General features: G+C 58.6%; 54 protein-coding genes. 18 read left to right on the plus strand and 36 right to left on the minus strand.

What is annotated here, in order from left to right; translation table 11 throughout:
- Positions 1–130: 130 nt before the first annotated feature.
- The 8 genes from J4E42_RS25095 to J4E42_RS25130 all read right to left on the minus strand — a co-directional run bounded on the left by J4E42_RS25095 (position 131) and on the right by J4E42_RS25130 (position 9941).
- Positions 131–1132, minus strand: a complete 1002-nt coding sequence (locus tag J4E42_RS25095; protein WP_207286426.1) for a PleD family two-component system response regulator — start codon at positions 1130–1132, stop codon at positions 131–133.
- 48 nt (positions 1133–1180) lie between these two features.
- Positions 1181–2191, minus strand: coding sequence for a chemotaxis response regulator protein-glutamate methylesterase (locus tag J4E42_RS25100; RefSeq protein WP_207286427.1), 1011 nt, complete (start codon positions 2189–2191; stop codon positions 1181–1183).
- Positions 2188–4476: a hybrid sensor histidine kinase/response regulator gene (locus J4E42_RS25105; RefSeq protein WP_207286428.1), complete on the minus strand. Its 2289-nt coding sequence runs from the start codon at positions 4474–4476 to the stop codon at positions 2188–2190. The genes J4E42_RS25100 and J4E42_RS25105 overlap by 4 nt, the downstream gene beginning before the upstream one ends.
- The gene (locus tag J4E42_RS25110) at positions 4473–5156 is read right to left on the minus strand and encodes a chemotaxis protein CheW (RefSeq protein ID WP_207286429.1); all 684 of its coding nucleotides are present in this window, start codon (positions 5154–5156) and stop codon (positions 4473–4475) included. Before J4E42_RS25110 ends, J4E42_RS25105 begins: the two co-directional genes overlap by 4 nt.
- Positions 5153–6421 carry a protein-glutamate O-methyltransferase CheR gene (locus tag J4E42_RS25115; protein ID WP_207286430.1) on the minus strand — a complete coding sequence of 423 codons (1269 nt, stop codon included), beginning with the start codon at positions 6419–6421 and terminating at the stop codon, positions 5153–5155. Before J4E42_RS25115 ends, J4E42_RS25110 begins: the two co-directional genes overlap by 4 nt.
- Positions 6418–6954 carry a chemotaxis protein CheW gene (locus tag J4E42_RS25120; RefSeq protein ID WP_008029747.1) on the minus strand — a complete coding sequence of 179 codons (537 nt, stop codon included), beginning with the start codon at positions 6952–6954 and terminating at the stop codon, positions 6418–6420. The genes J4E42_RS25115 and J4E42_RS25120 overlap by 4 nt, the downstream gene beginning before the upstream one ends.
- Entirely contained in the window at positions 6954–8516 is a 1563-nt protein-coding gene (locus J4E42_RS25125) for a methyl-accepting chemotaxis protein (protein ID WP_404943262.1), read from the minus strand. The genes J4E42_RS25120 and J4E42_RS25125 overlap by 1 nt, the downstream gene beginning before the upstream one ends.
- 702 nt (positions 8517–9218) lie before the next feature.
- Positions 9219–9941, minus strand: coding sequence for a tellurite resistance TerB family protein (locus J4E42_RS25130; RefSeq protein WP_207286431.1), 723 nt, complete (start codon positions 9939–9941; stop codon positions 9219–9221).
- Between the two features lie 187 nt (positions 9942–10128).
- On the opposite strand from J4E42_RS25130, the gene J4E42_RS25135 reads away from it, so the two are divergent.
- The 8 genes from J4E42_RS25135 (at position 10129) to J4E42_RS25170 (ending at position 20226) form a co-directional block, all read left to right on the plus strand.
- A complete protein-coding gene (locus tag J4E42_RS25135; RefSeq protein WP_008029741.1) occupies positions 10129–11043 on the plus strand; it encodes a LysR family transcriptional regulator in 915 nt (304 codons plus the stop codon).
- Between the two features lie 100 nt (positions 11044–11143).
- A complete protein-coding gene (locus J4E42_RS25140; protein ID WP_207286432.1) occupies positions 11144–12631 on the plus strand; it encodes a gamma-aminobutyraldehyde dehydrogenase in 1488 nt (495 codons plus the stop codon).
- A 222-nt stretch (positions 12632–12853) separates the two neighbouring features.
- Entirely contained in the window at positions 12854–14005 is a 1152-nt protein-coding gene (ydcS, locus tag J4E42_RS25145; RefSeq protein WP_008029736.1) for a putative ABC transporter substrate-binding protein YdcS, read from the plus strand.
- Between the two features lie 122 nt (positions 14006–14127).
- Positions 14128–15165 (plus strand): ABC transporter ATP-binding protein, encoded by a 1038-nt coding sequence (locus J4E42_RS25150; protein WP_008029734.1) that lies wholly within the window; start codon positions 14128–14130, stop codon positions 15163–15165.
- Position 15166: 1 nt separating this feature from the next.
- Positions 15167–16114, plus strand: coding sequence for an ABC transporter permease (locus J4E42_RS25155; protein ID WP_192417881.1), 948 nt, complete (start codon positions 15167–15169; stop codon positions 16112–16114).
- Complete coding sequence (locus tag J4E42_RS25160; RefSeq protein ID WP_008029730.1) at positions 16104–16913, plus strand: ABC transporter permease; 810 nt, start codon at positions 16104–16106, stop codon at positions 16911–16913. The genes J4E42_RS25155 and J4E42_RS25160 overlap by 11 nt, the downstream gene beginning before the upstream one ends.
- A 160-nt stretch (positions 16914–17073) precedes the next feature.
- Complete coding sequence (locus J4E42_RS25165) at positions 17074–18498, plus strand: gamma-aminobutyraldehyde dehydrogenase (RefSeq protein WP_008029727.1); 1425 nt, start codon at positions 17074–17076, stop codon at positions 18496–18498.
- Positions 18499–18741: 243 nt separating this feature from the next.
- Complete coding sequence (locus J4E42_RS25170) at positions 18742–20226, plus strand: APC family permease (protein ID WP_207286433.1); 1485 nt, start codon at positions 18742–18744, stop codon at positions 20224–20226.
- Between the two features lie 148 nt (positions 20227–20374).
- On the opposite strand, the gene J4E42_RS25175 is transcribed toward J4E42_RS25170, so the two are convergent.
- Positions 20375–20932, minus strand: a complete 558-nt coding sequence (locus J4E42_RS25175; RefSeq protein ID WP_008042345.1) for a hypothetical protein — start codon at positions 20930–20932, stop codon at positions 20375–20377.
- Positions 20933–21574: 642 nt separating this feature from the next.
- Here J4E42_RS25175 and J4E42_RS25180 point away from each other — a divergent pair.
- From J4E42_RS25180 to J4E42_RS25195, 4 genes are all read left to right on the plus strand, one after another.
- Complete coding sequence (locus J4E42_RS25180; RefSeq protein ID WP_008042346.1) at positions 21575–22081, plus strand: Bro-N domain-containing protein; 507 nt, start codon at positions 21575–21577, stop codon at positions 22079–22081.
- A gap of 605 nt (positions 22082–22686) precedes the next feature.
- Positions 22687–23910 carry a type II and III secretion system protein family protein gene (locus J4E42_RS25185; RefSeq protein ID WP_008042348.1) on the plus strand — a complete coding sequence of 408 codons (1224 nt, stop codon included), beginning with the start codon at positions 22687–22689 and terminating at the stop codon, positions 23908–23910.
- A gap of 119 nt (positions 23911–24029) precedes the next feature.
- On the plus strand, positions 24030–24743 hold the full coding sequence (locus tag J4E42_RS25190) for a tetratricopeptide repeat protein (protein ID WP_008029716.1): 714 nt from the start codon (positions 24030–24032) through the stop codon (positions 24741–24743).
- A gap of 18 nt (positions 24744–24761) precedes the next feature.
- Positions 24762–25031 carry a DUF3613 domain-containing protein gene (locus tag J4E42_RS25195; RefSeq protein WP_008042349.1) on the plus strand — a complete coding sequence of 90 codons (270 nt, stop codon included), beginning with the start codon at positions 24762–24764 and terminating at the stop codon, positions 25029–25031.
- Positions 25032–25245: 214 nt separating this feature from the next.
- On the opposite strand, the gene J4E42_RS25200 is transcribed toward J4E42_RS25195, so the two are convergent.
- From J4E42_RS25200 to J4E42_RS25260, 13 genes are all read right to left on the minus strand, one after another.
- Positions 25246–26208 carry a type II secretion system F family protein gene (locus tag J4E42_RS25200; RefSeq protein ID WP_008042350.1) on the minus strand — a complete coding sequence of 321 codons (963 nt, stop codon included), beginning with the start codon at positions 26206–26208 and terminating at the stop codon, positions 25246–25248.
- Between the two features lie 29 nt (positions 26209–26237).
- Positions 26238–27224 (minus strand): type II secretion system F family protein, encoded by a 987-nt coding sequence (locus tag J4E42_RS25205; protein WP_008042351.1) that lies wholly within the window; start codon positions 27222–27224, stop codon positions 26238–26240.
- Complete coding sequence (locus J4E42_RS25210) at positions 27221–28654, minus strand: CpaF family protein (RefSeq protein WP_008029707.1); 1434 nt, start codon at positions 28652–28654, stop codon at positions 27221–27223. Before J4E42_RS25210 ends, J4E42_RS25205 begins: the two co-directional genes overlap by 4 nt.
- A 3-nt stretch (positions 28655–28657) precedes the next feature.
- Entirely contained in the window at positions 28658–29878 is a 1221-nt protein-coding gene (locus J4E42_RS25215) for an AAA family ATPase (RefSeq protein WP_008042352.1), read from the minus strand.
- The gene (locus tag J4E42_RS25220; protein ID WP_008029703.1) at positions 29872–30366 is read right to left on the minus strand and encodes a TadE family protein; all 495 of its coding nucleotides are present in this window, start codon (positions 30364–30366) and stop codon (positions 29872–29874) included. Before J4E42_RS25220 ends, J4E42_RS25215 begins: the two co-directional genes overlap by 7 nt.
- Positions 30366–30845, minus strand: a complete 480-nt coding sequence (locus J4E42_RS25225; RefSeq protein ID WP_008042353.1) for a TadE/TadG family type IV pilus assembly protein — start codon at positions 30843–30845, stop codon at positions 30366–30368. The genes J4E42_RS25220 and J4E42_RS25225 overlap by 1 nt, the downstream gene beginning before the upstream one ends.
- An 8-nt stretch (positions 30846–30853) precedes the next feature.
- On the minus strand, positions 30854–32200 hold the full coding sequence (locus J4E42_RS25230; protein WP_207286434.1) for a TadE/TadG family type IV pilus assembly protein: 1347 nt from the start codon (positions 32198–32200) through the stop codon (positions 30854–30856).
- A 73-nt stretch (positions 32201–32273) separates the two neighbouring features.
- The gene (gene cpaB / locus J4E42_RS25235) at positions 32274–33092 is read right to left on the minus strand and encodes a Flp pilus assembly protein CpaB (RefSeq protein ID WP_008042355.1); all 819 of its coding nucleotides are present in this window, start codon (positions 33090–33092) and stop codon (positions 32274–32276) included.
- A 15-nt stretch (positions 33093–33107) separates the two neighbouring features.
- Positions 33108–34442, minus strand: coding sequence for an AAA family ATPase (locus J4E42_RS25240; RefSeq protein ID WP_207286435.1), 1335 nt, complete (start codon positions 34440–34442; stop codon positions 33108–33110).
- Between the two features lie 2 nt (positions 34443–34444).
- The gene (locus tag J4E42_RS25245; RefSeq protein ID WP_008029694.1) at positions 34445–34975 is read right to left on the minus strand and encodes a prepilin peptidase; all 531 of its coding nucleotides are present in this window, start codon (positions 34973–34975) and stop codon (positions 34445–34447) included.
- Between the two features lie 29 nt (positions 34976–35004).
- A complete protein-coding gene (locus J4E42_RS25250; protein WP_008042356.1) occupies positions 35005–35196 on the minus strand; it encodes a Flp family type IVb pilin in 192 nt (63 codons plus the stop codon).
- 152 nt (positions 35197–35348) lie between these two features.
- Complete coding sequence (locus J4E42_RS25255; protein ID WP_008042357.1) at positions 35349–35540, minus strand: Flp family type IVb pilin; 192 nt, start codon at positions 35538–35540, stop codon at positions 35349–35351.
- 151 nt (positions 35541–35691) lie between these two features.
- Positions 35692–35883: a Flp family type IVb pilin gene (locus tag J4E42_RS25260; protein WP_008042358.1), complete on the minus strand. Its 192-nt coding sequence runs from the start codon at positions 35881–35883 to the stop codon at positions 35692–35694.
- Positions 35884–36290: 407 nt separating this feature from the next.
- Here J4E42_RS25260 and J4E42_RS25265 point away from each other — a divergent pair, with 407 nt between their 5' ends.
- Positions 36291–37160 carry a DNA-binding response regulator gene (locus J4E42_RS25265; protein ID WP_207286436.1) on the plus strand — a complete coding sequence of 290 codons (870 nt, stop codon included), beginning with the start codon at positions 36291–36293 and terminating at the stop codon, positions 37158–37160.
- 80 nt (positions 37161–37240) lie between these two features.
- Here the strand turns inward: J4E42_RS25265 and J4E42_RS25270 are convergent, their stop codons facing one another.
- Positions 37241–37426, minus strand: coding sequence for a hypothetical protein (locus J4E42_RS25270; protein ID WP_008029684.1), 186 nt, complete (start codon positions 37424–37426; stop codon positions 37241–37243).
- 416 nt (positions 37427–37842) lie between these two features.
- Between J4E42_RS25270 and J4E42_RS25275 the strand changes: the two genes are divergently transcribed.
- Positions 37843–39468, plus strand: coding sequence for a glucan biosynthesis protein D (locus J4E42_RS25275; RefSeq protein ID WP_207286437.1), 1626 nt, complete (start codon positions 37843–37845; stop codon positions 39466–39468).
- Positions 39469–39702: 234 nt separating this feature from the next.
- Here J4E42_RS25275 and J4E42_RS25280 read toward each other — a convergent pair whose 3' ends face one another.
- The 3 genes from J4E42_RS25280 to J4E42_RS25290 all read right to left on the minus strand — a co-directional run bounded on the left by J4E42_RS25280 (position 39703) and on the right by J4E42_RS25290 (position 43353).
- Positions 39703–40809, minus strand: coding sequence for an NADH:flavin oxidoreductase/NADH oxidase (locus J4E42_RS25280; protein ID WP_008029680.1), 1107 nt, complete (start codon positions 40807–40809; stop codon positions 39703–39705).
- 233 nt (positions 40810–41042) lie between these two features.
- Positions 41043–42752 (minus strand): single-stranded-DNA-specific exonuclease RecJ, encoded by a 1710-nt coding sequence (gene recJ, locus J4E42_RS25285; RefSeq protein WP_192228461.1) that lies wholly within the window; start codon positions 42750–42752, stop codon positions 41043–41045.
- Between the two features lie 58 nt (positions 42753–42810).
- The gene (locus J4E42_RS25290) at positions 42811–43353 is read right to left on the minus strand and encodes a YaeQ family protein (RefSeq protein WP_007944886.1); all 543 of its coding nucleotides are present in this window, start codon (positions 43351–43353) and stop codon (positions 42811–42813) included.
- A 137-nt stretch (positions 43354–43490) separates the two neighbouring features.
- On the opposite strand from J4E42_RS25290, the gene J4E42_RS25295 reads away from it, so the two are divergent.
- On the plus strand, positions 43491–44690 hold the full coding sequence (locus J4E42_RS25295; protein WP_207286438.1) for a CaiB/BaiF CoA-transferase family protein: 1200 nt from the start codon (positions 43491–43493) through the stop codon (positions 44688–44690).
- A 58-nt stretch (positions 44691–44748) separates the two neighbouring features.
- Positions 44749–45612, plus strand: a complete 864-nt coding sequence (locus J4E42_RS25300; protein ID WP_008042362.1) for a TIGR02285 family protein — start codon at positions 44749–44751, stop codon at positions 45610–45612.
- A gap of 171 nt (positions 45613–45783) precedes the next feature.
- On the opposite strand, the gene J4E42_RS25305 is transcribed toward J4E42_RS25300, so the two are convergent.
- From J4E42_RS25305 to xerD, 5 genes are all read right to left on the minus strand, one after another.
- Positions 45784–46071, minus strand: coding sequence for a DUF3509 domain-containing protein (locus tag J4E42_RS25305; RefSeq protein ID WP_008042363.1), 288 nt, complete (start codon positions 46069–46071; stop codon positions 45784–45786).
- Between the two features lie 1112 nt (positions 46072–47183).
- Entirely contained in the window at positions 47184–48593 is a 1410-nt protein-coding gene (thrC, locus tag J4E42_RS25310; protein ID WP_008025609.1) for a threonine synthase, read from the minus strand.
- A 66-nt stretch (positions 48594–48659) separates the two neighbouring features.
- Positions 48660–49964 (minus strand): homoserine dehydrogenase, encoded by a 1305-nt coding sequence (locus J4E42_RS25315; RefSeq protein WP_032828598.1) that lies wholly within the window; start codon positions 49962–49964, stop codon positions 48660–48662.
- A gap of 134 nt (positions 49965–50098) precedes the next feature.
- Entirely contained in the window at positions 50099–50830 is a 732-nt protein-coding gene (dsbC, locus tag J4E42_RS25320) for a bifunctional protein-disulfide isomerase/oxidoreductase DsbC (RefSeq protein WP_192228458.1), read from the minus strand.
- A gap of 273 nt (positions 50831–51103) precedes the next feature.
- Complete coding sequence (xerD, locus tag J4E42_RS25325) at positions 51104–52000, minus strand: site-specific tyrosine recombinase XerD (protein WP_008025604.1); 897 nt, start codon at positions 51998–52000, stop codon at positions 51104–51106.
- A 372-nt stretch (positions 52001–52372) separates the two neighbouring features.
- On the opposite strand from xerD, the gene J4E42_RS25330 reads away from it, so the two are divergent.
- Positions 52373–53344 carry a hypothetical protein gene (locus J4E42_RS25330; protein WP_207286439.1) on the plus strand — a complete coding sequence of 324 codons (972 nt, stop codon included), beginning with the start codon at positions 52373–52375 and terminating at the stop codon, positions 53342–53344.
- Here the strand turns inward: J4E42_RS25330 and J4E42_RS25335 are convergent.
- Positions 53336–54466, minus strand: a complete 1131-nt coding sequence (locus J4E42_RS25335; protein WP_259331720.1) for a DNA cytosine methyltransferase — start codon at positions 54464–54466, stop codon at positions 53336–53338. The two genes, J4E42_RS25330 and J4E42_RS25335, sit on opposite strands and share 9 nt — an antisense overlap.
- Positions 54467–54556: 90 nt before the next feature.
- Between J4E42_RS25335 and J4E42_RS25340 the strand changes: the two genes are divergently transcribed.
- Positions 54557–54799 carry a helix-turn-helix domain-containing protein gene (locus tag J4E42_RS25340; protein WP_207286441.1) on the plus strand — a complete coding sequence of 81 codons (243 nt, stop codon included), beginning with the start codon at positions 54557–54559 and terminating at the stop codon, positions 54797–54799.
- Positions 54800–55016: 217 nt separating this feature from the next.
- On the opposite strand, the gene rplS is transcribed toward J4E42_RS25340, so the two are convergent.
- Genes rplS through rpsP form a run of 4 tightly spaced genes read right to left on the minus strand, consistent with a single transcriptional unit; the run spans position 55017 to position 56961 of the window.
- Positions 55017–55367: a 50S ribosomal protein L19 gene (gene rplS / locus J4E42_RS25345; protein WP_003175895.1), complete on the minus strand. Its 351-nt coding sequence runs from the start codon at positions 55365–55367 to the stop codon at positions 55017–55019.
- A gap of 45 nt (positions 55368–55412) precedes the next feature.
- Positions 55413–56165 (minus strand): tRNA (guanosine(37)-N1)-methyltransferase TrmD, encoded by a 753-nt coding sequence (gene trmD / locus J4E42_RS25350; RefSeq protein ID WP_007897583.1) that lies wholly within the window; start codon positions 56163–56165, stop codon positions 55413–55415.
- A 2-nt stretch (positions 56166–56167) separates the two neighbouring features.
- On the minus strand, positions 56168–56704 hold the full coding sequence (gene rimM / locus J4E42_RS25355) for a ribosome maturation factor RimM (RefSeq protein WP_008025598.1): 537 nt from the start codon (positions 56702–56704) through the stop codon (positions 56168–56170).
- Positions 56705–56709: 5 nt separating this feature from the next.
- Positions 56710–56961: a 30S ribosomal protein S16 gene (gene rpsP / locus J4E42_RS25360; protein WP_007944872.1), complete on the minus strand. Its 252-nt coding sequence runs from the start codon at positions 56959–56961 to the stop codon at positions 56710–56712.
- Between the last annotated feature and the right edge of the window lie 45 nt (positions 56962–57006).

The raw sequence follows: 57006 nt of genomic DNA on the forward strand, positions 1-57006 counted from the left end.
GGAATCAAAAGCGTACGTGCCCCCTGTAGGAGCCGGCTTGCCGGCGATAGCGGTGTGTCCGGCAACTAAATGTTGAAGATTAAACCGCTTTCGCCGGCAAGCCGGCTCCTACAGGAAATGAGGTCGCCTGTTACTCGATACCCACCTGATTGCGCCCATTGTTCTTCGCCAGATACAGCCCCTTGTCAGCCGCCGAGATCAATTGACGGCAATCGGCGCCCGGTTGCGGGGTCATGGTCGACAGGCCGATGCTGATGGTCAGGCTTGAGCCTTCGCTCGGTGAGATGTGCGGGATTTTCAGTGCCGCCACGGTCTGGCGCAGCTTTTCCGCGACCAGTCGCGCACCGCCCGGTGATGTATTGGGCAGGACCAGCGCGAATTCTTCACCGCCATAACGGGCCGGCAAGTCAGAAGGTCGGGCGCTGGCGTCGCGGATGGCCGTGGCGACTTTGCGCAGGGCTTCGTCGCCTTCGAGGTGGCCAAAGTTGTCGTTGTAGGACTTGAAGTAGTCCACATCGATCATCAGCAACGACAATTGGTTCTGGTCGCGCAAAGAACGTCGCCATTCCAGTTCCAGGTACTCGTCGAAGTGACGACGGTTCGACAGGCCGGTCAGGCCGTCCGAGTTCATCAGGCGTTGCAGCACCAGGTTGGTGTCGAGCAATTGCTGCTGGCTGACCCGCAACGCGCGGTACGCCGCGTCACGCTGCAGCAGGGTCATGTAGGAGCGCGAGTGATAGCGGATGCGCGCCACCAGTTCGATGTTGTCCGGCAGTTTGACCAGGTAATCATTGGCCCCGGCCGCGAATGCCGCGCTTTTGATCAGCGGGTCTTCCTTGGTCGACAGCACAATGATCGGAATGTCCTTGGTGGCCGGGTGATTGCGGTATTCGCGCACCAGGCTCAGGCCGTCGAGACCGGGCATGACCAGGTCCTGGAGGATCACCGTCGGCTTGATCCGGATCGCCTGCGCAATCGCCTGATGCGGGTCGGCGCAGAAGTGGAAGTCGATGTTTTCTTCATTCGACAACCCGCGGCGCACCGCTTCGCCGATCATGGCCTGATCGTCCACCAACAACACCATGGCGGCGTTTTCGTCGGTTTTGAAGCCGTCGAGCTGTAAGTCATTCATGTGCGGTCACCTGAGTACTGCCTGGGCCAGGATTGCTGCTGAGCATAGTCATTTGGCAAAAATCTCCAGCAATCGTGGCGCTATCTTGTCCAGCGGGCGAATTTCTACAGCGGCGTCGATGGCCGCTGCCGCTTTCGGCATGCCATACACCGCGCTGCTTTGTTGGTCCTGAGCGATGGTCAGGTAACCCTGTTGGCGCATGAGTTTAAGCCCCTGCGCGCCATCGCGTCCCATGCCGGTCAATAAAACACCCACGGCATCGCCATTCCAGTAACTGGCCACGCTCTCGAAAAACACATCGATCGAGGGCCGATAGATCTCGTTGACCGGCTCGGCGGTGTACGCCAGCGTGCCGTTTTTCAGCAAGCGGATATGGTGGTTGGTGCCGGCCAGCAGCACGGTGCCCGCCTGCGGTGGCTCGCCTTCCCGGGCCAGGCGCACGTTCAGGCCGCTGGCGCCGCTGAGCCATTCGGCCATACCGGCGGCGAACACCTGGTCCACGTGTTGCACCAGCACAATGGCGGCGGAAAAATTTATCGGCAGCCCCTTAAGCAGTATTTCCAGGGCTGCCGGCCCACCTGCGGAGGAACCGATGGCGATCAGCTTTTGCCGGGAACCTGAGTGGCGCAACGGGCCCGGCGCAGGTCGCACACGATTGCCCTTGTCGCCGATCAGCCAACCGATGTTGAGGATTTTGCGCAGCAGCGGTGCCGCTGCTTCCTGGGCATTGCCGGCACCGATTGCCGGCGTATCGACCACATCCAGAGCGCCGTGGCCCATGGCCTCGAACACCCGGTGCACGTTCTGCTGGCGGTCAACCGTGACGATCACGATGGCACACGGCGTCTCGGCCATGATTCGCCGCGTCGCCTCGACGCCATCCATCACCGGCATGATCAGGTCCATCAGGATCAGGTCCGGGGTGTTTTCCACGCAACGCTGCACGGCCTCGGCGCCGTTGCTGGCGACCCAGACCACCTGATGCTCCGGCTCAAACGCCAAGGCGCGACGCAGGGCCTCCACCGCCATGGGCATGTCGTTGACGATTGCGATTTTCATGCCCGCGCTCCTCCTATGAGCTCAACCACTGCATCAAGCAGGGCGTCGTCGTGAAAACTGGCTTTGGCTAGATAATAGTCGGCCCCGGCGTCCAGTCCACGACGACGGTCTTCTTCGCGATCCTTGTAGGACACCACCATCACCGGCAGCGATTGCAGGCGGTTGTCACGGCGCAACAAAGACACCAGTTCGATACCGTCCATGCGCGGCATATCGATGTCGGTGATCAGCAGATCGAAATCCTCGGAACGCAGGGCATTCCAGCCATCCATACCGTCCACCGCCACTGCCACGTCGTAGCCGCGATTGAGCAACAGTTTGCGTTGCAACTCGCGGACGGTCAGCGAGTCGTCGACCACCAGAACCCGTTTGCGCGCGGCTTCGGCCGCCTGATTGCTGTGGCGGGCAATCCGCTCCAGACGCCCGGTATTGAGCAGTTTGTCCACCGATCGCAACATGTCTTCGACGTCGACGATCAGCACCACCGAACCGTCGTCGAGCAGCGCGCCTGCGGAAATGTCCTGCACTTTGCCCAGACGCTCGTCCAGCGGCAAGACCACCAGCGTGCGCTCGCCGACAAACCGCTCGACCGCCACACCGTAGATCGCATCGCGCTCGCGGATGACCACGACCTTGAGGGTTTGCTGATTGTTGGTGCTCGCCGGACGCTGAAGTAATTGGCTGGCCGCAACCAACCCGACATGCCGGCCTTCGTACCAGAAATGCTGACGGCCTTCGACCTGCACGATGTCCGCCGGCTCCAGGTCGCACATGCGCTCGATGTGGGCCAGCGGAAACGCATACGCCTCTTCGCCGACCTCCACCACCAGGCTGCGCACCACCGACAGGGTCAGCGGCACTTCGAGATGGAAGCGGCTGCCCTCGCCCGCCGTCTGCTCCAGCACCACCGCGCCGCGCAACTGGCGGACCATGTGCTGAACCGCGTCGAGGCCGACGCCACGTCCGGACACTTCAGTGACCGCGTCGCGCAGGCTGAAACCCGGCAGGAACAGGAACGTCAGCAACTCCTCTTCGCTCAACTGCGCGGCGGTGTCGGCCGGGGACAACTGACGTTCGATGATGCTGCGGCGGACCTTTTCCAGGTCGACGCCGTTGCCGTCATCGCTCAGTTCCAGCATCAGCAGACCGGCCTGATGCGAGGCGCGCAGGCGGATCACACCTTCTTCCGGTTTACCGGCCAGTAGCCGTTGCTCCGGGGATTCGATGCCGTGGTCGACGGCGTTGCGCAGCAGGTGCGTCAGCGGCGCTTCGAGTTTTTCCAGGACGTCGCGATCGACCTGGGTTTTCTCGCCCTCGATCTCCAGACGCACCTGTTTACCGAGGCTGCGCCCCAGGTCGCGGACCATGCGTACTTGCCCGCTCAGCACATCGGCAAACGGCCGCATGCGACAGGCCAGCGCGGTGTCGTACAGGACTTGCGCACGTTGACTGGCCTGCCAGGCGAACTCGTCCAGCTCGGCGTTTTTTTCCACCAGCAATTGCTGGGATTCCGCCAGCAACCGACGCGCATCGTCGAGGGCTTCCCGGGCTTCCAGGCTCAAGGTCTGATCCTTGAGATGGACATTGAGGTTTTCCAGCGCCCGCAGGCCGTTGTTCTGCATGCGCTTGAGGCGTTGCATGGTGGCCAGGTGCGGTTTGAGCCGCAGGGTTTCCACCAGGGATTTGCTCGACAGGTCGAGCAGGCTGTTCAAGCGTTCGGCCGTAACGCGCAATACGCGCTCGCCACTTTCGGTGGTGCGTTTGGTCTTGGGCGAGGGCTCGGCGGCAGCTGCCGAAGGGGCTTGCGTGGCGGCCGGCATGGGCGACTCAACCGTGGCCGTCGGCGGCTCCAGCTGCAGTTCTGCCATCGGCGGCGCGATGGGGGCAACCGTCGCCATGTGAACAAGCAGCCGTCCCATCAAGACGACATAAGCTTCGATATCCGCAGGCGCCGGTGCGTTGTTCGGCGTCGCGATGCGCATCAGCAAATCGGTGCCCTGCAGCAAGGCATCAATGTGCTCTGGCCGCAGATACAACCGGCCTTCCTGGGCGCTGACCAGGTAATCTTCCATCACATGGGCAACGCTGACGCCGGCATCGACGCCGACAATTCGCGCCGCGCCTTTGAGCGAGTGAGCCGCGCGCATGCACGATTCAAGGTAATCGGCCTGGGTCGGATCGCGTTCAAGCGCCAGCAGCCCCGTGCTCAACACCAGGGTCTGGGCCTCGGCTTCGAGGCTGAACAGTTCCAGCAAAGAGGCGTCGCGCATTTGCTCGGGGGTCATGTGAGGCTCCGGGTCACGGCGGACAGCAGCTGTTCTTCATCCAGCCAACGCAGGCTGCGACCTTTGAATTGCAATACGCCACGGGTGTATTTGGCGCTGGCCTGCGTACCGGAACGCGATGCGGCCTCAAGGAGGCGCTCGTCGATGGCATGGATCCCGTCGACTTCGTCCACCGGCACCACCACCGGCCCGCCGTGGGCCGCGATGATCAACATGCGCGGCATCACGCGCGCACCAGGCGCCACGCTGCTCACGCCGTCGAGCCCGAGCAGTTCCACCAACGACAGGCACGCCACCAGCGCGCCGCGCACATTCGCCACGCCAAGCAAGGCCCGGGAGCGCTGGTGCGGCAGGGAATGAATCGCTTGCAGCGGCGCCACTTCCACCAGGCTGCGGGTGGCCAGGCCCAACCATTCTTCGCCGAGGCGGAACATCAACAGCGAGCGGGTATTCACCTCGCTTTCGAGCGCGACCGAGACTTGCCCGCGGTCTTCCTGTTGCAACGCATAGCGGTCGAGCAAACGCGTAGCGGCCGCCGAGTACACCGCGCAATTGCGGCAATGAATGTGTTCGATCAGCAGCGGGCAGGACTTGTCGCCGTGGATACCGATACGGTTCCAGCAATCGTCGATGGCCTGGGCATCTTCATGGGTGAGGCTAAAGCTGTCGGCGGCATTCATCGTTTGCGCTCACTGTCTGCGCGCTCGCTGCGGGCGGCGCGGTCCTGCAATCGTTTGGCGCCCGCCGTGTCGCCCTGTGATTGCAGCAAGGCCGCCAGGTGCATCAACGCGTCGGGATGTTGCGGTTCGAGGTACAACGCCTTGCGATAAAAGCCCTGGGCTTCGAGAGCGCTGCCGGCGACATCGCTGAGCAGTCCCAGCCAGTAAAACACCTGGGCTACCGGTTCATGGCTGCGCAAATAACTTTCGCACGCGGCGCGGGCTTCGGCGCTTTTGCCTTCATTGGCCAGTGCGGCGATGTTTGCCAGCAACGTAGCGGCGTCGGGACTGGCGGCTTTTGCCGCCACCGGCAGCGGCGTCACTGTTGCGAAGGGCCGCAGGCGTACCGGTGCCGGCGTGACGCTGCGCACCGGTTGGTGCACTGGCAACGGCGTCGGCACGAAGGCCGCAAAAGGCTCGGGCTCTGGCGCGCTTTGGCGACTGAACGCAAAAGATTGAGGGATACCAATCGAACGCATGCCCAGGCGCCCCAGCAAACTGCCCTCGGCAGGGCCGATAAACAGCACGCCCTCGACATGGGTCAGGCGCTTGAGCACTTCGAACACCTGTTGTTGCGTCGGCTGATCGAAATAGATCAGCAGGTTGCGGCAGAACACGAAGTCATAAGGCGATTCGTTGGCCAGCAACGACGGATCCAGCAGATTGCCGACCTGTAAACGCACCTGTTCCAGCACGCGCTCGCTGAGGCGATAGGACTCGTCCTCGGCAGTGAAATGCCGCTCGCGAAACGCGATGTCCTGGCCGCGAAACGAATTCTTGCCGTACTGCGCGCGCCTGGCTTTCTCCACCGACAGCGGGCTGACGTCCATGCCTTCGACTTTGAATTGATGCGGTTTGAACCCGGCATCGAGCAAGGCCATGGCAATGGAATAGGGTTCTTCACCGGTGGAACACGGCAGGCTGAGGATTCGCAGCGCGCGCATGTTGTTGATATCGGTCAGGCGCTTGGCCGCCAGTTTTGCCAGGGCGGCGAAGGATTCCGGGTAACGGAAAAACCAGGTTTCGGGAACGATCACCGCTTCGATCAGCGCTTGCTGCTCATCCTGCGAGCCCTGCAAGGTGTGCCAATACTCATCGGCCGTCAGCGCGTTGGACGCCGTGCTGCGCTGGCGCACCGCTCGTTCGATGATCGCCGGGCCCACCGAGGTGACGTCGAGGCCGATGCGCTCTTTTAGGAAATCGAAAAACCGCTGATCGCTGCTCATGGCTGCACCTCAAGCTGCGCCAGGTCCAGCGGGGGTGACGGAAACAGCAGCGCCCGAACTTGCTCGTCCAGCAGATCGGCGACGCGCACCCATTGCAGCAAACCTTGCGCGTCTTCACGCACCGGTCCGAGGTACGGCGCCTGGCGATTATCCAGGCCATAGGGTTGAAAGTCCGCCGGGTTGCAGCGCAGCGTGTCAGTGGCCTGCTCCAGGATCAGCCCGAGCAATTGCGCCTCGGCGGTTTCATCCGCACGGTAATTGACCAGCACCAGGCGCGTGCTGGTACGCGCCTGGGCCGGTTCGCCAAAGGTCAGCGCACTGAGGTCGATTACCGGCACTACCGCGCCGCGATAGGCGAACACCCCGGCGACCCAGTCCGGCGCGCGGGGTATCGGCTTCAACGGCAGGCGCGGCAGCACTTCCGCCACTTCGATCGCTTGCAAGGCATAGCGCTCGCTGCCGATGCGAAACACCAGAAACAATGCATGCATCGCCGGCTTCACGGCGGTGCGTTTGGCCGTGAGTTCGCTCATCAGACTTTGAATCGCGAAACGCCGCCGCGCAGCCCGACGGCCACCTGGCTCAGTTCGTCGATGGCAAAACTGGCCTGACGCAAGGACTCGACGGTCTGGCTGCTGGCATCGCCCAACTGCACCAGTGCATGGTTGATCTGCTCGGCGCCGGTGGCCTGGGCCTGCATGCCTTCGTTGACCATCAACACCCGCGGCGCCAGCGCCTGAACCTGATGGATGATCTGCGACAACTGCTCGCCGACCTGCTGCACCTCGGACATGCCGCGACGCACTTCTTCAGAGAACTTGTCCATGCCCATGACCCCGGCCGACACCGCCGACTGGATCTCGCGCACCATCTGTTCGATGTCGTACGTGGCCACGGCGGTCTGGTCCGCCAGGCGCCGCACTTCGGTGGCAACCACAGCAAATCCACGACCGTATTCACCGGCCTTCTCGGCTTCGATGGCAGCGTTCAGCGACAGCAGGTTGGTCTGGTCCGCGACCTTGACGATGGTCACCACCACTTGATTGATGTTGCCGGCCTTCTCGTTGAGGATCGCCAGTTTGGCGTTGACCAGATCCGCGGCGCCCATCACCGAGTGCATGGTCTCTTCCATTCGCGCCAGGCCCTGCTGCCCGGAACCGGCAGCCACCGAGGCCTGATCGGCAGCGGTGGAGACTTCGGTCATGGTCCGCACCAGGTCACGCGAGGTGGCGGCGATTTCACGGGAAGTGGCACCGATTTCGGTGGTGGTGGCGGCGGTTTCAGTAGCAGTGGCTTGCTGCTGTTTGGAGGTGGCGGCGATTTCGGTCACGGACGTGGTGACCTGCACCGACGAGCGCTGCGCCTGAGACACCAACGAAGTGAGCTCGGCCATCATGTCGTTGAAGCCCGTTTCCACGGCGCCGAATTCGTCCTTGCGCTCCAGGTTCAAGCGGCCGCTGAGGTCGCCGGTACGCATGACTTCGAGGATCTGCACGATGCGGTTCATGGGCGCCATGATCGCGCGCATCAGCAGCAGGCCGCAGAGACCGGCGGCCAATACCGCCACCAGCAGGGAAATGCCCATGATGACTTTCGCGGTGAACACCGCATCATCAATGTAGGCCATGTCCTGATCCGCCACGGCTTTGTTTTCGCGCAGGATGTCATTGAGCTTCATGCGCCCCGCCGTCCAGGTCGGGGTCAGTTGTTCATTGAACAACTTGATGGCCTCGGCTTCCTGATTGCGCTTATGCAAGTCGAGCACTGCGGCCAGGATCTTGCCGTAATTCTCATGGAATTTTTCGAAGGCTGCGAATTCGAGCTTGTCTTCATCCGTGGTGACGGTGGCGCGATAGCTATTCATCGCGTCCTGCACGCGTGCTTCAAAATTCTTGAAGTCTGCGGCGTCCTCGGCACTGATGCCCTGCCCTTCCTTCAAGCCCAGCATTTCCTGGGTCTGGAGATAGCTGTCGACCCAGGCACCACGAATCATCGAGCTGTAATACACCCCGGGGAGCGCGTCGTCACGAACGCTGACTTCGCTGGCCTCGATCTTCAACAGCCGGGAATACGAGACGACGACCATCAGCAACATGATGGCGATAATTACCGCAAAGCTCGCCAAAATGCGTTGGCGCAACGTCCAGTTCTTCACAGTCAGTCCTCGGGGCCATTTCAAATGCTGCGCAGTATAGCCGAGGGCGGTGTTTCATTTATAAGACGGATGCGCGGCGGCTCACATCTCGGCGAATGAGGGTTGTGGCGGGGCTGAAAAGGCTATCGCCAGCAAGCCGGCTCCTACAGGTGATCGGTGTCGGGCACGAATGTTGTGCGCACCGATATTCCCTTGTAGGAGCTGGCTTGCCGGCGATGGCGGCCTTGAGGGCGGTGCAGGATTTTAGGGCCTCATCGCCAGCAAGCTGGCTCCTACAGGTGGTCGGCGTCGGGCATGCATGCTGTGCGCACCGCAGTTCCCTTGTAGGAGCTGGCTTGCCGGCGATGGCGGCCTTGAGGGCGGTGCAGGATTTTAGGGCCTCATCGCCGGCAAGCCGGCTCCTACAGGTGGTCGGCGTTGGGCACGAATGTTGTGCGCACCGAAACGCCCTTGTAGGAGCTGGCTTGCCGGCGATGGCGGCCTTGAGGGCGGGGCAGGATTTTAGGGCCTCATCGCCAGCAAGCCGGCTCCTACAGGTGGTCGGTGTCGGGCACGAGTGTTGTGCGCACCGAAGTTCCCTTGTAGGAGCCGGCTTGCCGGCGATGGCGGTCTAGGGAGCGAAACAGGATTTGAAGCCGGTTTCTACATGGAAGCCTGGCGTACCTGTTTTTCCAGCTCGGCCTTCAACGCCGGCTCAAGCTTGAGTTGGCGCGCCAGTTCGTCCAGGTAAGACTTCTCCATGAAGTTCTCCTCGTCCACCAGCATCACGCTCGCGATGTACATCTCGGCCGCCATTTCCGGGGTGCTGGCGGCGCGCGCAACATCGGTTGGATCGAGGGGTTTGTTCAGTTCGGCGTGCAGCCAGTGTTGCAGTTCCTGATCGTTATCGAGCTTGGTGAACTCGCCTTCGATCAACGCACGTTCGCGCTCGTCGACATGACCGTCAGCCTTGGCCGCCGCCACCAGCGCCTTGAGAATCGCCTGGCTGTGTTGCTCGACCTGCGCCGTCGGCACGCGGTCCACGGTTTGCGGTTCTTGCTTCGGTGCAGTGCCCTGCTGGGCCTGCCAGTTGCCGTAAGCCTTGTAGGCAATCACGCCCAATGCCGCGAGGCCGCCGTAGACAGCGACTTTGCCGCCGACTTTGCGAGCCTTCTTGTTACCCATCAACAGGCCCATCGCGCCAGCGGCCAATGCACCGCCACCCGCGCCTGACAACAAACTGCCAAGGCCACCCGAACCACCGCCACCACCGAGCAATCCGCCCAATCCACCGCTGGACGCCTTGTTCTGCGCGCCACCGGTCTTGTTCTGCAACAGGTCCTGGCCGGATTTGAGTAATTGATCGAGCAATCCACGGGTATTCATTCTTGCCGCCTCCACAAAAGGGGTTAACCGGACACATAAGGCCACCAGCCTAGATCGAAAGTGCCCGGCCCTTCCCGGCGAGAGTGCTTCCAGATGTTGCTCACCTTCTGTGACGCTAAAAAGCCCATCGATTAAAAAGATATACACTCAAGCGAATCTATAAAAACCGCCCACCGGGTACTTCTTCATGATGACTTTGCGTCAAATTCGTCATTTCATCGCCGTGGCCGAGACCGGCTCGATCTCTGCCGCCGCGCAAACCGCGTTCATTTCCCAATCGACATTGACCCTGGCCATCCAGCAACTGGAGCAGGAAATCGGCGTCGGGCTGTTCAACCGCCATGCCAAGGGCATGACGCTGACCCACCAGGGCCATCAGTTCCTACGCCAGGCACACCTGATTCTGGCAACGGTGGACAACGCCAAACGCAGCCTGCAACAAAGCACCGATCAGGTCGCCGGGCAGTTGATCGTCGGTGTAACCAGTCTCGTCGCCGGTTATTACCTCGCGGACCTGCTCACCCGCTTTCAACGCGCCTACCCCAACGTCGAGATCCGCGTGATGGAGGACGAACGCCCGTACATCGAGCATTTGCTGGTCAGCGGCGAAATCGATGTCGGTGTGCTGATCCTCTCCAACCTCGAAGACCGCCACGCCCTGCAAACCGAAGTACTCACCCATTCGCCCCACCGTTTATGGCTGCCGGCCCAGCATCCGCTGCTGGAACACGACAGCATCAATCTGGCCGACGTCGCCCGTGAGCCGCTGATTCAACTGAACGTTGATGAAATGGACCGCAACGCCCAGCGCATGTGGTCGGCAGCATCGCTTCAACCGCGCATCACCCTTAAAACCGCCTCCACTGAAGCGGTACGAAGCCTGGTGGCCGCCGGATTGGGCGTGTCTATCCAGCCCGACATGACCTATCGCCCCTGGTCATTGGAGGGCGACATCATCGAAGCGCGGCCGATTGCCGACCTGAGCCAGACCCTCGACGTCGGCCTGGCCTGGCGCCGCGGCACGGCGCGTCCGGCACTGGTCGACCCGTTCCTGACCGTCGCGCGCGAGCAGCCCCACGGCGGGCGCAAGCCATCTATTTAATCGAACGCCACCTTCAGTATTTAGTATTTGTCGACCTCGGATCCGGGCACTAGTCTTGGAACATCTATAAGACGGCCGGGCCCCAGTCACAGGGAGCAGCATGGCCACACAAGAAAAGAGAACCCGAAAAATGGCTGGCGCGCAGACCCCGTTGTTCACCGCGTTGTTGATCGATGGCGAACTGGTCGCGGGTCAGGGTTTTGTCGAACCAATCCTCAACCCGGCCACCGGTGAAGTGCTGACGCACATTGCCGAAGCCAGCACCGAGCAAGTCGAAGCCGCGATCCTCGCCGCGCACCGCGCGTTCGCCAGTTGGTCGCGGACCACGCCGCAGCAGCGCTCGAACCTGCTGCTGGACATCGCCAATGCCATCGAAAAACAAGCCGACCTGCTCGCCCGCCTCGAATCCCTGAACTGCGGCAAACCGTTGCACCTGGCGCGTCAGGACGACTTGAGCGCGACGGTCGACGTGTTCCGCTTTTTCGCCGGCGCGGTGCGCTGCCAGACCGGCCAGCTCAGCGGCGAGTACCTGCCGGGCTACACCAGCATGGTGCGCCGCGATCCGATTGGCGTGGTCGCCTCGATTGCACCGTGGAACTACCCGATCATGATGGCCGCGTGGAAAATCGCCCCGGCCCTCGCTGCCGGTAACACGCTGGTGTTCAAGCCTTCCGAGCACACGCCGCTGTCGATCCTGGCCCTGGCGCCCGCGCTGGCCGAAATCCTCCCACGCGGCGTGATCAACATCATTTGCGGCGGCGGTGAAGGCGTGGGCAGCCACTTGGTCAGCCACCCGAAAATCCGCATGGTGTCGCTGACCGGCGATATCGTCACCGGGCAAAAAATCCTCCAGGCCGCAGCGAAAACCCTGAAGCGCACGCACCTCGAACTCGGCGGCAAGGCCCCGGTGATCGTCTGCAACGATGCCGACATTCAGGCGGTAGTCGAAGGCGTGCGCACGTACGGTTACTACAACGCCGGCCAGGATTGCACCGCCGCTTGCCGCATTTATGCCCAGGCCGGCATTCATGATCGCCTGGTGGCCGAACTCGGCGCGGCGGTCAGCAGCCTGCGCTTCGCTGGTAAACGCGATGCCGACAACGAAATCGGGCCGCTGATCAGCACCCGCCAGCGCGACCGCGTGGCCAGTTTCGTCGAACGCGCCCTGGGTCAACCGCACATCGAGCGCGTGACCGGCGCGGCCGTGCATTCCGGTGCCGGCTTCTATTACCAACCGACGCTGCTGGCCGGCTGCAAGCAGAGCGATGAAATCGTCCAGCGCGAAGTGTTCGGGCCGGTGGTCACCGTGACCCGCTTCGATGGGCTCGAACAAGCCGTGGACTGGGCCAACGATTCGGAATACGGCCTGGCTTCCTCGATCTGGACCCAGAACCTGGACAAGGCGATGCAGGTCGCCGCGCGCTTGCAGTACGGCTGCACCTGGATCAACAGCCATTTCATGCTGGTCAGCGAAATGCCCCATGGCGGCCTGAAACGCTCGGGCTACGGCAAAGACCTGTCCAGCGATTCGCTTCAGGACTACAGCGTGGTGCGGCACATCATGGCGCGCCACGGACAGCATTTATAAAAGCGCACTACGCTAACAATTAGCCGTAAAGGCATTAGCGCAGAAACGCTGGAACACCGCGAATTCCTTGTAGGAGCCGGCTTGCCGGCGAAGGCGTCCGAAAGGACATCGCAAGGCTTAAAGGCCTCTTCGCCAGCAAGCCGGCTCCTACAGGATCGTGTTTACAACGCTGAACCACGTTCAAAACTGCCCCGACCATAATTTAAAGAAGAGGGAATTCCCATGTTCGTGCACAAGACCGCACTGCTCAGTGCAATCACCACAGCGCTGTTGGCCAGCGCCAGTATCCAGGCCGCCGAACCGCTGAAAGCCGTCGGTGCCGGCGAAGGTCAGCTGGATATCGTGGCTTGGCCCGGCTACATCGAACGTGGCGAAAGCGACAAGGCCTACGACTGGGTGACCAGTTTCGAGAAGGAAACCGGCTGCAAGGTCAACGTCAAAACAGCCGCCACTTCCGATGAGATGGTCAGCCTGATGTCCAAGGGCGGTTACGACCTGGTGACCGCATCGGGCGACGCGTCGCTGCGGTTGATCGTTGGCAAACGCGTGCAGCCGATCAACACCGCGTTGATTCCGAACTGGAAGAACATCGACCCGCGCCTGAAGGATGGCCAGTGGTACGTCGTCAACAAACAAACCTACGGCACCCCGTATCAGTGGGGCCCGAACGTGTTGATGTACAACACCAACGTCTTCAAGACCGCCCCGGACAGCTGGGGCGTGGTGTTCGAGGAACAGAACCTGCCGGACGGCAAGTCCAACAAGGGCCGGGTCCAGGCCTACGACGGTCCGATCTACATCGCCGATGCAGCGCTCTATCTCAAGGCGAAACGGCCGGAACTGGGGATCAAGGACCCGTACCAGCTCAACGAAGAACAATACAAGGCCGCGCTGGACCTGCTTCGCAAGCAGCAGCCTCTGATCCACCGCTACTGGCATGACGCGACCGTGCAGATGAGTGACGTCAAGAACGAAGGCGTCGTGGCGTCCAGCACCTGGGGCTACATGGTCAACGGCCTGGTGGCGGACAAGCAGCCAGTGGCCTCGGTCATTCCGAAAGAAGGCGCAACGGGCTGGGCCGACACCACCATGCTGCACGCCGACGCCAAGCACCCGAACTGCGCTTACAAGTGGATGGACCATTCGCTGCAACCGAAAGTCCAGGGTGACCTGGCCGCCTGGTTCGGTTCGTTGCCGTCGGTTCCGGCGGGGTGCAAAGAGAGCGAATTGCTCGGTGCCGAAGGCTGCAAGACCAACGGTTTCGACCAGTTCGACAAGATCGCCTTCTGGAAAACCCCGCAGGCTGAAGGCGGCAAGTTCGTGCCGTACAGCCGCTGGACCCAGGACTACATCGCGATCATGGGCGGTCGCTGACGCCTGAAGGTCCTTCGGACCTTATCGCCGGCCAGCCGGCTCCTACGAAGTACGCGTCCCCCCCTGTAGGAGCTGGCTTGCCAGCGATGCTTTTCAGATTTGATATTTCGGAGCACCGCACCATGACGCTTGCAGTCCAGTTCACCAACGTTTCCCGTCTGTTCGGCGAAGTGAAAGCCGTAGACCGGGTTTCCATCGACATCCAGGACGGCGAGTTCTTCTCCATGCTGGGCCCTTCCGGCTCGGGCAAAACCACGTGTTTGCGCCTGATCGCCGGTTTCGAACAACCGAGCGCAGGCTCGATCCGGATTCACGGCAATGAAGCCGCCGGGCTGCCGCCGTATGAGCGTGACGTCAACACGGTGTTTCAGGATTACGCCCTGTTCCCGCACATGAACGTACTCGACAACGTCGCCTACGGTTTGAAAGTCAAAGGCGTCGGCAAAGCTGAACGCCAGAAACGCGCTGAAGAAGCCCTCGACATGGTCGCCCTCGGCGGCTACGGCGCACGCAAACCGGTGCAACTGTCGGGCGGTCAGCGCCAGCGTGTGGCCCTGGCCCGCGCATTGGTCAATCGCCCTCGGGTGCTGCTGCTCGACGAACCGCTGGGCGCCCTCGACTTGAAGCTTCGCGAGCAAATGCAGAGCGAGCTGAAAAAGCTGCAACGCCAGCTCGGCATCACCTTCATCTTCGTCACCCACGACCAGACCGAAGCGCTGTCGATGTCTGACCGTGTGGCCGTCTTCAACAAGGGTCGCATCGAGCAGGTCGACACGCCGCGCAACCTCTACATGAAACCGGCGACCACCTTTGTCGCGGAATTCGTCGGCACCTCCAACGTGATTCGCGGCGATCTGGCGCAGCAGCTCAGCGGCAATCCGCAGCCGTTTTCGATTCGCCCGGAACACGTGCGTTTCGCCGACGGCCCGTTGGCCAGCCACGAAATCGAAGTCAGTGGTTTGCTCCACGACGTTCAGTACCAGGGCAGCGCCACCCGTTATGAACTGAAGCTGGAAAACGGCCAGACCCTGAACATCAGCCAGGCCAACAATCAATGGCTGGACGTCAGCGCGCAACATCAGACCGGGCAACGCATCAGCGCACGCTGGGCACGGGAAGCGATGATCCCGCTGCACGACACCGTTGCCGGCGGGGTGTGAGATGACCAGCGTGGCTCTCCCTCAATCCCCGGCCAGCGGTTCGCCGCTGCGCAGGTTTTCCAACCTGCTGTATCGCCGGCCGAACTTTTACCTGTCGCTGCTGCTGGTGCCGCCGCTGTTGTGGTTCGGCGCGATCTACCTCGGTTCGCTACTGGTGCTGTTGTGGCAAGGTTTCTACACCTTCGACGACTTCACCATGGCGGTCACGCCCGACCTGACCCTGGCGAACTTCACCGCGCTGTTCCAGCCGTCGAACTTCGACATCATTCTGCGCACCCTGAGCATGGCCGTCGTGGTGTCGATTGCCAGCGCCATTGTCGCGTTCCCGATTGCCTACTACATGGCGCGCTACACCACCGGCAAGACCAAGGCGTTTTTCTACATCGCGGTGATGATGCCGATGTGGGCCAGTTACATCGTCAAGGCGTATGCGTGGACGTTGCTGCTGGCCAAGGGCGGCGTGGCACAGTGGTTCGTTCAACACCTGGGACTGGAGCCTGTCTTGCAGTTTGTGCTGGGCATTCCGGGCGTGGGCGGCAGCACCTTGTCGACCTCGCACCTGGGGCGCTTCATGGTGTTCGTCTACATCTGGCTGCCATTCATGATCCTGCCGATTCAGGCCTCGCTGGAACGTCTGCCGCCGTCGTTGCTGCAAGCCTCCGCCGACCTCGGCGCCAAGCCGCGCCAGACCTTTATGCAAGTGATTCTGCCGTTGTCGATTCCGGGCATCGCCGCCGGGTCGATCTTCACGTTTTCGCTGACCCTGGGCGACTTCATCGTGCCGCAACTGGTGGGCCCGCCGGGGTACTTCGTCGGCAGCATGGTGTACGCCCAACAAGGCGCGATCGGCAACATGCCAATGGCCGCGGCGTTCACGCTGGTGCCGATTGTGTTGATCGCCATTTACCTGACCATCGTCAAACGACTGGGGGCCTTCGATGCACTCTGAGAAAGCATCTTTGGGTCTGCGCATCGCAGCCTGGGGCGGGTTGGTGTTTCTGCACTTCCCGATCCTGATCATCTTCCTCTACGCGTTCAACACCGAAGACGCGGCGTTCAGCTTTCCACCCAAAGGTTTCACTCTGAAGTGGATCGGCGTGGCGTTCGCGCGGCCGGATGTACTGGAAGCGATCAAGCTGTCGCTGCAGATCGCCTCCGTCGCGACGTTGATCGCGTTGGTGCTCGGCACGCTGGCGTCGGCGGCGTTGTACCGGCGAGATTTCTTCGGCAAGCAAGGCATCTCGCTGATGCTGATTTTGCCGATCGCGTTGCCGGGGATCATCACCGGGATCGCGCTGTTGGCGACCTTCAAGACGCTAGGCATCGAGCCGGGGATGTTCACCATCATCGTCGGCCACGCGACCTTCTGTGTGGTGATCGTCTACAACAACGTCATCGCCCGGTTGCGCCGCACTTCACACAGTTTGATCGAAGCCTCGATGGACCTCGGCGCCGATGGCTGGCAGACCTTCCGCTACATCGTCCTGCCGAACCTCGGCTCGGCGTTGCTGGCCGGCGGCATGCTCGCGTTTGCGCTGTCGTTCGACGAAATCATCGTCACCACCTTCACCGCCGGCCATGAACGCACCCTGCCGCTGTGGCTGCTCAACCAGCTCAGCCGCCCACGGGACGTGCCGGTGACCAACGTCGTCGCAATGCTGGTGATGATGGTGACCATGCTGCCGATTCTCGGCGCCTATTACCTGACCCGTGGTGGTGAAAGCGTGGCGGGAAGTGGCGGGAAGTAACGAACAACTCAATATCCACTGTAGAAACCGAATCCTGTGTAGGAGCGAGGCTTGCCCGCGAAGGCGTCCTCGAGAGCGCCAAAAGCTTCGCGGGCAAGCCTCGCTCCTACACAGGATCCGGTTTCGGCAGAAAAATAATAGCTTCAAAGAGGACAACGCCATGCAAACCAAACTCTTGATCAACGGCCAACTGCTCGACGGCGAAGGCCCCGCCCAACCGGTGTTCAACCCGGCCCTCGGTCGTGTGCTGGTGGAAATCAACGAAGCCAGCGAAGCCCAGGTCGACGCTGCCGTACGCGCTGCCGATGCCGCGTTCGAAAGCTGGTCGCACACCCCGCCGAAAGAGCGCTCGCTGTTACTGCTCAAACTCGCCGACGCCATCGAAGCCCATGGCGAAGAGCTGGCCAAACTCGAATCCGACAACTGCGGCAAACCCTACAGCGCTGCGCTGAACGACGAGATCCCGGCGATTGCCGACGTGTTCCGTTTCTTCGCCGGCGCCAGCCGCTGCATGAGCGGTTCGGCAGGCGGTGAATACCTGGCCGGGCACACCTCGATGATCCGCCGCGACCCGGTGGGCGTGATCGCCTCCATCGCGCCGTGGAACTACCCGTTGATGATGGTCGCCTGGAAAATCGCCCCGGCCCTCGCCGCCGGTAATACCGTGGTGCTCAAGCCGTCGGAACAAACCCCGCTGACCGCGCTGCGCCTGGCACAACTGGCGTCGGAAATCTTCCCAGCCGGCGTACTCAACCTGGTATTCGGCCGTGGTCCTACCGTAGGCAGCCCGCTGGTCACCCACCCTAAAGTGCGCATGGTGTCGCTGACCGGCTCCATCGCCACTGGCTCGAACATCATTTCCAGCACCGCCGCCAGCGTCAAACGCATGCACATGGAACTGGGCGGCAAGGCCCCGGTGATCATCTTCGACGACGCCGACATTGATGCCGCCGTGGAAGGCATTCGCACCTTCGGTTTCTACAACGCCGGCCAGGACTGCACCGCCGCGTGCCGCATCTACGCACAGGCCGGCATCTACGAAAAATTCGTCGAGAAGCTCGGCGCGGCAGTCAGCAGCATCAAGTACGGCGTGCAGGATGATCCGTCGACCGAACTTGGCCCGCTGATCACCGCGCAGCATCGCGACCGGGTAGCCGGGTTCGTCGACCGCGCCGTGGCGCAACCGCACATTCGCCTGATCACTGGCGGCAAGGCAGTTGAAGGCAACGGTTTCTTCTTCGAACCAACGGTGCTGGCCGATGCACAGCAGGACGATGAAATCGTCCGCCGCGAGGTATTCGGGCCGGTGGTGTCGGTGACCAAATTCAGCGATGAAGCGCAGGTGCTCGGTTGGGCCAACGATTCGGACTACGGCCTGGCGTCGTCGGTGTGGACCTCGGACGTCGGCCGCGCGCATCGCCTGTCGGCACGCTTGCAGTACGGCTGCACCTGGGTGAACACGCACTTCATGCTGGTCAGCGAAATGCCCCATGGCGGTCAGAAACTGTCCGGGTACGGGAAGGACATGTCGATGTATGGGTTGGAGGATTACACCGTTGTGCGGCATGTGATGTTCAAGCACTAAAAGCATCGCCGGCAAGCCGGCTCCTACAATGTTTTGCGCCGTTCACATCATTGGCGCACGGCACAAAACCTGTAGGAGCCGGCTTGCTGGCGATGGCGTCACCCCGGTTTCAAGGTAGAAACCGGCACCACGCACCACCAGGTTCTACACCAAAACAATAACCACCGATCCGGGCAGCGCCATCACGGCCCTGTCACGGTTTCGGACATCCGAAATCTGCCGATTTTCCGGAGCTAACACACCATGAGTGCACTACCTGAATTCTCCGCAGCCGTTGCCGACAGCGATGCCGAGCAACTCCGAAAGCTGGGTTACACCTCCAACTTCAACCGCAGCATGAGCCTGTGGGAAAACTTCGCCCTGGGCTTCACTTACCTCTCACCGGTCGTAGGGGTCTATACCCTCTTCGGCCTGTGCCTGGCCGCCGGTGGACCACCGATGTTCTGGGCGTATTTGCTGGTCGGTTGCGGCCAATTGCTGGTGTGCCTGATCTTCGGTGAAGTGGTCTCGCAGTTCCCGATTTCCGGAGGTGTTTACCCATGGGCTCGCCGCTTGGTGGGCAAACGCTGGGCGTGGATGGTCGGCTGGATCTACTCCATCGCCCTGTGCGTGACCATCGCCGCCGTTGCGGTTGGTGCCGGGCCTTACCTGGCCGCGATGATGGGCTTCGAACCGAGCAACAACACCAACATCGTCATCGCCCTGGTGCTGACCCTGTTCGCCACGCTGGTCAACCTCAGCGGCACCAAAGTGCTGGCGCGAATCGCCATGTTCGGCTTCCTCTGCGAACTGGTCGGCGCGGTGATCGTCGGCATGTACCTGCTGGTTTTCGAACGTCATCAATCGATCAGCGTGTTGTTCAACACCTTCGACATCAGCGTTGACGGCTCTTACCTGCCGGCCTTCCTCACCGCCTCGCTGGCGGGGATGTTCCTGTACTACGGCTTCGAGGCCTGCGGCGACGTGGCCGAAGAAACCCCGAACCCGAGCAAGAAAATCCCGGTGGCCATGCGCATGACCATCTACATCGGCGGCGTTGCGGCGATGTTTGCTTGCCTGGCGCTGATCCTCGCCGTGCCGGACATGCAAGCGGTGATCAACGGCACCGACAAAGACCCGGTCGGCACCATCCTCAACAACGCCTTCGGCCCGGTCGGTTCGAAAATGGTCATGGGCGTGGTGATGATTTCCTTCATCTCCTGCGTCATCAGCCTGCAAGCGGCGGCGAGTCGTCTGCTGTATTCCTACGCCCGGGATGAAATGGTCATCGGCAGCTCACTGCTGAAAAAGATTTCGCCAACAACCCAGGTTCCGGTTGCTGCGCTGTTCGTCTCCGGCGTCCTGCCGGCGCTGATCATCATTCTGGGCTTCTTCCTGCAAGACGCCGTGGCCACCATCGTCAGCTTCGCAGCAATCGGCATCTACCTCGCGTTCCAGATGATCGTGCTTGCAGCCCTTTATGCCCGCCTGAAAGGCTGGAAACCGAGCGGCAAATTCACCCTCGGCGCCTGGGGCTGGGCGGTGAACATCGGCGCGCTGGTCTACGGCGTCGGCGCCATCATCAACATGGCCTGGCCGCGCACACCGGATGCGGCGTGGTACATCAACTATGCGATGGTGCTGAGCACGGCGATCGTGATTGGCTTGGGGTTGGTTTATATGTGGATTGCCAAGCCGTATGACCATGGTACGGCGCCTGCGGGGGATGCCTGGAAGGTTCGCAGGTAACTGAATTCACCCCGGTGTCGACGGCCCACGAGGTGACTTGCGATGCTTTCAGGTTGCTGGCAACGGGGTCTAGTCAGATAAAAAATTCCCCTTCCTCTATTTTTAGAGGAAGGGGAATCATCAACAGATATTGGTTATGCAAAAAACGCTAAACAATTAATTCTGTTTGATCATGCTTCAACAAAGAGATGCGATCAAAAAGCTTAATTTTTGCGTCGGCTTTTTGTTTATCTTGATCCGACATAACCGCAACCAAGTCCTCAAGCTGGCTCACATCACCAACCACCTTAAAGGCTTTTTCTTTATTCACAAAAACCAGCGACTTCTTCCTTCGAGACAATAATTCAATAACATTACTCAAGGTTCCCGTACTTTTTGCATCCCATATCATCAAGCCGTAATCAGCCGCCTCCGCCATGACAACATCTTTAGCGGTAAAAAAGGCTCTAGACCCCTTGGCATACTTGCTCTCCACCGTCCTTGCCGGCCATTTCCCAAGGTTGTTTCGCGGAGTCGCCCCACTGCAATAAATAGTGGTTTTAGAAAGTGATAAACTCAACAAGTACTCTTGAATAGAAGTGTCGGCGCCACCAGCATCCCCAACAACCACATCGAATTCCGAAGCAACAATATTATCGATACGCTCTTTCACCTTTGGATCAAGGTGCTTGATATTAATAGAGCCCGCAATAAATACAGTTGTCATTTAGCTCACTTCCAAGTTAGTGCTGCCACGTAAATTTTTCCTACTTTTTGATATTGACGCAAGACAGCACAGGCTGCGTCCATCGACGCCCCACTATCAAACAGATCATCGACGACCAAAACATTCCAACAGCCAGCACCCAACCTTGATCCCAAGGACCGTTTAAATGTTTGAGCGTTACTTTCAAGGCGTTCTCCATTTCAAAGCTTGACGTTGAGCACCGAAAATTTCATAGCGCTCAGTGACCATAGGCAATGAAAAGCAGTGACTCGCACCGGACCGCAAAAACAGGAAATTCCTACAGATCGAGCCTTCCTGAAAAGACTCTGATTCCTACGACAAGCGTCGCCAGAGTAGACTTGTCGCCGCGAGCGCCTGACCGATAGGCTTTGTCCCGTCGCTGCCAAATCAGCGGCCCGGGGTCGAAGCCGGTCAATCATCAACATGGCGCATCCGCACCACCATAGGAACTGGGGCACAGTTTTGCCTTTTCGTTTCGCTTTATGGTGGACCGTGTGGCGCGGGCCTCTCGGCTTTTGCCGTGTTGATCGAGAATGTTCCGACTTCGAACGCCACATGGTCCGCCACCCAAATCTGTCGAAGGATTAGTGGCGGCTCCTTTCTCAACATGGAGTCGAAGAAATGCACACGCTAAATCCGTCTGAAATTCATCCTCATTTCATCCCCACTGTTTTCCCCCGCCACAACCGCTTCCTCCACGCCATAATCCAAGCCAACCAAGCCTGGTTCTGCGTCCATGACCTGGGACGTTTGATGGGCCGCCCGCTCGACCAACGACTCACCCATAAACTCGATCCCGATCAACGCCGATATGTCTGGCTGCTGAAGAACGGCAAAACGGTCGAATCGCTCATGGTCAGCGAGTCCGGAATGTACGCATTGCTGGTCCACCATTTCATCCCGGAAAACCGCAACCTGCGCCAATGGCTGAGCAACGAAGTCATACCTGCGCTACGCGAGTCGAACGCGGCATCCGTCGAAAACATTCCGAGCCTGAGTTCATTGCAATGGGGCGGCCTCTCGGTGCCGCTGCTGCACTGGCAAGATTCGGCGTGGATCAAGTGGCGGGATATGCCGGATCTGGTGCAGGCGCAGCGACCGTTTCCGATCATGGGCATTTGCAGTTGAAGGCAGGTTGAGACATGAAAAAGGCCCGTTCAGCCTGACTGATGGGCCTTTTTTTTGCCTTCATTCCCCCCTTGGTATCAGCCAATCGCACTGCGCTACGACCTTGCCTGCACCGCTCACCCACCTGCCTTTCTACAGCTTTTGCACCCATGGTTTTTTTTAAAAATCATGGCACTTTGGTTTGATTGAACTACCGTCAAACAATAAGAAGTCATAACGGCTCCAGTTTCCAAGTTAGCTTCAATGATCAGATTGGCAAAAGGAGTTAGCTCACTATGATCATGGCAGGCGTATTCCGGCTCTGTACCTACATGGCCGTTTACTTTTCGGGGGGGGCAGGTCGGCGGACAGCAGCGTCCGTAACTGCCAGCGTCACTCTGGCGCGCAGTCCAGGTAACCGCCTCACTAAAAACCGTTTTAGCAAAGGTCGCTCGCTGTTCAGCCCGGTCAGCGAACTGCGCCCGCTCGTGTGTTGCACGCAAGGAATAACGCCAAAGCCATCGATAAGTGGTGTGGCGCATTGGGGGGGATAGTCCGATCCCCGTGAAGTGATCAGAGACAACTTTGTCTGCCTATAGATGGCCTATCCAGTGAGGATGCATTAAATGAGCCTTCGTCCCGCGCCCGCTTTCAAGAAAATTATCCATGGCCTGTTCTGGACGGGCCTCAGCGTGAATGCGGCTCAGGCCGCACCTGCCAATTGTTCGCAACTGGACAGTTGGTCGACAACGTTCGAGGTCGGTCAGGGGTTGCAGAATGAACTGCGCAGCCCCGTTCCGGTAACGCAACTGGCGGTGGGTGACCCGAAAATTGCCGACGTGCAACCCAGCGGCAACAACGCGTTCATACTCACGGGCATTGCACCGGGGACCACCAGCCTGATGGTCTGGACTGCCTGTTCGAAAACGCCGCGCCAAAGCATGGTGTTCGTCAAGGGTAAAGCCACATCGGCACTGACCAGCGTGCCGTCGGTGCCCTCCGACGACCCGCTGCTGCCGAGCCAGGTGCAGACCGATATCCGTTTCGTCGAAGTCAGCCGGACCAAGCTCAAGGAAGCCTCCGCTTCGATTTTCGGTATCCGTGGCAACTTCCTGTTCGGCTCGCCGAGAACCTTGCCCACCATCGGCGGCATAGTCACGCCGGTGCTGCCGGTGAACAACAACAACTTCAACCTCTCTTTTGCTACCGGCAGTACCCTGGTGGCGCTCAATGCGCTGGAAGGCAGTGGTTTCGCCTACACCCTGGCGCGGCCAAGCCTGGTAGCGCTCAGCGGGCAGAGTGCGAGCTTCCTGGCCGGCGGTGAAATACCGATTCCGGTGCCCAGTTCAGGCAGCGATAACGTGTCCATCGAGTACAAGGAATTCGGTATCCGCCTGACTCTGACGCCGACCATCGTCGGGAAAAATCGTATCGCGCTGAAGGTGGCGCCGGAAGTCAGTGAACTGGACTTCACCAACGCCGTGAGCATCGCCGGCACGATAGTCCCGGCCCTGACCGTGCGCCGTACCGATACCAGCATCTCCCTGGCCGACGGCGAGAGCTTCGTCATCAGCGGCCTGATCAGCTCCCGCAACAATTCCCAGGTGAACAAGTTTCCGGGGCTGGGCGATATCCCGGTTCTGGGCGCATTTTTCCGCGACAACACCATCAACCGTGAAGAGCGCGAACTGCTGATGATCGTCACCCCCCATCTGGTCCAGCCACTGGCTGCCAATGCAACACTACCGTCATTGCCTGGCGAACAGCTGCGCAATTACGACCCGAACTTCTACCGCATGTTTTTCCTGGAAAATGGCGACTTCGACAGTCTCAGCGGTCTCTCGCAATGATCCGGAGCCTGAACCAGACTCGCCTCGCCCTCACTCGTAACGGTGACGTTGAACGCCTGCCGGGCCAGCTTCATTGCCATTGGCCGGGCGTTCAACATGTTGTAGCCAGAGGACATACGATGAAAGCAGTCATTGCAATAGCGACGACGTTAATGCTCGCAGGTTGCGCCAGTAATGGCCTGACTTCGCGACCGCCCAGCTGTGCCAAGCCCGGTTCGGAGCAGGAACTGGCCCTGAACCTGGCCGACAACATGGCCGACGAAGGCCGTTTGTATGCCAGCCTGGCGAATCTGGAAGGTTTGCCCGATGACCTGGTCCAGGTTCGCCTGCGCAAGGCTCGGGTGTTGCGCATGATGGGGCGTAGCGGCGACGCGCAGCCGTTGTACGAAAGCTTGCTCGGCACCTGCCTGACGGCTGAAGGGGAACATGGCCTGGGCCAGTTGGCCGCCGCCAAAAATGATAACGCCTCCGCTGCCACTCACCTTGAGCGTGCGGTGAAGATGGCCCCCACCGACGACAGGATGCGAAATGACCTGGGGGTCGTCTACCTCAATCAGCGACGGATCCCTGAAGCACGCTTTGAGTTCATGACCGCCATGGAGCTCAAGCAGGCAAACACATTGGCGGCACTCAATATGGTGACGCTGCTGATCTACCAGGATAACTGGAAGTCGGCTGCTGACCTGGTGACCCGCGCCGACTTGAGCCCCAAGCAAGTCGCCGAGGCGCAAACCCGCGCGGAAAAACTCAAGGCCTCCGCCAAAAAAGTGGTGGCTACCGAGGGGAATCGCAAGACGGAAGTAGCCGATGCCTCTTCCAGTGCGAACAAGTAGAACGTACGAGGAATCGAGATGAAGACCAAAAGGCTGTTGATCGTGTGCATGGCTTGCCTGTCCACCACTGCCTGGGCTATTGAGCCGGGCCCCTCTTCGCCGTACCAACAAGGCACCGAACAGTGGTTGCAGTTGCAGATTCGAGGTGTGGTTGCCTCCCCTAATCTGCAAACCGCTTCGGCCGCCGAACGTGAACTGGCCATGCAGCGCTGGCTGAATAGCTTCAACTTCCCGATTCCGATGTTTTTTGAACAGGATGCTGGGGGAGATATGAGTAGCGGCAACTGAGGCATGTCGATGGGTGATCAGCCTCTGGCGTAGTCCAGAGTAGCCTGGCTGCAAAGCCGGGCTTGATGTCGTGTTCAGGAAAGTAGTCTCTACACATTATCCAACCCTGGTTGGATGATCCCGCGGCGGGAAATGTGTGGGTCCATGAAAGGAAAGTGCAGATCAGGCTCGGGGGGCAAGGCCATCGCACTCGATAGCCTCCGCCCGTTTGACCTCACCCGAATACTTTGAGTACACCGATCATGGCCGGGCCGATAGCGACCAGAAAGAAGCTCGGCCACAGGCAGAAAATCAGCGGGAATATCAGCTTGGTACCAATTTTCGCCCCCATCTCTTCGGCGGCCTGCGTACGCCGGTCACGGAATTCATCGGCATAGATGCGCAGCGTATCGGCCACGCTGGTACCAAAGCGAATACTCTGCGCCAACAGGCTGACCAGCCCTTGTACGTCATCCAGACCCGTGCGCACAGCCAGTTGTTTGAGCGCCGCGGTACTGGAAATGCCCGCGCGGATTTGCGCATTGACCAGGGCCAGTTCTTCAGCCAGTTCGACCTGACTGACCGACATCTCCTCAGCCACCCGTTCGATCGTCGTAGGCAAGGCAAGGCCCGACTCCACGCACACGACCATCAGATCCAGCGCATCCGGAAACGCGGCACGCAACCGACCTTGTCGCAACTGCTTGCGCTTGGCGACATACAGCGCTGGCAGCAACCATCCGATACCGGCTGCCAAGACCACCACCAGCAACCCCATGGCCAGGGAAACCCTGGGAATCATCGGCAATAGCAGCAACGTAATACCGACTAATAACAGCGGCGTCATCAAGCGCACAGCCCAGTACATCTGCACCGCTGAAGAGGAACGGTACCCAGCATGCGTCAATAAAGTCTGGGTGACTGAGGTCTGAGCCGATTCGGCCGAGGCAAAGCGCTGGCCGACCCGTTCCAGTAACAGTTGCAGATTACCCGGGGCTTCTTGCCCGGCGGTGTTGCCTAAATGACCACGCTTGATCAGCGCCAGACGACGCTGCACCGGATCCTGAAGCCCCAAAATCAGCAAGCTCACGGCGACAACTGCAAGCACCGTACTCAAACCGATCGCGCCGAGGAACAACAGGCGCGCCACCTCCTCGCTTCCCGTGACCCGACTGAACAACCCGAGCAAAAAGTCCATGACCTGTACCTCCCGGTAGCGAAAACCGCTTAAACCTGAATCCGAATGATTTTGCGTATCCAGAAAATCCCGAGCAGCATGGCGAAAAACGCCCCGATGATCAGTTTGTGGCCTATGGGATCATTGAGCAGCACAGGCATGTAGGTGGGGCTTGTGACAACGATCGCAATCGCCAGCACGAACGGAATCGACACCAGCACCCAGGCTGACATCCGCCCTTCGGCCGACAGGGTCCTGACCTTGCGCTGGAAGCGAAAACGCCCGCGGATCAGGCGACTCAAACGCTCCAGCACCTCGGTCAGATTGCCGCCGGTCTCGCGATGGATGAGGATTGAGGTCACCAGCATCATCACCGTCATGCTCGGCATCCTTTCCAGCAGGCCGAGCATGGCCCGACGTACATCGTTGCCATAGTTGATGTCCGCGAAAGTCAGGCCAAACTCCTGAGCGACCGGCCCCTTATGCTCCTCGCCGACCAGGCGCAGGGTTTCGTTGAACGGGTGCCCGGCGCGCAGGGCACGGCAGATGGCATCCAGTGCATCCGGCAGGCCTTCCTCAAACCCGGCGAAGCGTTTGCCACGGTCACGAGAAATTTTCAGCAGTGGTAGCCAGAACGCTCCGAAGCCCGCCAGCAACGCCATCCACCAGACTGACGAGATCATCCAGATCGAGAAACCTGCACAGGCGCCCAGGAACAGCCCGAGCAACAACACCCGATAAGCACGATATTCATGACCGGACTGCTCGATCATCTGGGTCAGGCTCGCCATAAAGGGCAACTGCTCGAGCATGGCCTCCAGCGGCGTCAAGCGCGTCAGGTACTTCTGTCGCAACACCGTCTGCATATTGGGCAGGTTGTTGGCTTTCTCCAGAACGTGCAAACGGCCGCGGATACGCTTGCGCATCTTGCCGGCCTCGCCGAACACCGGCACCACCACCCCCTGAGACAGGAGGAACACAGCGATAAACACCATGCCGAGGAACATCAGAATGAATTCACCAGGAATATTGTTCATGACTGCCGTGCCTCCATCCATTCAGGCCTGAACATCGTAAGCGGCAACTCGATGCCGCGCTTGGCCAGCACATCGCGGAACGCGGGGATCATGCCGCTGGGCCGGTAATCACCAAGCACTTCGCCGTTTTCGCCCATGCCATGGCGCACGAAGGAAAAGATTTCGGTCATGGTGATGATCTCGCCTTCCATGCCGTTGATTTCCTGCACGCTGACCAGTCTGCGCTTGCCATCCTCTTGGCGTTCCAATTGGATCACCACATCAATGGCCGAAGCGATCTGCTGCCGCATGGCCTTGATCGGAAAGGTCGCCCCGGTCATCGACACCATGTTCTCGACTCGCCCCAACGCATCGCGTGCGGTGTTGGCGTGGATCGTGGTCAACGAGCCGTCGTGGCCGGTGTTCATCGCAGTCAGCATGTCCAGCGCCTCGACGCCGCGCACTTCGCCGATCACTATGCGGTCCGGACGCATCCTCAGGCTGTTGCGCACCAACTCCCGCTGGCTCACTTCGCCACGGCCCTCGATGTTCGAAGGCCGGGTTTCCAGGCGCACCACATGGGGTTGCTGCAATTGCAGTTCGGCCGAATCTTCGATGGTGACAATCCGCTCGTTTTGCGGAATGAAACTGGACAGCACATTGAGCATGGTGGTCTTGCCGCTGCCGGTACCGCCGGAAATCAGCACGTTCAAGCGCCCACGGACAATCGCCTTGAGCAGCAGGGCAATGGCCGGGGTCAACGTCCCCACCTGGATCAGACTGTCGGTATTGAGCAGGTCCACCGCAAAGCGCCGAATCGACATGCTCGGGCCATCGATGGCCAGCGGCGGGATAATCGCGTTGACCCGCGAACCGTCCTTGAGCCGGGCATCCACCAACGGCGAGGACTCGTCGATACGCCGACCCAGGCTTGAGACGATACGGTCGATGATGTTCAACAAATGCTGATCATCGCGAAAACGCACATCGGTCCGTTGCAGTTTGCCGAAGCGCTCGACATAGACCGAGGCAGAGCCGTTGACCAGAATGTCGGACACGCTGTGATCGGCCAGCAACGGTTCCAGAGGCCCCAGGCCGAGCACCTCGTCGGTGATCTGCTTGATGATCAACTGACGGCTGACGGTACTCACCGGTGCCGAATGCTCATCGAGCAGGCGCTGGCAAATATCGCGAATCTGCCGAGCAGCCTCGGCCTGTTCAAGGGAGTCCAGCAAGGACAGGTCCATGACCTTGAGCAACTGCTGGTAGATCTTTTCCCGCCACTCCGCCTCCACCGGGGTGACCTGGCTTTTGGTTTCGTAAAGAACGTCTGGTGCCACACGTTCCCACGCCATTATTTCCTCTGGCGGATCCAGCAGATCGTCGCCCGGTTGGGCAGCGGCGGGTTTACCGGACTGTTTGCGCAAGCGGTTACGAAAGTCGCTGATCATGGTTCATCCCCCGAAAACACGGTTGAAGGCGCGTTTGAACAAGCCTTTGTTGCCGGCCACTTGTTGACCGACCAGGTCCTCGGTCATGTCGCGCAGTGCAGTAGTAATCGCTGCCCTCGGCGCATGCAGCCCCAACGGCACGCCAGTGTTCTGACTCTGGCTGACCAGATTGAAGTCGTTGGGTAATTTCGACAGATTGGTGCAGCGCAGCGCCTCGCCGATATCTTTAAGGCTGATCGCTGCGGCCTTGTCATAACGGTTGACCACGATCTGCAATTGATCCCCGCGCACACCCAGGTCATCGCGAAGAATCCGCACCAGAGAGCTGGCATCGCGCAGATGGCTGACGCTCTGTTGCACCACCACGTACACCCGATCCACCTGCTCCAGCACAGAACCGGTGAGGTGATCGATTTGCCGCGGCAGGTCGACCACCACCCAGCCATAGCTGGCGCGGGCCAACTGCAACAGGGTGTCAAGTTGCTCGGGTTGGGCATCCTGCGGCAAACACAGCTCACCGGCCCGACCGCCCAGCACATGCAAGGTCGGGCTGAAGTGACTGCAAAAACCGCGTAACGCAACGCTGTCCATGCCGTTGACCTGATGCAACACCTCCAGATGGCTGTGCGTCTGCGCCACATCCAGATAATGCGTCACGCTGCCAAATTGCAGGTCCATATCCAGCAGCAGGGTACTGCCGCCTTTCATGCTGAGCTGTTGTGCCAGGTTGCAGGCCACCAGGGTTCCGCCGGAACCGCCCTTTGCGCTCATCACGGCGATCAATTTCCCGTCAGCCCCACTGCCGCTCCGAACCTCCGTGACCAGCCGATTCATGGCGGCGACCAGTTCGGTCTCGGCGATGGGCTCCGGCAGCACGTCCCGGGCACCGGCCTGCATCGCCAGGCGCATGGCTTCCTGTTCGCTCAGCAGTCCGCACACCAGCATCGGCGGACGCTCATGGGCCGGGTGTTGCAACAGTGCCGACAATTCCTCGCGCCACAGGTGGCTGACGCGCAACAGCAACAGATCGGGCATACGGTCCAGACTGTAGAGCGGGTCAACATGTCCATTGCTCACCAGGCGAGTGCTTACCTCCAGGCCAGGCATGCGCTGACAGACACTCTGCAGATCGCGTAAAGAGTTGGCATCACGGCTGCTGATCAGCAACCGCAACCCGGTTTTGCCAGTCGAACTGGCAATCGGCGTTTCCTTCATATTCAGCATGGTGTGATCTCCCCGGAATCAGAGTGACGCCCGAGACTTTCGCGTGGCAACGTTGCCCTGAATGCAGGCAAGGTAATGGGCACGCCGAACCCGGGAATAAACAGATTGAAAACGAAGTTTTGCAGACTCAACTGGACATAGCGGATGGCACGAAAGCCGTTTGCGCTGACCAGGTCAGCTGGGTTGGCCACCAGGGCGCCATTTGCGTCCAGGTAGGTCAACGTCAGATTAGTGGTGGCCAGATTGCTGATCAGCTGGCTCGTGCCTGCGTCGGTCGCGGCATTGAAGATTGCCCGCCGCAACACCACCGGATCGCTGATATTGCAGACGGCTGCCAGGCGCGCACCACGGCGCGCGGCCTCATCCAGTGCATTGACCGTGAAGTACAGGCGGCCCATTTCCAACACGCCGAACAACAGCGTGAACACCAGCAGACCAACGAACGCGAACTCCACCGTATAGATTCCGCGCATGTGTTTTCTATTCATCACAGTGCCCTCATCACGGTAGTGGCAACCAGGGGAATGTTCAGCGCAATCTGATTGCCAAAAAAACCCGGAATCGAGCCGGCACAATTGCCACTGCCAATCACCGGGCAGAACGTATAGGTGATGGTGACTCGCACATGGTCGGTGCCCACCGCGGCGACGACCACGTTGTCAGGCGTCAACCCGGACAACACAGCGGTGCCGGTGTTGGCAGGCACGCCATACACCGCAACGTTTTTCGTCTGGGTCTGCAGCGCATTGCTCAGAGAGACCGCCCCCAGCGTCGAGTCCCAGGCGTGGTTTGCGACAAAACGGTCGGCATCACGGCTGGCCTGCAGCAACACGTTGTACTGATAGAGCATGCGGCCGATCTCACCGAGGCTCAGTAACAGCAGCAACAACACCGGCAGGACGAGGGTGAATTCCACCATGGCCAGGCCTTGCTGGCGCTTCGGATGTTTAAACGCGTGAAGTCTCATGACGCCTCCTATGAGTCAGTGCTCGGAGTACCGCTGCCGTTGAGATAGGTTTTGTAGAGCTGGATGATCTGTGGGCCGGAATCGGTTGACGGCGTAGGGCCGGCCACGTTGTCGCCTTCGCACTCCTTCACGAACTGCCCGAAGATCTGAGCGTCCCCGCCACCGCCATCCATTGGTTGCACCACGTAATAGCAGCCAAAACCAAGGACAGGGATCGAGGTTGAACCGCCTTGTTTGCCAGTGCAGTTGCCCACCACAATTTTCATCATCCGGCGCTCGAACACGCCATGGCTCTCACAACCACTGCCAGACCCTGCCACACACCCGGCAACGCTCGTGCGCCAGTCGTTGTAGTCAAATATCGCGTCGCCGCCCGCCGTGAGATTGCCGTTGCTCGAGGTGACGGTTTGCCCCTTGTACTTCGCCTGTGCCGGTGTGACCGAGTCGTCGTAAGTGATCGCGGGGTTGCTGGACGCGGTCACCATGTCCGGCGGATAGTCCGAGGCACTGACCGGGCCGTTGTAGATGCCGAAGCGTGTGTTCAAGCCTTGGGAGGTAGGGCCGACCTTGTTGCCAGGTGCGGTCTGGACGTTGTCCCCCACAGTGCGGCAGACCTTGCCACCTCCGGCCAGGTCCTCCCTGACCGTACTGCCGCCCGAACCAAAATCGAGCAATTGAAAGTTGCCTGGACCAATGGGCGACGAATTGCCGGCAGCCGTCTTCAATACCTGCAAATCACCAAACTGGAAGCCCCAGAACATGCCAGCGCCAGGGTTGTATTGAGTCGGGTCGCCACAGACCATCAAAGGTGCGAGATCACAAGGACTGGTAGGGCTGGGTCCGGCAGTGGCGATTGCCGCCACCGCTTTGGCCCCCAGGCCGCCAGAACCGAATACCTGGGCGAAGTTCCAGAAAAATCCGGTCAGGTTATAGCTCGGTACCGATACCCGAACGTATTTGGCATTCGCTGGCCCGGGATAGGTGAACGGCCCATAGACACTGCTTGCCAGTTCCACCACCGCGAATGTGGCTGCGTTGCCACCAACCGCCGTTGCCAATTCTGTGTTGCCCGTGGCATTCGCATTTTGCGTCAGCGTATTGAGTGCGGCAGTGCGCGTCGTACTGGCAATATTGACTCCACCTTCCACCTGACTCAGGGTTTTGGCACCACTCAGGGCCGCGGCGTCCACCGCATTCTGCAAGCGCGTTTTGTTCAGCATCATGTGCCCGCCGTCCAAAGCCAGTGCGGCCACCATGCCAATCGCCGCCAACGCGATCACCATCAATACACTCACCGATCCTTTCTGGCGCCTTGGCGTCGCAGTGAACGGCTGCTGAATACGACGATTCATCATCAAGCCCTCATTTGCCAATACTGATGCGGATCGGCTCCGCCAAGACCTGGTGTCCAGGACCTGTTACGCCCTGTCAGCGAATGTTGACTACTTTGGTTTCGACCCCGCGGATGACGGTGACAGCCCCACCACTTTCGCCGCCGCTGCGTTGCACCACGCGTTTTGGCACCGTGGCGGTGGCCACCGTCATGACCGGTGCGACAGGCGCAACAGGTGCAACGGCCGCGATTTTTTTCTCGGAGTTCAGCGGATTGCGCAAGGTCAATTGCAGTTTCCCTTCCGTTTGCGCCGTGACCAGGGTTTCAGCCTCTGCGGTCGTCATTTCCAGCGTCACTGCACGCACCACCACCGGTTGGGTCTTGTCGGTACCTGCCGTCTGGTCCACCGCCAATACCCGCAAGTTCTCGAGGATGGTCCTGGACACGGCGCTGTTGCTGCCGGCACTGGTGGTTTTGGTCGCGAGTACATCGACCCGGTTACCCGGCAACAGGAACCCGCCCACACCGACCACATCGTCCACCCGTACCGAGATGGCACGCTTGTCTGTCGCAATCAGCGAAGCCAGGGTGCTGCCACCCAAGTGCTCACTCAGACGCGCACCGCGCACAATGTCGCCCTTCAGAATGTCGAACGTTGCGATCTTGCCCACAGCCTTTTCGCTCATGTCGAAGGCGTCTTCCGGGATCGTATCCATGGGCATGCGTACGGTCGTGACCTGCTGAGCCTCGACCATCTGCCCGAATGGAATCTCTACTGTGGCGACCACTACGCTTCGAAGGTGATCATCCGGGCTGGCATTGAGCCGGGCGCTCAGCCAGGAGTCGGCCATCCATGCAGCACCAAGGCCCATGACCAGGGAAACGCCTATCAGGGAAAGAGTACGAGAGCTCATGTCAGTATCTCCGTATCAAAGAAAGTCGAGCTGGACGAAGTAGTTGTGCCAGGCCCATTCCAACTCTTGCGGTGACAGTGGTCCGGAACCGCCCATGTAACGTTGACGATCGAGCGCCATGCTCAGGAGATCGCGGGGATGGCAAGGCACCAGGGGCATGCCTTCACTTGCATAAAGCCTTTGCAGCACATAACGCACCAGCAACTGGTCATAAGGCACGCCCAGACGCTCGCTTTCCTGACGCCAGATCTTTTCGTACTCCTCAGGCTTCAGATAACCGAATTGCAGCTTGTAGCCAATCCGGCGAAGAAAGGCCTCATCGGCCAACTCCAGGGGATTGAGGTTGGTGGAAAACACCAGAATCAGATCGAACGGCAGCTCGCAATGCCGACCGCCGCCCAGGTTGAGGAAATCGCACTTCTCTTCCATCGGGACGATCCAGCGATTCAACAGCTCGGCGGGTGCCATGCGCTGACGCCCCATGTCATCGATGATGAACAGGCCATTGCTGGCCTTGAGCTGCAAAGAAGCCTGGTATTGACGGGTGTTAAGGTCATAACGAACGTCCAGTTGCTCCATGCTCAACTCACCGCCAGTGACGACGATCGGGCGTTTGCAGCGCAGCAGTCGACGGTCGATCCCTTCGTTGAGCATCAGATTGTTCTGTTGAACGTTATCTTCGAACCGCTGATGCACTTGCGGGTCATAGATCTCGATCACGGACTCGTTGATGACGATGGCATGAGGTACCCAGATGGCCTCGGTGAACAGACGGATCAACCGACGGCTGATGTAGGTCTTGCCAGTACCCGCGGGGCCATAAATCATAATGGCGCGCCCGGAGTTCATCGCCACACCTAACTGATCGAGCATGCTGTCGGTAAGCACTACGCCAGCAAAGGCATTGCGCATATCGTTGGCGTTGATGCGACCATGGTGAATGGTTTGCAGTTTGATCAGGGACCGGTAGGTGTCCACCGGGAAGGGTGCCGCACCGATATAGCCACTGCGGGACAAGGCATCGCGGGCGGCGCTGCGACCGCGTTCGGTCAGGCCATAACGCAGCATTTGCCCACTTGTCGATTGCGACCCCAACTGGCCAAGCACTTCGACACGACCGTCCTTGCGCAGAAACGCCAGGACTTCATCAAGTACGGCGCCGGTCAGCGCCAGGCGCTCCACCAGCCGCGGCATGTCCAGCACGCCAGCGTCATACAAGTGCTTGCATACCAACTCGCCGAGGAAACTGTCTGTCAGACCAGTTTCGCGGATTGTGCACGGCTGGGGAGCCAGTCGTTGCACCGCGCCCCGAGCGCTGGGGTAGGCATCACTATCGACAATGATGTGCATGACTAGCCTCCGAATCCACCGGCAACCAGTTGCCAGTAGACGCTGATTAAAGTGCCTATCAATATTGCAATCGAATAAGGGAAAGGCTTGCTGGCTACTTCATCTGAAGTTGGCGCCAGATAGGCCTGCGCCTTCAGAATCAACCAATAACGTCCCAGGGTCTGAAGCAGCTGGCCGCGATACAGCACAATCAAAAAACCGCACACGCCACCGGCTATCAGGCTGAACAAGGCAGCCCACAATGCAAAATGGAAGGGTAAAAAGCTGCCGACCATGGCCATTAACTTGACGTCGCCGGCGGCCATGCCACCCAAGGCGTACATCGGCAGAAACAGTGCAAAACAGACCAGGATGCCCAACAGGCTGTCACCCAACCCGCTGACGCCACCTAAATACATTTGACCGCCCAGTCCCAGGGCAAGGCCCAACAGGACCAGCATGTTGGGAATGCGGTGGCGACGCAGATCGCTCACCACCGCCACGCCCAATAGTCCTAGCAGTAAAACAGTCATTACCAACAATTCCATGGACATGGCGCGTCCCCCCCTAACCGGGATTATCGTTAGCAGCCAGCACCTTTGACCGCTGCGCAAAGTGCTGTAATCCTGGTGTTCACCTCGGCCCCCAAAAGAATAAACATTGCGGCAACCGCTACCGTCACTAATCCACCGGCCACGGCGTATTCCACAATTGTCAGGCCATCTTCATCTTTGGCGAACTTGGTGATTGAAGTTCTGATTGTTAGCAGATTCATTTTTGTATACCTCGCTTCAGCCGTGATATGGATCAGAAAGTACGTTGGCGGGGACAGCGTGAAGTCTATTGAGTTGCCCGGTCTATCAGAGGAACTGTAAAACTGGTTGCTCTATGGATATCACCGCGCCCCACCACAACGAGTGGTTGTCATCAGCAGGCGGCACCTTTGACCGCAGCGCACAGTGCTGTGATCCTGGTGTTCACGGCGCCACCCAAAAGAATAAACATCGCGGCAACAGCTACCGTAATTAAGCCACCGGCTACCGCGTACTCCACAATGGTCAGGCCATCTTCATCTTTGGCGAACTTGGTAATTGAAGTTCTGATTGTTTGCAGATTCATTTTTTAGTACCTCGTTTCAGCGGTCATACGACTCAGAAAATACATTGGCGGGGTCTGCGCGAAGTTCATTGAGTTGCCGGTCGATCAGAGAAACTGTAAAACCGGCTGCTCCGTGGATATCACCGCGCCCCACCACAGTGGGTTACTGTCATCAGCAGGCAGCGCCTTTGACCGCAGCGCACAGCGCTGTGATTCTGGTGTTCACGGCACCGCCCAAAAGAGTGAACATTGCGGCAACAGCTACCGTGATTAATCCGCCGGCCACCGCGTATTCCACAATGGTCAGACCGTCTTCGTCTTTGGCGAACTTCACTACCGAAGCCTTGATTGTTTGCATGATCATTTTGGCCACCTCACTCAAATGTTGTGTTTCTGAGGCAGAACTTTCTGTGCTGCCTGATGCAACCCTAGTCAGTAAGCAGGCATAGGCGTTAGGAGGATTTTGCACATCGTTAGGACTTTTTTGCGCAGCGGCCGGATACGGTTCATTGGCCTTTGCAGAAGTCGCGAGAGGGGTAAACAAGGCATTGAAACGCAACGGCAATTGGCATTGATTCAGAAGCGACAAGTGGTTAAACCCGGGTTCGTCGACAACACACCCGCAAACACTGGGACCGGGCAGCCTTCCAGGAAACACATAGATCGAACAGATCTGTAATTCGTCGTTTTTATAAGGATTCAATCTGCAAAGTGATGGCGTATTGGCAATACTAGCGAGTAGAGAGTCAATCAGACCTGCCGAGTAGAGACATGACGTCCAATTTGACCAAAAGGCCATCGCTCCTATGGTTCGATCTGACTCATGATCGATCCACGAAAGAACTCATCGCACAGTTCGAGGGTATCTGCGACTGCAAACTGGCGAAAAACTCCGCGCTGCCCATCGGGGAACAGGCGGACATGATCTGCATGCATTTCGATCGCCCCGACACACCAGGCTTGAGGCTGTTGCTGGAGATCAAGCGCAGCACACCGGGCATCCCGATCACCATGTTCACCGTGCAGCACTCAGAGGAACTGGCCGTCTGGGCCATGCGTTCCAGCGTCTGGGAATACATGGTGCTCCCGCTCTCGCTCACAGAGAAGAGTCGTTACCTGACTGCTGTAGTTCAGCTCTGCGAGCTGCGCCGAAATGTGACCGACCTGCGCAAGACGATGCTGATCGACCACTCCCCAACCCTGCCGGACAGTATCCGGCTGACCTCAGGGCACCAAAAACACCAGGCGCTGAGCAATGTCATGCTGTACATCGAACAGCACTTTCGAGACAGCATCGATCAAAGGGACTTGGCGCAGCGCTGCGGCATGACGACATTTCGCTTCAGTCGCCTGTTCAAGGAAGCCAATGGACTTGGCTTCACGGATTACATCTTGAACAAGCGCATGAACTTCGCCAAAGAGCTGCTCGACAACAGCCAGATGCCTATTACCAGCATCGGCTATGAGGCCGGCTTCAAGGATCCGTCCTACTTCGCTCGTGCCTTCAAGCAGTTCGCAAACTGCACGCCCAGTGAATACCGCTTGGCACGTCAAGTCAGAGCGACTGCAGCAGCGCAACTGGCGCAGGATGAAAATATCACTGAAGCGCTCGAAAGCCTGATAGAAAGCCTCAGCGGTTGATCGGCACCCGCAAGATTGCGCCCATGCCGGGCGCACATGAAAAAGGGGCAGACTTCACAGTCCGCCCCTCGACTTCTTACTCAAAACCGCGAAACACTGCGCATCGCATCCACCAGATACCGCATCGCAATCCGGTCGTTCTCCGACAACTCGCGATACCGCTCCACCAGTTTCAACTCCTCGGAATTAAGCCGGCGCCTTCGCCGCCCCATACCCAGGCACGGAAAGATCCCCAACATTTCAGTGATGCCTTGTACTTTCGACATGGACGATGTCCCTCTCTACGTCAAAAAGAAAACTGCAAAAACCGCATCGCCCTACCCTTTTTCAGCGGTCACCTCGTGCCAACTGAATCCCACCGGCCTGAGGGCAGAAACCGGTCATGCCCATAGAATAGGAAGTAAATTGGCGCTGAAAAGCGGTTTTTAGAGTAATTAGTCAAAAAAAGCAGAAATGCCGCATAAATCAGAAATCTCTGTGGGAAACGTTTACCGGAAATGTCTTGTTTCATAGCGGTGCCACTGCCACGCCATCAATCATTTTTGCTCTGCCACCGAACGGTTTAAGCTATTTGGCATCTGTTTAAAGTCCGTTGCGTTTGGCCGAAGGCATGTCCGAACCTCCATTTCTGATCCAGCACGTGCCAGGAACGGCGCGGGATTGTTCACGACAGGTTGTACTTATGCACCGCAGGAATTTGCTCAAAGCGTCCATGGCCATCGCTGCCTACACCGGTTTGTCTGCCTCCGGCCTGTTGGCTGCGCGGGCCTGGGCCGGTAATGGCACGGCTGACGGCGAGGCACAGGCGTTCGATTTCGAAGCCCTGAAAATCCAGGCCAATCAGCTTGCCGGCAACCGCTATCAGGACACCAAGCAGGTGCTGCCGCCGACCCTGGCGACCATGACCCCACAAAATTTCAACGCGATCCGCTACGACGGCAATCATTCGCTGTGGAAGGATCTGAAAGGCCAGCTGGACGTGCAGTTTTTCCACGTCGGCATGGGTTTCAAGCAGCCGGTGCGCATGTACAGCGTCGACCCCAAGACGCGTCAGGCGCGGGAGGTGCATTTCCGCCCTTCGCTGTTCAACTATGAAAAAACCACCGTCGATACCAAGCAGCTCACGGGCGATCTGGGTTTCTCCGGGTTCAAGCTGTTCAAGGCCCCGGAACTGGACCGGCACGACGTGCTGTCTTTCCTCGGCGCCAGCTATTTCCGTGCGGTAGACGCCACTGGCCAATACGGCCTGTCGGCGCGCGGTCTGGCGGTCGATACCTACGCCAAGAAGCGCGAAGAATTCCCCGACTTCACCAAGTTCTGGTTCGAAACCCCGGACAAGGACAGCACCCGTTTCGTGGTCTACGCCCTGCTGGACTCGCCAAGTGCCACCGGTGCCTACCGTTTTGATATCGATTGCCAGGCCAGTCAGGTCGTCATGGCCGTCGACGCCCACATCAATGCGCGTACCGCCATCGAACAACTGGGCATCGCACCGATGACCAGCATGTTCAGCTGCGGCACCCACGAGCGGCGCATGTGCGACACCATCCACCCGCAGATCCACGATTCGGATCGCCTGGCGATGTGGCGCGGCAACGGCGAGTGGATCTGCCGTCCGCTGAACAACCCGGCGACCCTGCAATTCAATGCCTTCGCCGACACCGACCCGAAAGGTTTCGGCCTGGTGCAGACCGACCACGAGTTCGCCAGTTATCAGGACACCGTCGACTGGTACAGCAAGCGGCCGAGCCTGTGGGTAGAACCTACAACCGCGTGGGGCGAAGGCTCTATCGATCTGTTGGAAATTCCTACAACCGGCGAAACCCTGGATAACATCGTCGCGTTCTGGACTCCGAAGAAACCGGTCGCGGCCGGCGATTCCCTGAACTACGGCTACAAGCTGTACTGGAGCGCTTTGCCGCCGGTCGGCACGCCGCTGGCGCGGGTCAACGCGACCCGTTCGGGCATGGGCGGCTTCACTGAAGGTTGGGCGCCGGGCGAGCATTACCCGCCAGTCTGGGCGCGCCGGTTTGCGGTGGACTTCACCGGCGGCGGGCTGGATCGCTTGCCGCAAGGTACGGGCATTGAACCGGTGGTGACGTGCTCCAACGGCCAGGTCAAGGATTTCAACGTGCTGGTGCTGGATGACATCAAGGGCTACCGGATTACCTTTGACTGGTTCCCGACCAATGACAGTGTGGCCCCGGTGGAGCTGCGGTTGTTTATTCGCACCAATGACCGGACGTTGAGCGAGACCTGGTTGTATCAGTATTTCCCGCCGGCGCCGGAGAAGCGTAAGTACACCTGAGTTTGAAGGGGTGTCTGGGCGGGCCCTTTCGCGAGCAAGTCGGATCGCCGCACCGCTCGCTCCTACAGGTTGATGTCGAACGAGGATGATGGGCTCGACATAAATTTGTAGGAGCGAGCGGTGCGGCGATCCGACTTGCCCGCGAAGATGGCCTGACAGCCAACAAACATCCCTGCACAAAAACGCAAAAGCCCCGATCACATCGATCGGGGCTTTTTGCTTTTAGCGCATCACTCAGTCACGCAAATCCGACTCATGAATCGGCTGATCCCGATGCGTCGCGCGTTGATACTGCGCCGGCCAAATGGCCTTGTGTCCACCCAAATCATCATCCGCATGCAATGGCCAGTACGGGTCGCGCAGCAGCTCACGGGCGAGGAAGATAATGTCCGCCTGACAGGTGCGCAGAATGTGCTCGGCCTGGGCCGGCTCGGTGATCATTCCTACGGTGCCGGTGGCGATGCCTGACTCCTTGCGTACTCGTTCGGCGAAGCGGGTTTGATAACCGGGGCCTGTAGGAATTTCCGCGTTGACCGCCGTGCCGCCCGACGACACATCGATCAGGTCCACGCCCAAATCTTTGAGGCGACGCGCCAGTTCAACGGTTTCATCCGGATTCCAGCCGTCTTCCACCCAATCGGTGGCCGAGACCCGTACGAACACCGGCAATTCCTCAGGCCACACCGCACGCACCGCTTCGGTGACTTGCAGTACCAGCCGAATTCGATTCTCGAACGAACTACCGTATTGATCGCGTCGCTGATTGCTCAAGGGCGATAGAAACTGATGCAACAGGTAACCATGGGCCGCGTGAACTTCGACGACTTTGAAACCGGCGATCAGCGCCCGTTTCGCTGAATCAACGAACGCCTGGATGACCTCGGCAATTTCACTCTCATTCAGCTGCTTCGGTGGTGTGTGCTGTGGGTCGAACGCAATGGGCGAAGGACCGACCGGCGTCCAGCCGCCATCTTCAGGTTTGACGCTACCGTGCTTGCCGATCCACGGCCGATGGGTGCTGGCCTTGCGCCCGGCGTGGGCCAGTTGAATTCCGGCGACAGCGCCTTGGGCGGCGATGAAACGCGTGATGCGTTGCAGGGGTTCGATCTGTTCGTCATTCCACAAGCCGAGGTCTTCGGCGGTGATGCGTCCATCGGCCGTCACTGCCGTGGCTTCAGTAAAAACCAGACCGGCCCCACCGACAGCACGGCTACCGAGATGGACCAGGTGCCAGTCATTGGCCAGGCCATCGACACTCGAATACTGGCACATCGGTGACACCGCGATGCGGTTGAGCAGGGTCAATTGGCGAAGGGTATAGGGTTCAAGCAGCAGACTCATGGGGCACCTCTCGAATCAGTGGGCAGGCTCCAGGGTTCTGTTTGAAAGTCGACGAGTGACAGGAAAAAGGTGCAGCACCCGCCCCCGCGGGCAAAAAATTCGACAAGACGTCACAAGGAAAATCAAGCAGTGCTTAGAGCCTAGTCGACATTGACGGTTGAGGGAGGGTTCCGAGAGATTCGTCGTGAGGGACATCGCCTTCGCGGGCAAGCCTCGCTCCTACAGCGATAGCGTCAACGCGGTTCTATGTGGGCAATCATCAACTGGACCGTCTCATTCCCGCGAAACTCGTTAAGGTCGAGTTTGTAGGCCAGCTCCACCCATTTGATGGTCGGGTTCGGCCAGATATCGCGGTCGATTCCAAACGCGATGCCGTCCAGCTTCACCGAACCGCATTCACTTCTCAGCACCACTTTGAGGTGCCGTTCGCCAACAACCCGTTGTTCGACCAACTGGAACACACCATGGAACAACGGCTCCGGGAAGTGTTGCCCCCAAGGACCGGCATGCCGCAAAGCACGGGCCAGTTCGAGGTGAAATTCTTCGACCGCTAAAGTCCCGTCCGACAGCAGTCGCCCGGTCAGGTCTTCTTCGCGCAATTGCCTACGCACTTCAGCGTCAAAGGCTTCGGCGAACAGCGGAAAATTCGCTTCTGGCAAGGTCAACCCGGCCGCCATGGCGTGGCCGCCGTACTTGCTGATCAAATTTGGGTGCTGAGCCGCCACTACGCTCAAGGCGTCGCGAATATGGAAGCCCTGCACCGAACGCCCCGAGCCCTTGAGCATGCCATCGCCTGCATCGGCAAAGGCGATGGTCGGACGGAAATAGCGCTCTTTCATACGCGAGGCGAGGATGCCGATGACGCCCTGGTGCCACTCGGGATCGAACAGGCACAGGCCGAACGGCATCGATTCCACCGGCAAATCCTTGAGCTGGGCCAGCGCCTCGCGCTGCATGCCCTGCTCGATGGATTTGCGGTCCTGGTTCATGCCGTCCAGCTGGATAGCCATTTCCCGGGCGAGCCCGGCGTCTTCGGTGAGCAGGCATTCGATGCCCAGGCTCATGTCATCCAGGCGCCCCGCCGCGTTCAGGCGCGGGCCGACAATGAACCCCAGATCCGTAGACGTGATGCGCGCATGATCACGCTTCGCCACTTCGAGGATCGCCTTGATCCCCGGCCGCGCACGTCCGGCGCGGATTCGCTCCAGGCCTTGGTGGACGAGAATCCGGTTGTTGGCGTCCAGCGGCACCACGTCGGCGACGCTGCCGAGGGCCACCAGGTCCAGCAACTCGCCGATGTTCGGCTGCGGCCTGCTCTCGTACCAGCCGAGGCTGCGCAGACGCGCGCGCAGGGCCATCAGCACGTAGAAGATGACCCCGACGCCGGCCAGTGCCTTGCTCGGAAACCCACAGCCTGGCTGGTTGGGATTGACGATGGCATCGGCCAGCGGCAATTCATCGCCCGGCAAGTGGTGGTCGGTGACCAGCACGTTGAGGCCAGCCTTTTTCGCCGCCGCCACGCCTTCAACGCTGGAGATGCCGTTGTCCACGGTGATCAGCAGCTGCGGCGTGCGGGTCAGCGCCACCTCAACGATTTCAGGCGTAAGGCCGTAGCCATACTCAAATCGGTTCGGCACCAGATAATCAACGTGAGCCGCGCCCAGCAGGCGCAAGCCCAACATGCCCACGGTACTCGCCGTCGCGCCGTCGGCGTCGAAGTCGCCGACGATCAGAATCCGCTGACGCTGCTCCAGCGCGGTCACCAGCAAATCCACCGCGGCATCGATGCCCTTGAGCTGCTGGAACGGAATCAGCCGCGCCAGGCTCTTGTCCAGTTCAGCCTCTGAAACCACGCCCCGCGCCGCGTACAGACGGGTCAGCAGCGGCGGCAGGTCACCTAGGAATGGCAGGGTGTCGGGCAACAGGCGAGGTTCGATGCGCATGGGGTGACAGGTACTTCTCTTGAATACGTAGGATAAAACCGGATGACGTGGCGAAAAATCAGCCGCGTTCGCCGCTCAGCCACTGCAACTGGACTTCGTGCTGACCACGGTCGTCGGTGACGAAAATCGTCCCTTCGCTGATCATCACGTCCCACTTGATAACGCGCGGCATGTCTTTGGCCAAGGTTTCCAGGACTTCCTGCGGCACAGCAGCGATGTGCACGTTTTTCAGGTTCTTGATCGCCGGGATCACTTTGGTTTCCCAGACGCGCAAGCTGCCATAGGCCAGCAGGCTGGTGCGTTCGGTGCGACGCGAGCACCACGTCAGGCGGTCGGCGTCGGGCTGACCGACTTCGATCCAGTGCAGGACGCGATCATCCAGGCTTTTTTCCCACAGGGCGGGTTCATCCACGTCTGACAGACCACGGCCAAACGACAGCTGCTCGTTGTACCAGAAGGCGTAGGCCAGCAGCCGCACGGTCATGCGCTCTTCGGTTTCCGAAGGGTGACGGGCGATGGTCTGCTTCACCGTCTCGTAAACGCTGCGGTCGAGGTCGGTAAGGTTCAGTTCAAACTTGTAGGTCGTGGACGGCTGGGCCATGAACGGGCTTCTTGATACGTGGAAAGGCGGCAAGTCTAACCGATGCGGCAGGCTTCGCGGCCATCAACCTTGAGCGACTGACGGCGGGCTGTGCTAAAACGCTCTATCAGCCAAGCCTTTGTCCTACAGGATCCAGCATGCCGTTCACTGCCAAACCCCTCTCAGGTCTGAAAGTCATCGAATTGGGCACGTTGATCGCCGGGCCGTTTGCCTCGCGCATTTGCGGCGAATTCGGTGCCGACGTCATCAAGATCGAATCCCCCGACGGTGGTGATCCGTTGCGCAAATGGCGCAAGTTGTATGAAGGCACGTCGCTGTGGTGGTTCGTTCAGGCACGCAACAAGAAGTCCCTGACCTTGAACCTGAAACACCCGGACGGCCTGGCAATCCTGAAAAAGCTGCTCAGTGAAGCGGACATCCTGATCGAGAATTTTCGCCCCGGCGTGCTGGAAAAACTCGGTCTGGGTTGGGACGTCTTGCACGCACTGAATCCAAAACTGGTGATGGTGCGCCTTTCGGGTTTCGGCCAGACCGGGCCGATGAAGGATCAACCAGGTTTTGGTGCGGTCGGTGAATCCATGGGCGGCCTGCGCTACATCACCGGGTTTGAGGACCGACCGCCGGTACGCACCGGGATATCCATCGGCGACTCGATTGCGGCGCTCTGGGGCGTGATTGGCGCGCTGATGGCTTTGCGTCATCGCGAGGTCAATGGCGGCCTGGGCCAAGTGGTGGATGTGGCGCTGTACGAAGCGATCTTCGCCATGATGGAAAGCATGGTCCCGGAGTTCGACGTGTTCGGCTTCATTCGCGAACGCACCGGCAACATCATGCCCGGCATCACGCCCTCCTCGATCCACACCAGCGCTGACGGCAAACATGTGCAGATCGGCGCCAATGGCGATGCGATTTTCAAACGATTCATGCTGATCATCGGCCGTGAAGACCTGGCCAACGACCCGACGCTGGCCAGCAATGACGGGCGTGACAGCCGTCGCGACGAGATTTATGGGGTGATTGATCGCTGGGTCAATGCGCTGCCGCTGGACACCGTCATCGAGCAGTTGAATCAGGCTGATGTCCCCGCCAGCCGGATCTTCAGCGCCGAAGACATGTTCAGTGATCCGCAGTACTTGGCTCGGGAAATGTTCCTGAAGGCAAAGCTGCCGGACGGCAAAGATTTCAAGATGCCGGGAATTGTGCCGAAACTCTCAGAGACACCCGGCAGTTCGCAATGGGTCGGGCCGCAGTTGGGCGAACACAATGCGCAGGTACTCAACGATCTTGGCTACGACAAGGAACAGATCGCAAAGCTGCGTGAAGACGGGGCCATCTAAGCTGAAACGCCTGCTTTCGCTGCTCATCACAGACTGCCTGTCACACGGCAGGAGGGTGATGTGTGCGCTCGCGGCGACAGCCTTGCTCATCGGTCCGACCTCGTCGGCGATGGCGCAGCCCAAGGAAACCATGATCTGGCTGTTGCGGGATCTGCCACCGCTGACGATTTTCGAAGGACCGAAAAAGGGCCTGGGCGTCATCGATCAACTGTTGCCGCTGTTGATCGCCGGCATGCCGCAATACGAACACACCTTGATGCGAGTCAACCGTGCTCGCGCCTTGCAAATGCTCCACGAGCCGTCCCTTACCTGCGATGCGGCGCTGAATCGGAGCAAGGAACGCGAACGCTGGATCGCGTTTTCGATTCCGGTGTTTCGGGCCATGAGTAACGGCGTGGCCGTAAGGCGCGTCGACCGTGAGACGCTTGCCCCCTTCATCCAGGACGGTGAACTGGACCTGGCGGCCTTCCTGGCGAGCGGCGGCGAGAAATTGGGCATTATCGCCGAGCGTAACTACGGTGATTACCTCGACGCGCTGCTCAAACAGGCACCACCTGACTCGCTGACCCCGCACTACGGCAACGACGCCTTGGGCAGCCTGTTGCAGATGCAACGCCTGGGGCGCTTGCGGCTGCTGTTGGGATACCGCCCGGAAATCCGCTATCAGGCCCAACAGCAAGGGATCGCCGAGGATGAATTGCAGTTCTACCCAATTCGCGGCGCCGAGAAATTCTTGTCCGGTTACATCGGCTGCACCGACACGCCCAAAGGCCGGCAGGCGATTGTCGAGATCAATCAATTGCTGCGCAAAATGCCCCACGATCGCTTGAGCGAGGCGTACGCCGCGTGGCTCGACCCGGAAAGTCGCGATGCCTATCTGGAAGAATCCAGGAAGTATTTCGAGCAACAGGCGCTGGAATGACAAATCGCGGGCAAAAAGAAACCCCGAGAAGTGGGGAGACATCTCGGGGTTAAACGTGGTCTACAAAGAGACCAGTGGCAGCACGACTACAAGCACCGGAGCACAATGCTTGATCCTGCTGTTACATGCTCTGACTGACCTTGGCCCGGGAAGGTTCCCACAAAAGACAATTCAATTACGGCTGGCCACGACCTTGTCCTGTGCAGCATTGCGCAATGCCGCGATAACGCAGGGTTCCAGGCGTCCTTCGGCAATCATCAGATCGCGATGCAAGCCGTCGACCACATCCGTGAGCAGACGTTTGTCGGTCAGTTGGGCCTGATTGAACTCCCGCTCGACCACGATGGCGCCGGTTGTGCTCTTCAGTGTCACCAGGCATTCGCCGTGAGCGCCCGAGGGGGTCAACGTTACCTGGTACGGGCTCAGAGCCTCACCGAGCAATAGATTGATACTTTCCATCTCGATCACCACTCAATAGTCCGAAAACAAAGTGCCTGGGGCGTGTTCACATTAAGTGACCATTGGCCCGAGAAGAAAGTTCTGGATTCCAGGTGCAGGCGCGTCGGCGTCTCTGGTGGGTAGAGCATGCATGGGGTAGATGACAGGTTTGTGTATGGCTTGGGTTTTGGTGGTGGATTGGGATTGGGATTGGGTGAATATCCGGTTCTTCGGTGAGGGCGGCTATTGGTTTCGCCCTTACGGCGAGTCACTTGGAAAAGCCCCAAGTAACCAAGGGCTCTTGCCCCTTTCGTTCGGTGGCTCGCTAATGCTCGGCATACCCTCGCTCCGGTCCTGCTCCGTGGGCCCGCCGCCATCGGCCATCCTTGGCCGGGGGCGGCTAACCCGGCATCCATGCCGGGTTGCCCACTACGCAGAACCTCCACTCGGCCTCTCGAGGGGGCGTGTACCTCAAGATCAAAAGCTGAAGGCGAGCTAACGCTCGGCCTGATGAGTGGTGAGAAGCAAAAGCGTACGCGATTTCCTGTAGGAGCCGGCTTGCCGGCGAAAAGCGTTTGGACGACGCGTTCATTCAGACAGCCCGCGTTATCGTTGACGTCCATCGCCAGCAAGCTGGCTCCTACAATTTCGAACTGTGTGAACCCAATCCCTGTAGGAGCCGGCTTGCTGGCGATAGCGGTGGGTCAGTCAGCACATTTATTGACTGGACGGACGCCATCGCCAGCAAGCCGGCTCCTACAGGGGAGCGGTGTACATGTCCGGAATGAGTGAGTGCAGCAGAGAAAGATAATGCGGTCGACCAAAGAGCCAGGTCGGCTTTCAGGCCGCCTCGGCGGCTGTGGCGGTAGTCGCCCCCTCGAGAGGCCGAGTGGAGGTTCTGCGCAGTGGGCACCGCGGCAGGGATGCCGCGGTAGCCGCCCCCGGCCATGGATGGCCGATGGCGGCGGGCCCACGGAGCAGGACCGGAGCGAGGGCATGGCGAGCATTAGCGAGCCACCGAACGAAAGGGGCAAAAGCGCTTTGGTTACTTTCGCGCTTTTCGAAAGTGACTCGCTGTAAGAGCGAAACCAATAGTGGCCGTTACCGCAGCAACGGATATGCCCCCCAACCGATTACAACGGCTTCCCACGATTCCCATGCTGACTGACAAAAGCCTGTACAGCCTTAAGATCATTCGGCAACACCGTGCAACGCTCATCCCGCTCAAACAGATCGGCAAGGTGAACAGGCAACTCCAGCGCTTTACCCACACCCGCCTTCTCAACCGCATCCGGGAATTTAACCGGATGGGCAGTCCCGAGAATAACCATAGGAATATCCAGACTACGACGGCATTCACGCGCAGCCTTTACACCGATAGCCGTGTGCGGATCCAGCAACTCACCCGTCTGCTCGTAAACCTCAGCAATCGTTTCGCAAGTTTGCGCATCATCCACAGCCAGCGAATCAAACAGCTTGCGCGCTTCGGTCCAACGCTCCTGTTCAACGCTGAAACCGCCGCCCTGCTTGAACGAATCCATCAACCCGGCAATCGCAGCGCCGTTGCGACCGTGCAGGTCGAACAGCAGACGCTCGAAGTTCGACGACACCATGATGTCCATCGACGGCGACAACGTGGCGTGCAGGGTTTCCTTGACGTACTGATTGCCGCTCATGAAGCGGTGCAGGATGTCGTTGCGGTTGGTGGCGACGATCAACTGATTGATCGGCAGGCCCATGTTGCGCGCCAGGTAACCGGCGAAGATGTCGCCGAAGTTACCGGTCGGCACCGAGAACGACACCGAACGCGCCGGGCCGCCCAGTTGCAGGGCTGCGTGGAAGTAGTAGACGATCTGGGCCATGATCCGCGCCCAGTTGATCGAGTTCACCGCCACCAGACGCGTGCCCTTGAGGAAACTTTGGTCGGCGAAGCTCGCCTTGACCATTTCCTGGCAGTCATCGAAGTTGCCTTCGATGGCGATGTTGTGGATGTTCTCGCCGAAGATGGTGGTCATCTGCCGACGCTGCACTTCAGACACGCGGTTGTGCGGGTGCAGGATGAAGATGTCGACGTTTTCGCAGTGCTTGCAGCCTTCGATGGCGGCCGAACCGGTATCGCCAGAAGTAGCGCCGACGATCACCACGCGCTCACCGCGTTTTTCCAGCACGTAATCAAGCAGGCGACCGAGCAGTTGCAGGGCGAAGTCCTTGAACGCCAGGGTCGGGCCGTGGAACAGCTCCAGCACCCACTCATTGCCGTTCAGTTGACGCAACGGTGCCACGGCGTTGTGCGAGAACACGCCATAGGTTTCTTCAAGAATCTTTTTGAAATCGGCATCAGGAATGCTGCCGGTGACGAACGGGCGCATCACCCGGAAAGCCAGCTCGTGATACGGCAGGCCGGCCCAGGAAGCGATTTCTTCCTGGGTGAAACGTGGCAGGTTTTCCGGGACGTACAGACCGCCGTCAGTGGCCAGACCGGCCAGCAGGACGTCTTCGAAATTCAGGGCCGGTGCCTGGCCGCGGGTGCTGATATAACGCATGACTGACTCCAATGGACAGTGTTCGCAAACCCGGGCCCGCACGCAGGCCCGGTGAACGATAACGGCTTAGTTCAGGTGCTCGACGCGGATCCGTACGACCGGACCGACCACGCCCGTGAGGGCTTCGAGGGCGGCAATCGCGTCGTTCATGTGCTGTTCCAGCACACGGTGGGTCAGCAGGATCATCGGCACCAGGCCGTCATGCTCTTCGACTTCTTTCTGCATGATCGATTCGATGTTGATGCCGCGCTCCGACAGGATGCTCGCAACCTGAGCCAGCACGCCCGGATGGTCCTTGGCCTGAATGCGCAGGTAGTAGGCGCTTTCGCAGGCTTCGATCGGCAGGATCGGATGCGCCGACAGCGAATCCGGCTGGAAAGCCAGGTGCGGCACGCGGTTTTCCGGGTCCGAGGTCATGGCGCGAACCACATCCACCAGGTCGGCGATCACCGACGAAGCGGTCGGCTCCATGCCAGCGCCAGCGCCGTAGAACAGGGTCGAACCGGCAGCGTCACCGTTGACCATCACCGCGTTCATCACGCCGTTGACGTTGGCGATCAGGCGATCGGCCGGGATCAGCGTCGGGTGCACGCGCAACTCGATGCCAGCCGCCGTGCTGCGAGCGACGCCCAGGTGCTTGATGCGATAGCCCAGCGCTTCGGCGTAGTTCACGTCAGCCGTGGTCAGCTTGGTGATGCCTTCGGTGTAGGCCTTGTCGAATTGCAGCGGAATGCCGAACGCGATGGAGGCCAGGATCGTCAGCTTGTGGGCCGCGTCGATGCCTTCAACGTCGAAGGTCGGATCGGCTTCGGCGTAACCCAGGGCCTGCGCCTCGGCGAGAACGTCTTCGAAGGTGCGACCCTTCTCGCGCATCTCGGTGAGGATGAAGTTGCCGGTGCCGTTGATGATGCCGGCGACCCAGTTGATCCGGTTGGCGGACAGGCCTTCACGGATCGCCTTGATCACCGGAATGCCACCGGCCACGGCCGCTTCGAACGCAACGATCACGCCCTTCTCGCGAGCCTTGGCGAAAATTTCATTGCCGTGAACGGCGATAAGCGCCTTGTTCGCGGTGACCACATGCTTGCCATTCTCGATGGCCTTGAGTACCAGCTCGCGGGCAACGGTGTAGCCGCCCATCAGCTCTATAACGATGTCGATCTCAGGGTTCGTGGCCACTTCGAAGACATCGTTGGTAATCGCAATACCGGTCGTTTGGAACTGAGGCTTTGGCGTGCGAATGGCAATTTGTGCCACTTCGATTCCACGCCCGGCACGACGAGCAATTTCCTCGGCGTTGCGCTGAAGTACGTTGAAGGTACCGCCACCGACGGTCCCTAACCCACAGATGCCTACTTTGACCGGTTTCACTGTGAACTCCCCATAAAACGGCCGACTCAAGGCCGGCCGTGAAAACAGCCGCATGCTCGCGGCTCTCTATTAATGGCCCGGCAAATGTTGCCGCCGGACCATGATCGTCAAAGGCTGGCCGTGACGATGCGAATTTACTTCGCGCCCAGCGCCAGTTTGGCGACTTGTGGCGCAGGCTGGTAGCCCGGAATGACCTGACCGTCGGCCAAAACGATGGCCGGTGTGCCGTTCACGCCAATCGACTGACCGAGGGCGAACTGTTTGGAAACCGGGTTATCGCACTTGGCGGCCTTGATTTCCTTGCCGTCGACCATTTTGTCCATGGCCGCTTTCTTGTCTTTCGAGCACCAGACCGCTTGCAGCTGTTCGTCACCCGGCGAGCCCAGGCCCTGGCGCGGGAACGCGACGTAGCGCACTTCGATGCCGCGCTTGTTCAGCTCAGGCACTTCGGCATGCAGTTTGTGGCAGTACGGGCAGGTGGTGTCGGTAAACACGGTGATGTGCGATTTGGTTTCGCCGATGGCCGGGTAGACCACGGTTTCCGCAACAGGAATGGCGTTGACCAGCTTGGAAATGCCCAGGCGTTCGGCTTTTTCGGTCAGGTTGACCGGCTTGCCGTCCTTGAGCTGAAACATGTAGCCCTGAACCACGTATTGGCCGTCGGCACTGGCATACAGCACGCGGCTGCCCTGCAGTTTGACTTCATACAGGCCCGGCAGCGGACTGGCGGAAATGCTTTCTACCGGCACTTCGAGCTGGAGGGTTTCCAGGCTCTTACGAATGGCTTTGTCGGCCGCGTCATCGGCGACGGCAAGGGTGCTGACCAACGCAATGGCTGCGGCGGCGAAAATCTGGGTCAGACGCATGAGAACTCCTGAAGGCGGACAAATGGGACGACCAGAACGCCCGTGCCGAAACACCGGGTCATAACCGCCCATCGTGCAAACCGGCAAAGCCTACCACATAAGGGCTGTGTGGCCGAATGTGGGGTGACAAGACAACACCGCGATCCCTGTAGGAGCGAAGCTTGCTCGCGAAGGAGGTCAGGACAACACGTTCATCCAGACAGCACGCGTTATCGTTGACGTTCTTCGCGAGCAAGCTTCGCTCCTACAGGGATCGCGCAGCAAGGATTGTGATCATCCGCGCGGGTGGTGTTTGGCGTGCAGGTCCTGCAGGCGTGCCCGGGCGACGTGGGTGTAGATCTGAGTGGTCGACAGATCGCTATGGCCGAGCAGCATCTGCACCACTCGCAAATCCGCGCCGTGGTTGAGCAGGTGCGTGGCGAAGGCATGGCGCAAAGTGTGCGGCGACAGCGATTTGCCGATCCCGGCGACCTTGGCCTGATGCTTGATCCGGTGCCAGAAGGTCTGGCGCGTCATCTGCTCGCCGCGCTGACTGGGGAACAGCACATCGCTGGGACGCCCACCGAGCAGCTCGCCACGGGCGTCGCGCATGTAACGCTCGACCCAGACAATCGCCTCCTCGCCCATCGGCACCAGCCGCTCCTTGCTGCCCTTGCCCATCACCCGCAGCACGCCCTGGCGCAGGTTGACCTGCTCCAGCGTCAGGCTGATCAGTTCCGTCACCCGCAAACCGCAGGCGTACAGCACTTCGAGCATGGCGCGGTCACGCTGGCCAATCGCTTCACTCAGGTCCGGCGCTTTCAGCAGTGCTTCCACATCGGCTTCCGACAAGGATTTTGGCAATGGCCTACCGAGTTGAGGCATATCGACGCGTAACGTCGGATCGACCGCGATCAACTTTTCCCGCAACAGATAGCGATAAAAGCCACGCACCCCCGAGAGAAATCGCGCAGTGGAACGGGGTTTGTAGTTCTGTTCCAGGCGCCAGGCCAGGTGATCGAGGATCAACTCGCGACCGGCGTTGATCAACTCCAGCCCCTTCTCCTGCAGCCAGCCATTGAACAAGGCCAGGTCACTGCGATAGGCGTCGCGGGTGTTGTCCGAAAGGCCCTTCTCCAGCCATAAGGCGTCGAGGAATTGGTCTATCAGTGGATGATCGATGGCGGGCATAGAAGTTAGGGCAGTCAATTAATATTTAAGGTTGACAGAAAGCTTTCAATAGCCCACAGGATCGCGGTACTACCACGCGCTACAGGCGATAATATTTGATTGCGCTGAATCCGACCCCGGTCTGCATTATGGTGAAAGGAAAATAAAGGCGACCGTTCAAGCTGGCGTTTTCAAAGGCAAAGCGCCACCATACCAGTCCAGTGGACGCCGCACAGGATGCTTCATTACCTCTCCGAAGCAAAGTGCAGTAGATGCTTTTTACGAGGTACACGACTTCAGTGACAGCAGGGCACCTGCGTACAATTTTTTCCGGCTCCTAACACAACTTGTACGGACAAGCACCCTGGCTAACAAAAACATATAGGTATAAAAGTGAAAGACATAAAAACCTCGCTGACAGCGATCTCAAAACTTTACAACACAAAAAAACCTCACCTTTTAGATAGTATCAACCTTATATGTACCGCCTTAGAAAAACTTGAAGCGCTTGCAAGCTATGAATATTATGGCGACTTCAAAGGCGTGCCAAATATTGCTTATTATGCATTTACAAACAGCGAAAACATATCTCGCCCGGTTCAGCCAGAAATGTTCCATTATAACAGACGCGTTTTTTTAGAAGAATTTAATATTCTAATGCAGAGTTTCCAACGCACACCCGACCAGTGGACCCACGAAGAGAAGAAGCGAGCAAACAACGTAGTATATACAGGCGTCATGGCAATAGCATGCTGCTATGATCTTTGGCAGCGTGGAAGCCGAAAAACACCAGGCACTTTTTTCGAAATATTTATGGCAGGAATTTTAAAAGAAGTTTTTGCAGAATACTACTTTTCAAAACATATCCCCTTGACAGAGTTTCTGGACGGAGAGGAGCTAGGGAACGATGCAATTACTGAAGCGACAAATGAAGATATCGAAGGCGACAGCGAAGAGCCAGAACTAAAGGACAGCGTCTCAAGCCTTTCAACCGATTTAGTTATCAAAAATGTATCCTCAGGAAAAAGCTTAGTCATTCCGTTCAAAATCACCACTCGCGAGCGTATAGTCCAGCCATTCGCACACCAACGAATTTTAGACTCGGCTTTCGGAATTGGAAAATTCTCATCATTCATTGTTTGCATTAGTGAGACGCAGCAAGACAAAAAGAACACGAAAGTAAATCAAGTGTGTGTACCAGGAACAGTAAAGCTCTATCAACAGCATCTAGCCCCTGTTAGGGGGCTATACTACTGCGACATACCACAAAGGTACGATGCTCCCGACATGCAGAAATTACTACCAGTCAAGACTGTAGGAGATTTCTTTGTCGATGCGTACCATTTTTTTCATGAGTCAAAATAACACTTGCTGATTGAATTTTTGTTGAGCTTCAATTGGAAACTGAGAAGCCGTCGCGGACAGTTTGTGGCTCAACAAAATTCTAGTAATCGCGTTTCCGGCAGAACTCGCTACCGGAGGGGGTACAGCGTTGCCTATTTGGAGCCTGATATCTTGGCGCGTACCATAGAATCTAAAGTTATCTGGAAATCCTTGAAGCATGGCACCCTCTCGCAAGGTGATTGCACGATGCTCTTCAGGATGTCCATATCGTCCACGGGTAAAGCTATCAAACCCTGCCGTGATAGTAGGGCAATGCCCATGCCACTCCAGACGACCGTAAACGTCAGGCCAGCCGCCTTTTTTTACATCTGTAACTTGATGGCATGGAAGCCTTAAGTACATAGGTATGTCTTTCCACCCTCCACCAGGTGGAACATGCGAAAACCGCTCTTCGTTTAATTTAGAAATCTTACATTTGATATGATTTGGGAAAAGAGGATGCTCAGAATAATCATCTGGAGGAGGAGGAAGCATGCCAATGATATCTTTTACAGTACTTTTAGCTCTGGCAAACTCCAGAACAGGAACATCCACCTCCTCATCATTAGATATTCCAATCATAATAAAGCGCCCGCGCTTCTGCGCTAAACCAAAATTAGAGGAACATACAAAGAATGTAAATATCGTATAAGAGGAGAGCTCCTCACGAATCTCCTGGATCAGATCCTCACCGCGCTTCTGACCAAAAATCTCAACATTCTCAAACAGAAAAGAACGTGCATTGGTCTCTTTCACTAAGCGAGCATACTCCAGTACAAGCCTGTTTCTCTCATCTGATAATAAGTGCGCACCGCGCCGCTGCTTAGAAAAACCTTGACAAGGTGGGCCACCACTTAACAAATCTAACCTATCAGTTATACCTGCTTGCTTAAGCAAAAAGTCACCCTTGACATTTTTCGCATCAAGTACGTGGCAATGAGGAGCTATATTCTTGTTATAAGTTTCAACGGCTGCGGGATTCAAATCGAAGGCAAACCGGACATCAAATCCAGCTTTTCTTAAGCCCAACGACATTCCTCCTGCGCCAGAAAAAGTTTCTATGCACGTGAGTCTACGAATTTTTATCGGCGTCGGTTCTGACATGATTACCTAGGCTGCGTAAAGTGATATGGATAAAATGTACAACCTGAGAGCTCAAAGGTCAATGTTTTGATAAGAAATCATATTTTAAGTATGACACCTGAAATCTGTAAGGCAGCAAGAGCCCTAGCCAGGCTAACGCAGCGTGATCTTGCATTCGCAGCTGATATCGCTACCCCGACGATTGCGGATTTCGAACGAGGGGCTCGCAGACCACATGTAAATAATCTCAAAGCCATTGCAAACGTATTTGAAGATTTAGGGATAGATTTTGTGGTGGAAAATGAAGAAATTGTGGGCATAGACTTTCGAAACCTGAAAAGTATGGATGCATAATCTGTTGAGGCCATCCAATCCATTTTCTTTTCAGGCCTTTGAGAGGGACTTTACGCTCAAAACGTTACCTCTGACCAAGCCCCTTCTAATACAAAAGATGCTAAGGCTTCTATCTGATTGATAATGAAAGATTTTATGACGCTCAAAAAACAGCACTGTAGAGCAAGAAACAAAAAAGCAGCCCGTAGGCTGCTTTTTTCTGCATCGGAAGCTGGACTTAAGCCAGTTTTTCCTTGATGCGAGCTGCTTTACCGGACAGGTCACGCAGGTAGTACAGCTTGGCTTTACGTACGTCACCGCGACGTTTAACGGCCATGCTGTCGATTTGCGGGCTGTAGGTCTGGAAAGTACGCTCTACGCCAACACCGTTGGAGATTTTACGAACGGTGAAAGCACTGTTTACGCCGCGGTTACGCTTGGCGATAACAACACCTTCGAACGCTTGCAGACGCGAACGGTCGCCTTCCTTCACTTTCACCTGAACGACAATGGTGTCGCCCGGGGCAAAGGTAGGGATCTCTTTGGTCATCTGCTCTGCTTCGAGTGCAAGGATGATTTTGTTAGTCATGCTGTGCTCCTAAGGTAAATCAACGGACTTACCATCGATACGTTGTTAACTATCGTCCCGCTCGCGGATGTATTCCTCGAGCAGCTTCTTCTCTTCTCCAGAAAGCGAGCGGCTTTCCAGAAGATCGGCGCGTCGTTCAAAGGTCCTACCAAGGGACTGCTGTAAACGCCAACGCCGGATGTGCGCGTGATTGCCACTTAGCAATACGTCGGGAACACGCTGATCCGCATACACCTCCGGTCGGGTGTAGTGCGGGCAATCCAGCAAACCATCCGTAAAGGAATCTTCCTCGGCGGAGTCCGCATGCCCTAAAGCTCCAGGCAGCAGTCGTGTAACCGCATCGATCAGGACCATCGCCGGCAGCTCGCCGCCAGACAGTACATAGTCGCCAATCGACCACTCTTCATCGACATGAGCATCAATAAAACGCTCGTCAATGCCTTCATAGCGGCCGGCAATCAGGATCAATGCATCCAGATTCGCCAACTCGCGTACCGCCGACTGAGTCAGTTGACGGCCTTGGGGGGACAGGTAAATCACCTTCGCCGCCTCCCCGGCTGCTGCCTTGGCCTGAACCAGAGCATCTTCCAGGGGCTTGATCTTCATCACCATGCCCGGGCCACCGCCAAATGGGCGATCGTCCACAGTGTGATGTCGATCCGTCGTGTAGTCTCGCGGATTCCAACAGGTGAGCTGCAAGAGCCCCTGTTTCACCGCCCGACTGGTGATGCCGTACTCGCTGATGGCGGAGAACATCTCGGGAAACAAACTGATCACTTCTACGCGCAAGTTAGCCACGCTTAGAAGTCCGCGTCCCAATCCACCTTCATCTCGCCTGCGGCAAGGTCGACAGCCAACACGCATTGCTCCGTATAGGGCAACAGGCGTTCGCGATCATCCAGGCTGCCAGCGCAAGGCTTGACCACCATTACATCATTGGCGCCGGTTTCCAGAAGATGATCGATTTTCCCGAGCAATTGCCCAAGGTGATCAATAACCTTCAGACCTTCCAGCTGGTACCAGTAGTACTCGCCGTCGGTCAATTCAGGGAACAGGTTGCGCGGCACGCAGATCTCATAACCGGCCAGAAGACGCGCTTCTTCACGATCATCAAGACCCTTGAGCTTTGCGACCAGGAACTTGTCGCTCCCGCGTCCGCTGACCAGCTCGACCTGTTTCACATTGCCTTCGCGCTTGAGCGTCCAGGTTTTGTACTGCAACAGGTTTTCAGTCGGATCAGTAAAGGAATACACCTTCACTTCGCCGCGAACGCCATGAACAGAATAAATCTTGCCGATAACGATCAAATCATCAGCAATGGCTGGCGTCGCGTTCATATTGCTCAGGCCGCAGCCTTAGCCGCGTCCTTCAACAACTGAGCAACACGCTCAGAAGGTTGTGCACCAACGCTCAGCCAGTAGGCTACGCGCTCTTGGTTCACGGACAGACGGACTTCTTGACCACGAGCAACAGGGTTGAAGAAACCAACCTGTTCCTTGTGCGAACCGTCGCGCGGGTTGCGGCTGTCGGTTACGGTCAAGTGGTAAAACGGGCGCTTTTTGGAGCCGCCAAGGGCAAGACGGATTGTTAGCATGTGAACATCGTTCCTGTAGTCGGTGCTGCAAATCTAAAGGCACAG

The organism is Pseudomonas sp. FW300-N2A2, from assembly GCF_017351735.1.
Lineage (GTDB): Bacteria > Pseudomonadota > Gammaproteobacteria > Pseudomonadales > Pseudomonadaceae > Aquipseudomonas > Aquipseudomonas migulae.

Bases quoted from the DNA above. Each gene is read 5' to 3' on its own strand.
- J4E42_RS25130 (WP_207286431.1), bottom strand. From the start codon at position 9,941: ATGAATACCCGTGGATTGCTCGATCAATTACTCAAATCCGGCCAGGAC.
- J4E42_RS25240 (WP_207286435.1), bottom strand. From the start codon at position 34,442: ATGCACATCATTGTCGATAGTGATGCCTACCCCAGCGCTCGGGGCGCG.
- J4E42_RS25340 (WP_207286441.1), top strand. From the start codon at position 54,557: ATGACACCTGAAATCTGTAAGGCAGCAAGAGCCCTAGCCAGGCTAACG.
- J4E42_RS25280 (WP_008029680.1), bottom strand. From the start codon at position 40,809: ATGAGTCTGCTGCTTGAACCCTATACCCTTCGCCAATTGACCCTGCTC.
- J4E42_RS25220 (WP_008029703.1), bottom strand. From the start codon at position 30,366: ATGAATAGAAAACACATGCGCGGAATCTATACGGTGGAGTTCGCGTTC.
- J4E42_RS25100 (WP_207286427.1), bottom strand. From the start codon at position 2,191: ATGAAAATCGCAATCGTCAACGACATGCCCATGGCGGTGGAGGCCCTG.
- rplS (WP_003175895.1), bottom strand. From the start codon at position 55,367: ATGACTAACAAAATCATCCTTGCACTCGAAGCAGAGCAGATGACCAAA.
- J4E42_RS25190 (WP_008029716.1), top strand. From the start codon at position 24,030: ATGAAAGCAGTCATTGCAATAGCGACGACGTTAATGCTCGCAGGTTGC.
- J4E42_RS25295 (WP_207286438.1), top strand. From the start codon at position 43,491: ATGCCGTTCACTGCCAAACCCCTCTCAGGTCTGAAAGTCATCGAATTG.
- dsbC (WP_192228458.1), bottom strand. From the start codon at position 50,830: ATGCGTCTGACCCAGATTTTCGCCGCCGCAGCCATTGCGTTGGTCAGC.
- J4E42_RS25265 (WP_207286436.1), top strand. From the start codon at position 36,291: ATGACGTCCAATTTGACCAAAAGGCCATCGCTCCTATGGTTCGATCTG.
- J4E42_RS25110 (WP_207286429.1), bottom strand. From the start codon at position 5,156: ATGAATGCCGCCGACAGCTTTAGCCTCACCCATGAAGATGCCCAGGCC.
- J4E42_RS25255 (WP_008042357.1), bottom strand. From the start codon at position 35,540: ATGAATCTGCAAACAATCAGAACTTCAATTACCAAGTTCGCCAAAGAT.
- J4E42_RS25180 (WP_008042346.1), top strand. From the start codon at position 21,575: ATGCACACGCTAAATCCGTCTGAAATTCATCCTCATTTCATCCCCACT.
- J4E42_RS25250 (WP_008042356.1), bottom strand. From the start codon at position 35,196: ATGAATCTGCTAACAATCAGAACTTCAATCACCAAGTTCGCCAAAGAT.
- xerD (WP_008025604.1), bottom strand. From the start codon at position 52,000: ATGCCCGCCATCGATCATCCACTGATAGACCAATTCCTCGACGCCTTA.
- thrC (WP_008025609.1), bottom strand. From the start codon at position 48,593: ATGCGTTATATCAGCACCCGCGGCCAGGCACCGGCCCTGAATTTCGAA.
- J4E42_RS25225 (WP_008042353.1), bottom strand. From the start codon at position 30,845: ATGAGACTTCACGCGTTTAAACATCCGAAGCGCCAGCAAGGCCTGGCC.
- J4E42_RS25215 (WP_008042352.1), bottom strand. From the start codon at position 29,878: ATGCTGAATATGAAGGAAACGCCGATTGCCAGTTCGACTGGCAAAACC.
- J4E42_RS25120 (WP_008029747.1), bottom strand. From the start codon at position 6,954: ATGAGCGAACTCACGGCCAAACGCACCGCCGTGAAGCCGGCGATGCAT.
- J4E42_RS25170 (WP_207286433.1), top strand. From the start codon at position 18,742: ATGAGTGCACTACCTGAATTCTCCGCAGCCGTTGCCGACAGCGATGCC.
- J4E42_RS25185 (WP_008042348.1), top strand. From the start codon at position 22,687: ATGAGCCTTCGTCCCGCGCCCGCTTTCAAGAAAATTATCCATGGCCTG.
- J4E42_RS25135 (WP_008029741.1), top strand. From the start codon at position 10,129: ATGATGACTTTGCGTCAAATTCGTCATTTCATCGCCGTGGCCGAGACC.
- J4E42_RS25245 (WP_008029694.1), bottom strand. From the start codon at position 34,975: ATGTCCATGGAATTGTTGGTAATGACTGTTTTACTGCTAGGACTATTG.
- J4E42_RS25305 (WP_008042363.1), bottom strand. From the start codon at position 46,071: ATGGAAAGTATCAATCTATTGCTCGGTGAGGCTCTGAGCCCGTACCAG.
- rpsP (WP_007944872.1), bottom strand. From the start codon at position 56,961: ATGCTAACAATCCGTCTTGCCCTTGGCGGCTCCAAAAAGCGCCCGTTT.
- J4E42_RS25195 (WP_008042349.1), top strand. From the start codon at position 24,762: ATGAAGACCAAAAGGCTGTTGATCGTGTGCATGGCTTGCCTGTCCACC.
- recJ (WP_192228461.1), bottom strand. From the start codon at position 42,752: ATGCGCATCGAACCTCGCCTGTTGCCCGACACCCTGCCATTCCTAGGT.
- cpaB (WP_008042355.1), bottom strand. From the start codon at position 33,092: ATGAGCTCTCGTACTCTTTCCCTGATAGGCGTTTCCCTGGTCATGGGC.
- J4E42_RS25200 (WP_008042350.1), bottom strand. From the start codon at position 26,208: ATGGACTTTTTGCTCGGGTTGTTCAGTCGGGTCACGGGAAGCGAGGAG.
- J4E42_RS25275 (WP_207286437.1), top strand. From the start codon at position 37,843: ATGCACCGCAGGAATTTGCTCAAAGCGTCCATGGCCATCGCTGCCTAC.
- J4E42_RS25160 (WP_008029730.1), top strand. From the start codon at position 16,104: ATGCACTCTGAGAAAGCATCTTTGGGTCTGCGCATCGCAGCCTGGGGC.
- J4E42_RS25095 (WP_207286426.1), bottom strand. From the start codon at position 1,132: ATGAATGACTTACAGCTCGACGGCTTCAAAACCGACGAAAACGCCGCC.
- J4E42_RS25155 (WP_192417881.1), top strand. From the start codon at position 15,167: ATGACCAGCGTGGCTCTCCCTCAATCCCCGGCCAGCGGTTCGCCGCTG.
- J4E42_RS25205 (WP_008042351.1), bottom strand. From the start codon at position 27,224: ATGAACAATATTCCTGGTGAATTCATTCTGATGTTCCTCGGCATGGTG.
- J4E42_RS25175 (WP_008042345.1), bottom strand. From the start codon at position 20,932: ATGACAACTGTATTTATTGCGGGCTCTATTAATATCAAGCACCTTGAT.
- J4E42_RS25140 (WP_207286432.1), top strand. From the start codon at position 11,144: ATGGCCACACAAGAAAAGAGAACCCGAAAAATGGCTGGCGCGCAGACC.
- J4E42_RS25165 (WP_008029727.1), top strand. From the start codon at position 17,074: ATGCAAACCAAACTCTTGATCAACGGCCAACTGCTCGACGGCGAAGGC.
- J4E42_RS25105 (WP_207286428.1), bottom strand. From the start codon at position 4,476: ATGACCCCCGAGCAAATGCGCGACGCCTCTTTGCTGGAACTGTTCAGC.
- J4E42_RS25230 (WP_207286434.1), bottom strand. From the start codon at position 32,200: ATGATGAATCGTCGTATTCAGCAGCCGTTCACTGCGACGCCAAGGCGC.
- J4E42_RS25115 (WP_207286430.1), bottom strand. From the start codon at position 6,421: ATGAGCAGCGATCAGCGGTTTTTCGATTTCCTAAAAGAGCGCATCGGC.
- J4E42_RS25260 (WP_008042358.1), bottom strand. From the start codon at position 35,883: ATGATCATGCAAACAATCAAGGCTTCGGTAGTGAAGTTCGCCAAAGAC.
- J4E42_RS25290 (WP_007944886.1), bottom strand. From the start codon at position 43,353: ATGGCCCAGCCGTCCACGACCTACAAGTTTGAACTGAACCTTACCGAC.
- J4E42_RS25210 (WP_008029707.1), bottom strand. From the start codon at position 28,654: ATGATCAGCGACTTTCGTAACCGCTTGCGCAAACAGTCCGGTAAACCC.
- J4E42_RS25335 (WP_259331720.1), bottom strand. From the start codon at position 54,466: ATGTCAGAACCGACGCCGATAAAAATTCGTAGACTCACGTGCATAGAA.
- ydcS (WP_008029736.1), top strand. From the start codon at position 12,854: ATGTTCGTGCACAAGACCGCACTGCTCAGTGCAATCACCACAGCGCTG.
- J4E42_RS25270 (WP_008029684.1), bottom strand. From the start codon at position 37,426: ATGTCGAAAGTACAAGGCATCACTGAAATGTTGGGGATCTTTCCGTGC.
- rimM (WP_008025598.1), bottom strand. From the start codon at position 56,704: ATGAACGCGACGCCAGCCATTGCTGATGATTTGATCGTTATCGGCAAG.
- J4E42_RS25150 (WP_008029734.1), top strand. From the start codon at position 14,128: ATGACGCTTGCAGTCCAGTTCACCAACGTTTCCCGTCTGTTCGGCGAA.
- J4E42_RS25300 (WP_008042362.1), top strand. From the start codon at position 44,749: ATGTGTGCGCTCGCGGCGACAGCCTTGCTCATCGGTCCGACCTCGTCG.
- J4E42_RS25125 (WP_404943262.1), bottom strand. From the start codon at position 8,516: ATGTTGCTGATGGTCGTCGTCTCGTATTCCCGGCTGTTGAAGATCGAG.